At 62.6% G+C, this 55,732-nt stretch carries 54 protein-coding genes and 1 pseudogene (1 of these 55 cut by a window edge); 24 read left to right on the top strand and 31 right to left on the bottom strand.

What is annotated here, in order from left to right; translation table 11 throughout:
• The 4 genes in view from IAE36_RS12935 to IAE36_RS12920 are tightly spaced (at most 21 nt apart) and all read left to right on the top strand, a layout consistent with a single transcriptional unit that may run on beyond the window.
• A protein-coding gene (locus IAE36_RS12935; RefSeq protein WP_201212804.1) for an SURF1 family protein crosses the window boundary here: on the top strand, positions 1-176 show its final stretch. The gene continues 562 nt to the left of window position 1, outside the view; the window shows 176 of its 738 coding nt (coding positions 563-738); its start codon lies off the left edge, out of view; its stop codon occupies positions 174-176.
• Complete coding sequence (locus tag IAE36_RS12930; RefSeq protein ID WP_201212770.1) at positions 145-726, top strand: hypothetical protein; 582 nt, start codon at positions 145-147, stop codon at positions 724-726. The genes IAE36_RS12935 and IAE36_RS12930 overlap by 32 nt, the downstream gene beginning before the upstream one ends.
• A 9-nt stretch (positions 727-735) precedes the next feature.
• Positions 736-1,860 (top strand): COX15/CtaA family protein, encoded by a 1,125-nt coding sequence (locus IAE36_RS12925; protein ID WP_201212768.1) that lies wholly within the window; start codon positions 736-738, stop codon positions 1,858-1,860.
• Between the two features lie 21 nt (positions 1,861-1,881).
• Complete coding sequence (locus IAE36_RS12920; RefSeq protein WP_201212766.1) at positions 1,882-2,514, top strand: SCO family protein; 633 nt, start codon at positions 1,882-1,884, stop codon at positions 2,512-2,514.
• A gap of 79 nt (positions 2,515-2,593) precedes the next feature.
• Here the strand turns inward: IAE36_RS12920 and IAE36_RS12915 are convergent, their stop codons facing one another.
• The 3 genes from IAE36_RS12915 to IAE36_RS12905 are packed head-to-tail and all read right to left on the bottom strand — an operon-like array spanning position 2,594 to position 5,098.
• The gene (locus tag IAE36_RS12915) at positions 2,594-3,364 is read right to left on the bottom strand and encodes a MetQ/NlpA family ABC transporter substrate-binding protein (protein WP_028633134.1); all 771 of its coding nucleotides are present in this window, start codon (positions 3,362-3,364) and stop codon (positions 2,594-2,596) included.
• A gap of 55 nt (positions 3,365-3,419) precedes the next feature.
• The gene (locus tag IAE36_RS12910) at positions 3,420-4,091 is read right to left on the bottom strand and encodes a methionine ABC transporter permease (protein WP_028633133.1); all 672 of its coding nucleotides are present in this window, start codon (positions 4,089-4,091) and stop codon (positions 3,420-3,422) included.
• Positions 4,091-5,098, bottom strand: a complete 1,008-nt coding sequence (locus IAE36_RS12905) for a methionine ABC transporter ATP-binding protein (RefSeq protein WP_028633132.1) — start codon at positions 5,096-5,098, stop codon at positions 4,091-4,093. Before IAE36_RS12905 ends, IAE36_RS12910 begins: the two co-directional genes overlap by 1 nt.
• 224 nt (positions 5,099-5,322) lie before the next feature.
• Here IAE36_RS12905 and katE point away from each other — a divergent pair, with 224 nt between their 5' ends.
• A complete protein-coding gene (katE, locus tag IAE36_RS12900; protein ID WP_201212763.1) occupies positions 5,323-7,458 on the top strand; it encodes a catalase HPII in 2,136 nt (711 codons plus the stop codon).
• A gap of 57 nt (positions 7,459-7,515) precedes the next feature.
• Here katE and IAE36_RS12895 read toward each other — a convergent pair whose 3' ends face one another.
• The 4 genes from IAE36_RS12895 to zur form a co-directional block, all read right to left on the bottom strand.
• A complete protein-coding gene (locus IAE36_RS12895; RefSeq protein WP_201212761.1) occupies positions 7,516-8,223 on the bottom strand; it encodes a PA5502 family lipoprotein in 708 nt (235 codons plus the stop codon).
• 126 nt (positions 8,224-8,349) lie between these two features.
• Positions 8,350-9,132 carry a zinc ABC transporter permease subunit ZnuB gene (gene znuB / locus IAE36_RS12890; RefSeq protein WP_028633129.1) on the bottom strand — a complete coding sequence of 261 codons (783 nt, stop codon included), beginning with the start codon at positions 9,130-9,132 and terminating at the stop codon, positions 8,350-8,352.
• A complete protein-coding gene (gene znuC / locus IAE36_RS12885; RefSeq protein ID WP_028633128.1) occupies positions 9,125-9,898 on the bottom strand; it encodes a zinc ABC transporter ATP-binding protein ZnuC in 774 nt (257 codons plus the stop codon). Before znuC ends, znuB begins: the two co-directional genes overlap by 8 nt.
• The gene (gene zur / locus IAE36_RS12880; RefSeq protein WP_028633127.1) at positions 9,895-10,380 is read right to left on the bottom strand and encodes a zinc uptake transcriptional repressor Zur; all 486 of its coding nucleotides are present in this window, start codon (positions 10,378-10,380) and stop codon (positions 9,895-9,897) included. Before zur ends, znuC begins: the two co-directional genes overlap by 4 nt.
• Before the next feature lie 66 nt (positions 10,381-10,446).
• Here zur and IAE36_RS12875 point away from each other — a divergent pair, with 66 nt between their 5' ends.
• Positions 10,447-11,352 (top strand): zinc ABC transporter substrate-binding protein, encoded by a 906-nt coding sequence (locus IAE36_RS12875; protein ID WP_201212759.1) that lies wholly within the window; start codon positions 10,447-10,449, stop codon positions 11,350-11,352.
• Positions 11,353-11,406: 54 nt separating this feature from the next.
• Here the strand turns inward: IAE36_RS12875 and IAE36_RS12870 are convergent, their stop codons facing one another.
• Together IAE36_RS12870 and IAE36_RS12865 are read right to left on the bottom strand one after the other, a co-directional pair.
• Positions 11,407-12,357 carry a homoserine kinase gene (locus IAE36_RS12870; protein ID WP_201212757.1) on the bottom strand — a complete coding sequence of 317 codons (951 nt, stop codon included), beginning with the start codon at positions 12,355-12,357 and terminating at the stop codon, positions 11,407-11,409.
• A gap of 69 nt (positions 12,358-12,426) precedes the next feature.
• A complete protein-coding gene (locus tag IAE36_RS12865) occupies positions 12,427-12,714 on the bottom strand; it encodes a DUF2782 domain-containing protein (RefSeq protein ID WP_028633124.1) in 288 nt (95 codons plus the stop codon).
• 75 nt (positions 12,715-12,789) lie between these two features.
• Between IAE36_RS12865 and polA the strand changes: the two genes are divergently transcribed.
• Positions 12,790-15,537, top strand: coding sequence for a DNA polymerase I (gene polA, locus IAE36_RS12860; protein ID WP_201212755.1), 2,748 nt, complete (start codon positions 12,790-12,792; stop codon positions 15,535-15,537).
• 299 nt (positions 15,538-15,836) lie between these two features.
• Here polA and yihA read toward each other — a convergent pair whose 3' ends face one another.
• The gene (yihA, locus tag IAE36_RS12855) at positions 15,837-16,469 is read right to left on the bottom strand and encodes a ribosome biogenesis GTP-binding protein YihA/YsxC (protein WP_201212753.1); all 633 of its coding nucleotides are present in this window, start codon (positions 16,467-16,469) and stop codon (positions 15,837-15,839) included.
• Between the two features lie 201 nt (positions 16,470-16,670).
• On the opposite strand from yihA, the gene IAE36_RS12850 reads away from it, so the two are divergent.
• From IAE36_RS12850 to IAE36_RS12820, 7 genes are all read left to right on the top strand, one after another.
• Entirely contained in the window at positions 16,671-16,973 is a 303-nt protein-coding gene (locus tag IAE36_RS12850; RefSeq protein ID WP_028633121.1) for a c-type cytochrome, read from the top strand.
• Between the two features lie 31 nt (positions 16,974-17,004).
• The gene (locus IAE36_RS12845; RefSeq protein WP_028633120.1) at positions 17,005-17,622 is read left to right on the top strand and encodes a c-type cytochrome; all 618 of its coding nucleotides are present in this window, start codon (positions 17,005-17,007) and stop codon (positions 17,620-17,622) included.
• A gap of 151 nt (positions 17,623-17,773) precedes the next feature.
• Positions 17,774-18,406 (top strand): thiol:disulfide interchange protein DsbA, encoded by a 633-nt coding sequence (gene dsbA / locus IAE36_RS12840; RefSeq protein WP_201212751.1) that lies wholly within the window; start codon positions 17,774-17,776, stop codon positions 18,404-18,406.
• An 11-nt stretch (positions 18,407-18,417) separates the two neighbouring features.
• Positions 18,418-19,272, top strand: coding sequence for an endonuclease/exonuclease/phosphatase family protein (locus tag IAE36_RS12835; protein ID WP_201163404.1), 855 nt, complete (start codon positions 18,418-18,420; stop codon positions 19,270-19,272).
• 95 nt (positions 19,273-19,367) lie between these two features.
• A complete protein-coding gene (locus IAE36_RS12830) occupies positions 19,368-21,272 on the top strand; it encodes a GGDEF domain-containing protein (RefSeq protein ID WP_201212749.1) in 1,905 nt (634 codons plus the stop codon).
• A gap of 77 nt (positions 21,273-21,349) precedes the next feature.
• On the top strand, positions 21,350-22,138 hold the full coding sequence (locus IAE36_RS12825; RefSeq protein ID WP_201212747.1) for an N-acetylmuramoyl-L-alanine amidase: 789 nt from the start codon (positions 21,350-21,352) through the stop codon (positions 22,136-22,138).
• A gap of 104 nt (positions 22,139-22,242) precedes the next feature.
• Entirely contained in the window at positions 22,243-23,847 is a 1,605-nt protein-coding gene (locus tag IAE36_RS12820; RefSeq protein ID WP_442967454.1) for an EAL domain-containing protein, read from the top strand.
• 9 nt (positions 23,848-23,856) lie between these two features.
• On the opposite strand, the gene IAE36_RS12815 is transcribed toward IAE36_RS12820, so the two are convergent.
• Complete coding sequence (locus IAE36_RS12815; RefSeq protein WP_201212803.1) at positions 23,857-25,623, bottom strand: KinB sensor domain-containing domain; 1,767 nt, start codon at positions 25,621-25,623, stop codon at positions 23,857-23,859.
• Between the two features lie 11 nt (positions 25,624-25,634).
• Entirely contained in the window at positions 25,635-26,981 is a 1,347-nt protein-coding gene (gene algB / locus IAE36_RS12810) for a sigma-54-dependent response regulator transcription factor AlgB (RefSeq protein ID WP_028633113.1), read from the bottom strand.
• A 211-nt stretch (positions 26,982-27,192) separates the two neighbouring features.
• Between algB and IAE36_RS12805 the strand changes: the two genes are divergently transcribed.
• From IAE36_RS12805 to IAE36_RS12780, 6 genes are all read left to right on the top strand, one after another.
• A complete protein-coding gene (locus IAE36_RS12805) occupies positions 27,193-28,014 on the top strand; it encodes a BON domain-containing protein (RefSeq protein WP_201212742.1) in 822 nt (273 codons plus the stop codon).
• A gap of 173 nt (positions 28,015-28,187) precedes the next feature.
• Entirely contained in the window at positions 28,188-28,478 is a 291-nt protein-coding gene (locus IAE36_RS12800; protein ID WP_028633111.1) for a hypothetical protein, read from the top strand.
• A gap of 34 nt (positions 28,479-28,512) precedes the next feature.
• A complete protein-coding gene (locus IAE36_RS12795) occupies positions 28,513-28,674 on the top strand; it encodes a DUF1328 domain-containing protein (RefSeq protein WP_023532363.1) in 162 nt (53 codons plus the stop codon).
• On the top strand, positions 28,674-29,144 hold the full coding sequence (locus tag IAE36_RS12790) for an inhibitor of vertebrate lysozyme family protein (protein ID WP_201163398.1): 471 nt from the start codon (positions 28,674-28,676) through the stop codon (positions 29,142-29,144). Before IAE36_RS12795 ends, IAE36_RS12790 begins: the two co-directional genes overlap by 1 nt.
• Before the next feature lie 736 nt (positions 29,145-29,880).
• A complete protein-coding gene (gltP, locus tag IAE36_RS12785; protein WP_201212740.1) occupies positions 29,881-31,209 on the top strand; it encodes a glutamate/aspartate:proton symporter GltP in 1,329 nt (442 codons plus the stop codon).
• A 168-nt stretch (positions 31,210-31,377) separates the two neighbouring features.
• A complete protein-coding gene (locus IAE36_RS12780) occupies positions 31,378-32,607 on the top strand; it encodes a nucleoside recognition domain-containing protein (RefSeq protein ID WP_060482620.1) in 1,230 nt (409 codons plus the stop codon).
• Here IAE36_RS12780 and IAE36_RS12775 read toward each other — a convergent pair.
• The 9 genes and pseudogenes from IAE36_RS12775 to IAE36_RS12735 all read right to left on the bottom strand — a co-directional run bounded on the left by IAE36_RS12775 (position 32,589) and on the right by IAE36_RS12735 (position 42,711).
• On the bottom strand, positions 32,589-33,215 hold the full coding sequence (locus tag IAE36_RS12775; protein ID WP_201212738.1) for an ABC-type transport auxiliary lipoprotein family protein: 627 nt from the start codon (positions 33,213-33,215) through the stop codon (positions 32,589-32,591). The genes IAE36_RS12780 and IAE36_RS12775 overlap by 19 nt on opposite strands.
• Positions 33,212-34,150 carry an MlaD family protein gene (locus tag IAE36_RS12770; RefSeq protein WP_060482622.1) on the bottom strand — a complete coding sequence of 313 codons (939 nt, stop codon included), beginning with the start codon at positions 34,148-34,150 and terminating at the stop codon, positions 33,212-33,214. Before IAE36_RS12770 ends, IAE36_RS12775 begins: the two co-directional genes overlap by 4 nt.
• A 3-nt stretch (positions 34,151-34,153) precedes the next feature.
• Positions 34,154-34,945 carry an ABC transporter ATP-binding protein gene (locus IAE36_RS12765; protein WP_201212736.1) on the bottom strand — a complete coding sequence of 264 codons (792 nt, stop codon included), beginning with the start codon at positions 34,943-34,945 and terminating at the stop codon, positions 34,154-34,156.
• Positions 34,942-36,075, bottom strand: a complete 1,134-nt coding sequence (locus IAE36_RS12760; RefSeq protein ID WP_201212734.1) for an ABC transporter permease — start codon at positions 36,073-36,075, stop codon at positions 34,942-34,944. Before IAE36_RS12760 ends, IAE36_RS12765 begins: the two co-directional genes overlap by 4 nt.
• Positions 36,076-36,146: 71 nt before the next feature.
• Positions 36,147-37,169: a DUF5924 family protein gene (locus tag IAE36_RS12755; RefSeq protein ID WP_201212732.1), complete on the bottom strand. Its 1,023-nt coding sequence runs from the start codon at positions 37,167-37,169 to the stop codon at positions 36,147-36,149.
• Between the two features lie 92 nt (positions 37,170-37,261).
• Positions 37,262-38,668, bottom strand: coding sequence for a M16 family metallopeptidase (locus IAE36_RS12750; protein WP_201212730.1), 1,407 nt, complete (start codon positions 38,666-38,668; stop codon positions 37,262-37,264).
• Positions 38,669-38,698: 30 nt separating this feature from the next.
• Positions 38,699-40,356, bottom strand: a pseudogene (locus IAE36_RS12745) (Na/Pi cotransporter family protein).
• 214 nt (positions 40,357-40,570) lie between these two features.
• Positions 40,571-41,341 carry a TerC family protein gene (locus IAE36_RS12740; protein ID WP_028633099.1) on the bottom strand — a complete coding sequence of 257 codons (771 nt, stop codon included), beginning with the start codon at positions 41,339-41,341 and terminating at the stop codon, positions 40,571-40,573.
• Between the two features lie 62 nt (positions 41,342-41,403).
• A complete protein-coding gene (locus IAE36_RS12735) occupies positions 41,404-42,711 on the bottom strand; it encodes a CitMHS family transporter (RefSeq protein WP_028633098.1) in 1,308 nt (435 codons plus the stop codon).
• A gap of 260 nt (positions 42,712-42,971) precedes the next feature.
• Between IAE36_RS12735 and IAE36_RS12730 the strand changes: the two genes are divergently transcribed.
• Positions 42,972-43,373, top strand: a complete 402-nt coding sequence (locus tag IAE36_RS12730; protein WP_201212728.1) for a GFA family protein — start codon at positions 42,972-42,974, stop codon at positions 43,371-43,373.
• Between the two features lie 19 nt (positions 43,374-43,392).
• Here IAE36_RS12730 and IAE36_RS12725 read toward each other — a convergent pair whose 3' ends face one another.
• The 5 genes from IAE36_RS12725 to IAE36_RS12705 form a co-directional block, all read right to left on the bottom strand.
• Positions 43,393-45,348: a DUF7844 domain-containing protein gene (locus IAE36_RS12725; protein ID WP_201212725.1), complete on the bottom strand. Its 1,956-nt coding sequence runs from the start codon at positions 45,346-45,348 to the stop codon at positions 43,393-43,395.
• A complete protein-coding gene (locus IAE36_RS12720; protein ID WP_201212723.1) occupies positions 45,345-45,665 on the bottom strand; it encodes a DUF2388 domain-containing protein in 321 nt (106 codons plus the stop codon). Before IAE36_RS12720 ends, IAE36_RS12725 begins: the two co-directional genes overlap by 4 nt.
• Before the next feature lie 35 nt (positions 45,666-45,700).
• On the bottom strand, positions 45,701-45,994 hold the full coding sequence (locus tag IAE36_RS12715; RefSeq protein WP_028633094.1) for a DUF2388 domain-containing protein: 294 nt from the start codon (positions 45,992-45,994) through the stop codon (positions 45,701-45,703).
• A gap of 26 nt (positions 45,995-46,020) precedes the next feature.
• A complete protein-coding gene (locus tag IAE36_RS12710; RefSeq protein ID WP_028633093.1) occupies positions 46,021-46,338 on the bottom strand; it encodes a DUF2388 domain-containing protein in 318 nt (105 codons plus the stop codon).
• Positions 46,339-46,628: 290 nt separating this feature from the next.
• Positions 46,629-46,844: a DUF1127 domain-containing protein gene (locus IAE36_RS12705; RefSeq protein WP_028633092.1), complete on the bottom strand. Its 216-nt coding sequence runs from the start codon at positions 46,842-46,844 to the stop codon at positions 46,629-46,631.
• Between IAE36_RS12705 and IAE36_RS12700 the strand changes: the two genes are divergently transcribed.
• A complete protein-coding gene (locus IAE36_RS12700) occupies positions 46,843-46,998 on the top strand; it encodes a hypothetical protein (protein WP_156333207.1) in 156 nt (51 codons plus the stop codon). The genes IAE36_RS12705 and IAE36_RS12700 overlap by 2 nt on opposite strands.
• Before the next feature lie 185 nt (positions 46,999-47,183).
• On the opposite strand, the gene IAE36_RS12695 is transcribed toward IAE36_RS12700, so the two are convergent.
• From IAE36_RS12695 to IAE36_RS12675, 5 genes are all read right to left on the bottom strand, one after another.
• Complete coding sequence (locus IAE36_RS12695) at positions 47,184-48,677, bottom strand: acetyl-CoA hydrolase/transferase family protein (RefSeq protein WP_201212721.1); 1,494 nt, start codon at positions 48,675-48,677, stop codon at positions 47,184-47,186.
• 181 nt (positions 48,678-48,858) lie between these two features.
• A complete protein-coding gene (locus tag IAE36_RS12690) occupies positions 48,859-50,295 on the bottom strand; it encodes an NAD(P)(+) transhydrogenase (Re/Si-specific) subunit beta (protein ID WP_028633090.1) in 1,437 nt (478 codons plus the stop codon).
• On the bottom strand, positions 50,292-50,612 hold the full coding sequence (locus tag IAE36_RS12685) for an NAD(P) transhydrogenase subunit alpha (protein WP_028633089.1): 321 nt from the start codon (positions 50,610-50,612) through the stop codon (positions 50,292-50,294). Before IAE36_RS12685 ends, IAE36_RS12690 begins: the two co-directional genes overlap by 4 nt.
• An 11-nt stretch (positions 50,613-50,623) precedes the next feature.
• Positions 50,624-51,745 (bottom strand): Re/Si-specific NAD(P)(+) transhydrogenase subunit alpha, encoded by a 1,122-nt coding sequence (locus tag IAE36_RS12680; protein ID WP_201212719.1) that lies wholly within the window; start codon positions 51,743-51,745, stop codon positions 50,624-50,626.
• Between the two features lie 415 nt (positions 51,746-52,160).
• The gene (locus IAE36_RS12675; RefSeq protein ID WP_201212717.1) at positions 52,161-53,069 is read right to left on the bottom strand and encodes a LysR substrate-binding domain-containing protein; all 909 of its coding nucleotides are present in this window, start codon (positions 53,067-53,069) and stop codon (positions 52,161-52,163) included.
• A gap of 158 nt (positions 53,070-53,227) precedes the next feature.
• Here IAE36_RS12675 and IAE36_RS12670 point away from each other — a divergent pair, with 158 nt between their 5' ends.
• Together IAE36_RS12670 and IAE36_RS12665 are read left to right on the top strand one after the other, a co-directional pair.
• On the top strand, positions 53,228-54,409 hold the full coding sequence (locus IAE36_RS12670) for an acyl-CoA dehydrogenase (protein ID WP_201163384.1): 1,182 nt from the start codon (positions 53,228-53,230) through the stop codon (positions 54,407-54,409).
• Between the two features lie 22 nt (positions 54,410-54,431).
• Positions 54,432-55,652 (top strand): CaiB/BaiF CoA transferase family protein, encoded by a 1,221-nt coding sequence (locus tag IAE36_RS12665; protein ID WP_201212715.1) that lies wholly within the window; start codon positions 54,432-54,434, stop codon positions 55,650-55,652.
• The last annotated feature ends 80 nt before the right edge of the window (positions 55,653-55,732 follow it).

Genomic DNA, 55,732 nt, shown 5'->3' with positions numbered 1-55,732 from the left:
CCGCTGCCTATCGCCTGGGCTGGCCGGCAGTGGCCATGGGCCCGGAAAAGCATTTGGGCTATGCCGTGCAGTGGTTCGCCCTGGCCATTGCCCTGGTGGTGCTCTACCTCTATTTCGGCTGGCATCAGCACAAGGAGAAACGCCATGGCCACCGCCACGCCACTGACCGCGCCTGAACGCGGCAAGCGCAAGCCCCGCGGGCGCTTGCAACTGCTGTTGATGCTGTTGCTGGTGATCGGGCCTATGGTGCTGGCCACCTGCATGTACAAGCTGGGGTTCTGGGTGCCGGATGGCCGCAGCTTCCATGGCGTGCTGGTTGGCAATGGCGAGGGCCGCGCCGACCTGGGCGTGGCGGGCCAGGATGAGCGCTGGCAGCTGCTGGTCACGGCGCCTGCGGAGTGCGCCGACGATTGCCAGCGACTGGTGTACCTGGCCCGGCAGATACAGGTTGGCCTGGGCCGCGATGCCAGCCGTGCCAGCCATGCCCTGGCCGCATCCCACCCCCTCAGCGCCCCCTACCAGGCGCTGCTCGGTCGCGAATACCCGCGGCTGCAACGTTATGCGCTGGATGCTGTGCGTTACCGGCAGCGTGTGAACCAGCCCGGGCCGCAGCTGTGGATCGTCGACCCTCACGGCAACTTGGTGCTGCGCTATGACGCCGGGGTGAACGGCAAGCATGTCCTCGACGACCTGCGCCACCTGCTCAAGCTGTCCAACATCGGCTAGGAGAACACCATGGCCCGACCTGGATTTCGCCTTGCTGTGTTCGCCACCCTGCTGGCCTTGATGGTCGTGTTGCTGGGCGCCTATACCCGCCTGACCCATGCCGGGTTGGGCTGCCCGGACTGGCCGGGGTGCTACGGCATGCTCACCGTGCCCAAGACCGACGCCCAACTGGCCCACGCCGAGCGGCATTTCCCGGACCACCCGGTGCAGCAAGCCAAGGGCTGGGCAGAGATGACCCACCGCTATTTCGCCGGTGCGCTGGCGTTGGTCATTGCCTGGCTGGCTCTGCGCTCATTGCGTGGCCACCCTGGCGATGGCCAGCCCCGGCGCCTGCCCTTGCTGCTGCTTGCGGTGGTGCTGGGCCAGGCGGCCTTCGGCATGTGGACAGTAACGCTGCAGTTGTGGCCGCAGGTTGTCACTGCGCACCTGTTGGGCGGCTTCACCACGGTGAGCTTGCTGTTTTTGCTGGCGCTGCGCCTGTGCGGGCGTTTGCCGCCAATGCCCAAGCTGCCGTTGAGCTTGCGCCGCACGGCAGCCCTGGCATTGCTGGTGGTGATCGGCCAGATTGCCCTGGGTGGCTGGGTGAGTGCCAACTACGCCGCCGTTGCCTGCCTTGACCTGCCCACCTGCCATGGCCAATGGTGGCCGGCTGCCGATTTCGGCAATGGTTTCCACCTCACCCAGCACGTGGGGCCCAACTACCTGGGCGGGCAGCTGGACAGCGATGCGCGCACGGCCATCCATGTCAGCCATCGCCTGGGTGCGCTGATGGTCACGTTGGTGCTGTTGCTGCTTGGCTGGAAGCTGCATCGGTTGCACTTGCGCGGCCTGGCCCTGATGGTGCTGGCGGCGCTGGGGCTGCAGCTGTGCCTGGGCGTCGCCAATGTGCTGCTGCACGTGCCATTGGCCGTTGCCGTGCTGCATAACGCGGGTGGTGCAGTGCTGTTGCTGGCCATGGTGCTAGTCAACTTCCGTATCCGCGTGGTCGACAAGCCGCGCATCACCGCAGCCTGGCGCCTCACCCCGCTGGCCCATGCCGATACCGGCCCGTGGCAGCCGGCCGCATGCAGTGGCCAGCACCTTCGCGTACTCTATCGGCTTCCTGTGCGCGCCATTGATCGCGGCGCCCGTTGACCACGAACTGTTGCCGAGCTTATGACCCGAACCCAGAAAACCGTCTTCATCCTCGTTGCCCTGGTCGCGCTGATCCTGGGCCTTACCGTCAACAAGGTGCTCAACGGCCGGGGCCAGGTAAACCCCACCGAGCTGATCGATGCAGGCATCATCCTGCTGCCGCAGAGCCGCGCGGTGCCCGATGTGACCATGACCAACCAGGACGGCCAGCCGGTACACCTGGACGAACTGAGGGGCAAATGGTCGCTGCTGTTCTTCGGCTACACCTATTGCCCGGATATCTGCCCGACCACCCTCGCGCAGTTGCGCCAGGTAAAAAGCGAGCTGCCCCAGGAGGCGTTAAGCCGGCTGCAAGTGGTACTGGTGAGCGTGGACCCCAACCGCGACACACCCAACCAGCTCAAGCAGTACCTGGCTTACTTCGACAAGGACTTCGTCGGGCTGGCAGGTTCGATCGAGGATACGCAGAAGCTGGCCAATGCCTTGAGCATCCCGTTCATCCCGGCAGATACCAGCAAGCCGGGGTATACGGTTGATCACAGTGGCAACCTGGCTGTGGTCGGCCCGGACGGGCGCCAGCGGGGGTTCATACGTGCGCCGTTCAACAACCAGAAGCTGGTAGCCCGGTTACCGGCATTGGTGAAGCAGGACTGAGGCTGTCGGCTCTACCCGTTCGCGGGTGAGCCTGCGCCAACGGTTTCAGGGGCCCCAACGCGGCCCCATGACCATCACATCAAAACGCCGGAACCACCGCGCCCTTGTACTTCTCGGTGATGAACTGCTTCACTTCAGGCGAATGCAGTGCAGCCGCGAGTTTCTTCATGTCGTCCGAATCCTTGTTGTCCGGCCGGGCAACCAGAATGTTCACGTACGGCGAATCCGCACCTTCGATGGCCAGGGCGTCTTTCTCCGGGTTCAGCTTGGCTTCCAGCGCATAGTTGGTATTGATCAAGGCCGCATCCACCTGGGTCAGGACACGCGGAATGGTCGCCGCTTCGAGCTCGCGGAACTTGATGTTCTTCGGGTTCTCGGCAATGTCCTTCACGGTCGACAGGATGTTCTTGTTGTCCTTGAGCTTGATCACCCCGGCCTTGTCCAGCAGCAGCAATGCGCGGCCGCCGTTGGTGGCATCGTTGGGGATGACCACGGTGGCGCCGGAAGGCAGCTCGTCCAGCTTCTTCAGCTTGCTCGCGTAAACACCCAGCGGCTCGATGTGCACGCCGGTCACGCTCACCAGGTCAGTGCCCTTGGCCTTGTTGAACTCATCCAGGTACGGCTGGTGCTGGAAGAAGTTGGCGTCCAGGCGCTTCTCCGCAACCTGCACGTTGGGCTGGATGTAGTCGGTGAATTCTTTCACCTTGAGCTCTACACCTTCCTTCGCCAGCTGTGGTTTGACGAAGTTGAGAATTTCCGCGTGGGGCACCGGCGAGGCAGCGACGGTCAGGGTATCGGCCTGGGCCGAAAAGGCCGCCACGGCGGCAGCAACAGCAAGCAGCTTCTTCATTGATCACTCCTTGTGAGGGCCGCGACGGCCCCCGAACGGGTCTGCCCCATTGGGGTTACTTACGGGAAAAATGCACGACAAGCTTGTCGCCGACGCTTTGCAGCACTTGCACCAGCACCAGCAACAGCACCACCGTGACGACCATGACGTCAGTCTGGAAGCGCTGGTAACCGAAGCGGATGGCCAAGTCGCCAAGGCCGCCTGCACCGACCACACCGGCCATGGCGGTGTACGACACCAGGGTGATGGCGGTGACGGTAATGGCGGCGAAGATGCCCGGGCGGGCTTCTGGCAGCAAGGCGCTGGTGATGATCTGGCGCGTAGTGGCGCCCATCGACTGGGTGGCTTCGATGATGCCGCGGTCCACTTCACGCAGGGCGGTTTCCACCAGGCGGGCAAAGAACGGCGTGGCACCCACCACCAGCGGCGGAATGGCGCCAGCGACGCCCAGCGAGGTGCCGGTGATCAGTACGGTGATCGGGATCATCACGATCAGCAGAATGATGAACGGCAGCGAGCGCAGGATGTTGACCACCAACGACAGCAGCGCGTAAACGCCCTTCTGTTCGAACATCTGCTTGGGGCCGCACAAAAACAGCAGTACGCCCAGGGGGAGGCCCAGCAGCACGGTGAACAACAGCGAACCGAACAGCATGATCATGGTGTCGACGGTGGCCAGCCAGATTTCGGCCCAGTCGACGTTGGCGAAGAAATTAAGGGCGTCCATCAACGCAGTACCTCCATATGAACGTCAGCTGCCTTGAAGCGGGCGAAGGCCGCTTCCATGTCACCGCCAATCAAGGCGAGGGTGAGCTGGCCATAGGGGACGTCCTTGATGCGGTCGATACGCCCGGCGAGGATGCTGTAGTCCACGCCGGTTTCACGGGCTACGGTGCCCAGCAACGGGGCATAGGTGGCATCACCCTGGAAGGTCAGGCGCACGATGCGGCCCGGCACATGGGTGAAGTCGTCACGCTGCTCGCCTTCGTCCACCTGCTCGTCTTCCTGGACGAAGCGCTTGGTGGTGGCGTGCTGCGGGTGCAGGAAGACATCGGCCACCGAGCCCTGCTCGACGATATGGCCGGCGTCCATTACCGCAACACGGTCGCAGACCCGGCGAATCACATCCATCTCGTGGGTGATGAGCACGATGGTGAGCTTCAGCTCGCGGTTGATCTCGGCCAGCAATTGCAGCACCGAGGCGGTTGTCTGCGGGTCGAGGGCGCTGGTCGCCTCGTCGCACAGTAGAATCTTGGGGTTGGTCGACAACGCCCGGGCGATACCCACGCGTTGCTTCTGGCCTCCCGAGAGCTGCGCCGGGTACTTGCGAGCGTGGTCCGAGAGGCCGACGCGGGCGAGCAGTTCGGTGACGCGTTTGTCGATCTCGCTGCGCGACAGTTCGCCGGCCAGGGTGAGTGGCAGGGCGACGTTATCGGCGACGGTTTTGGATGCCAGCAGGTTGAAGTGCTGGAAAATCATCCCGACCTGCTGGCGGAAGCCGCGCAACTGGGTGGCGTTGAACGCGGTGACGTCTTCGCCATCGACGATGATCGTGCCGCCAGAGGGCTCTTCCAGGCGGTTGATCAGGCGCAGCATGGTGCTTTTGCCGGCACCGGAATGGCCGATCAGGCCGAACACCTGGCCATTCTCGATGGTGAGGGTAGTCGGGTTAAGGGCGGGGATTTCCCTACCGGCGACGCGGTAGGTCTTGTGTACCTGTTGGAACTCGATCACGTAGCGAACCTTGTGGGGCGCATGAATTTGGGTCAGCGGTTGGCTGGGTGGCGCATTTTAGCCTTTTCCACCCGCTGTTCTTAGCATTTATTTCGCCTTGGACCAAGCCAACGGGCATATGTCGACAACCGGTAAACCTGATTGAACGCTCACCGAACCCCTCCAGTCACTACCAGAACATAGCCCGAACGGGCACGCCTGAAGACTGATGAGGAGAGCCGAACATGCCCAGCAAGAAGACGGACGCCCCAAAGCACAGCGAGGCTGCGGGCAACCAGGGCCCAGACAAGGCCAACACCAACGCCAAGCTGCAGAGCCTGGAGGCCGACCGCAGTGACGCCACTGGGCAGGCGCTGCGCACCAACCAGGGTGTGCGCATCTCCGATAACCAGAACACGCTCAAGGCTGGCCCCCGTGGGCCCTCGCTGCTTGAAGACTTCATCATGCGCGAGAAGATCACCCACTTTGACCACGAACGCATCCCTGAGCGTATCGTTCATGCTCGCGGCACGGGCGCCCATGGTTATTTCCAGAGCTATGGCTGCCATGCCGAACTGACCAAGGCGGGTTTCCTGCAGGACCCTGAGAAGATCACCCCGGTGTTCGTGCGCTTCTCTACCGTGCAGGGGCCACGCGGCTCGGGCGACACGGTCCGCGACGTGCGCGGTTTTGCCGTGAAGTTCTACACCGACGAAGGCAATTTCGACTTGGTGGGCAACAACATGCCGGTGTTCTTCATCCAGGACGCCATCAAGTTCCCTGATTTCGTGCATGCGGTTAAGCCCGAGCCGCACAACGAAATGCCGACCGGCGGCTCGGCCCACGATACCTTCTGGGACTTCGTGTCGTTGGTGCCAGAATCGGCGCATATGGTCATCTGGGCCATGTCCGACCGGGCCATCCCGCGCAGCCTGCGCATGATGGAAGGCTTCGGCGTGCACACCTTCCGCCTGGTCAACGCCGAGGGCGTGGCCAGCTTCGTGAAGTTCCACTGGAAGCCGAGCGAAGGCGTGCATTCGGTGCTGTGGGACGAGGCGCAAAAGCTGGCGGGCAAGGATACCGACTACCACCGCCGCGACCTGCGCGAAGCCATCGAAACCGGGCACTACCCTGAGTGGGAGCTGGGCGTGCAGATCGTGCCGGAGGCCGATGAGCACAAGTTCGACTTCGACCTGCTGGACCCAACCAAGCTCATCCCCGAAGAGCTGGTGCCGGTTACACCGCTGGGCAAGATGGTGCTCAACCGCAACCCGGACAACTTCTTTGCCGAGGTCGAGCAGGTTGCATTCTGCCCAGGCCACATTGTGCCGGGCATCGACTTCACCAATGACCCGCTGCTGCAGGGGCGCCTGTTCTCCTACACCGATACCCAGCTCAGCCGCCTGGGTGGGCCGAACTTCCACCAGATCCCGATCAACCGCCCGGTTGCGCCGTTCCACAACAACCAGCGCGATGCCATTCACCAGCACATCGTGCACAAGGGCCAGGCGTCCTACGAGCCTAATTCCATCGATGGGGGCTGGCCGAAGGAAACCCCGCCGGGCGCCCGTGACGGTGGCTTCGAGAGCTACCAGGAACGCATCGATGCGCACAAGATTCGCCAGCGCAGCGACTCGTTCAGCGATCACTTCTCCCAGGCGCGTCTGTTCTTCCAGAGCATGAGCCCGACCGAGCAGCAGCACATCATCAAGGCTTACAGCTTTGAACTGGGCAAGGTCGAGCGTGAGGCCATTCGCGCACGTCAGGTGAATGAGATCCTGGCCAACATCGACCTCAAACTGGCGGCAGCAGTTGCCGAGAACCTCGGCCTGCCCGCCCCCAAGGCCGGCACGGTCCAGGTCAAGGGCAGCAAGCAGGCGACGTCGCCTACGCTTAGCCAGATGAACCTGCCGGGCAAGGTGGGCATCAAGGGGCGCAAGATTGCCATTCTGGTGGCCAATGGCGTGGATGCGGGGAGTGTCGACAAGCTGGTCAAGGCACTGGAAGCCCAGAGTGCCCGCCCAATGCTGCTGGGGCCGACTTCGGCGCCGGTCAAGGCCGCAGACGGCAAGCAGTTGCCGGTGGATGCGTCGATGGAGGGCATGCCGTCGGTAATGTTCGACGGCATTATCGTGCCGGCGGGCAAAGCCTCTGGTGATGCGCTGGCTGGCAGCGGCGTGGCCAAGCACTTCCTGCTCGAAGGTTACAAACACCTGAAGGCCATGGTGCTGACCAAGGAGCTGCTGGCAACGCTTGGCCTCAAAGAGGACAAGGGGCTGCTGACAGGCGATGACCAGAAAACCGTGGACGCGTTCGTCAAGGCGGTAGAGGGGCACCGCGTCTGGGAGCGTGAAGCGGCAGCCGAGGCTGTGCCAGCCTGACGGCGCACCCCGTGGCCGGCGTCCTTTAGCGCCGGCCTGCTGGCGGGGCCTACGGCGTTATTGCTGGTGTGGGACCAGAACCACCTGCGCCGGCAACGCACGCTGGATCTCATGCTTGAGCTTCAGGTTGTACCCGCTGTCCAGCTTGTGCACACGCTTTTCAAGCAGGTGCTTGAGCCACGGTGCATCAGCGCTGCGGGGCACCTGGAACACCACTTCGCATCGGTAGTTGACGACGTCCTGGGCGATATCGTCCAGCTGATGACGCATTGCGCCAATATCCGTGGTTTTCAACGCAACAACCGTGCTGGGCGCTGTCGGGTCGATCAGCCGTGCCTTGGGCTTGGCTTCGGCCGCCTGCAGCGCAGCCTCCGCCTTGGCCAGCTCGGCTTTACGCGCTTGCGTCAACGGGTCCCCACCGATCACGGCAGGTGCCTGGGGCATCAGCGCGCGGGCCCTGGCCAGTGCCGTGGCAGCGGCGTTCACGTCACCTTTCTGCAGCACGATCTGGCTGCGTTGCAGATAGGCTTCGGCCAGCTGGCGCTGGTATTGCTCGACACGCGCGTCACCTGGCGCCTGCGCTTGCAGCGCGGCCAACTGGTCTTCGGCGGTGGCCAGCTCATTGCTGGCAATATTTTGTTGCAACTGCTGCCAGGCATCGGCTTGGGCAGGTGCGGTGGCCTGTTCGACTGGCGCATGGGAACAGGCGGCCAGAAACAGGGAAAACGCGGCAACAAGCAGACAACGGGAGGCAAACGGCTTCATTCCTGCGACTCTCTATTTGCGCAAAAAGCGAGCAAGTCTACACCCAGGTGCGCACGCTCGAAAACAGGTCTTACAGACCCTTTACTTCGCCCAAGGTTGCAGAGGCAGCCCCGGCACGCCGGTTTTTCACCGTTTTGGCAGTGCCAGGCTCAGCAAGAATAGCATTGCAGCGCACACCACGATGGAGGGGCCGGCAGGGGTATCCTTGAACCAGGACAGTGCCAGGCCGCCGCAAACCGCGGTGACGCCCAGCAGGCTGGCCCCTAGCGCCATCTGCTCGGGGGAGCGGGCGTGACGCTGCGCCGCAGCTGCCGGAATGATCAGCAGTGAGGTGATCAGCAGCACCCCGACGATCTTCATGGCCACGGCGATGACCACGGCAATCAGCAGCATCAGCGCCATGCGCAGGCCGGCGACGGGCAGGCCTTCGACCATGGCCAGCTCTTCATGCACGGTCACGGCCAGCAACGGCCGCCACAGCACAGCGAGCAGCACCAGCACCAGGGCGCTGCCGCCCAGTATCCAGGCCAGGTCGGTGGGGCTGATGGCCAGCAGGTCGCCGAACAGATAACCCATCAGGTCGATGCGCACGTCATGCATGAAGCTCAGCACCACCAGCCCCAACGACAGCGTGCTGGGTGCGAGAATGCCCAGCAAGGTGTCGGAGGCCAGTGGCTGACGCTGCTGCAAGGTAACCAGCACAATGGCCAGCAGCAGGCAGCCCACGGTCACTGCCAGCGCCGGGCTTACATCCAGGGCAAAGCCCATGGCCACGCCGAGCAGTGCTGCATGCGACAGAGTGTCCCCGAAATAGGCCATGCGCCGCCAGACCACGAACGAGCCCAGCGGCCCGGCCACCAGTGCCAGGGACAAGCCGGCAAGCAGGGCGTAGAGAAGAAAATCAGCCATGCTTGCAGTGCGCTCCATGAACAGGGTTGCCAGGGGCGACCACGGAGCCGTGCAGGTCATGGCTGTGGTCGTGATGGTGGTGGTAGATGGCAAGGCTTGGCGCGGTCTGGCCGAACAGTTCGACGAACGCCGGGTCGCCGCTGACCTGTTCCGGGTGGCCCGAACAGCAGACATGGCGGTTCAGGCACACCACCTGGTCGGTGGCGCTCATCACCAGGTGCAGGTCGTGGGACACCATCAGCACGCCGCAGCCCAGGCGATCGCGCAGCCGGGTGATGAGGTTGTACAACTCGGTCTGGCCGACCACGTCTACGCCTTGTACCGGCTCGTCCAGCACCAGCAGCTGTGGCTCGCGCAGCAGGGCACGGGCCAGCAGCACGCGCTGCATCTCGCCACCGGACACGGTCTGGATCGGGCTGTCGATCACGTGCTGGGCACCCACTTCGTGCAACGCTGCCAAGGCGGCTGCCCGGTCAACACCCGGCACCAGGCGCAGAAAGCGCAGCACGGAGAGCGGCAGCGTGGCATCCACCTGGATTTTTTGTGGCATGTAGCCGATGCGCAGCTTGGGCCGGCGCCATACTGAACCGCGGTGTGGCTTGAGCAGCCCCAGCACGGCGCGTACCAGGGTGGTCTTGCCTGCGCCATTGGGGCCGATCAGGGTCACGATCTGGCCGGGTGCCACCGACAGGTCGATGCTGTCCAGCACGTTCTCCCCGCCGAAGGTGACGCCGACCTGCTCCAGGCGGATGAGCGCGTCGGTCATGCCGCGCTCCGGCAATTGCTGCACAGGCCCACTACTTCCACGGTCTGGTTCTCGACGGTAAAGCCGACGTGCCTGGCGCTGCCGATGATGGCGTCGCTGATGCTGTCCTGCTCCAGCTCGATGGCCACATGGCAGACGCGGCAGATCAGGAACTGGCTTTGGTGAGCGTGTTCCGGGTGGCTGCAGCCCATGAAGGCGTTGAGTGAGGCGATGCGGTGCACCAGGCCGTTTTCCAGCAGGAAGTCCAGCGCACGGTACACGGTGGGGGGCGCCGCCCGGCGACCGTCCTGTTCGCTGAGCACCGCCAGGATGTCGTAGGCACCCAGCGGTTTATGGCTTTGCCATACCAGCTCCAGCACGCGGCGGCGCAATGCGGTCAGGCGCAGGCCCTGGCGCGCGCACAGCGCGTCGGCTTCGGCCAGGGCGCTGTGTACGCAATGGGAATGATCATGGGGGCGGTTGGCCAGCGGCGTGATGGACATGGGCAGCGACGGTTCTGGACAGAGACGTTATTATGTTACCTGTTTTAGACGATTCGAGTACCTACCGTGTCCCGATTCCTGGCCCTGTTTGTCGCTTTCATCGCATTTTCAGCCCATGCCGACGTGCGTGTGCTGACCAGTATCAAGCCCCTGCAGCAGATTGCCGCAGCCGTTCAGGACGGGGTTGGCAGCCCTGAGGTGCTGTTGCCGCCCGGCGCCTCGCCGCACCATTACGCGCTGCGCCCTTCGGATGTGCGGCGTGTGGGTGATGCCGACCTGCTGTACTGGATCGGCCCGGACATGGAGGGCTTCTTGCCCCGGGTGCTGGGCAGCCGCAGCAAACCCACAGTGGCGGTGCAGTCGCTGGCGAACATGAAGTTGCGCCACTTTGGCGAGGACAGCCACTCCCATGACGAGGCCCAGGACGATCATGACCATGATCACCGCCCAGGCAGCCTGGATGCGCATTTGTGGTTATCGTCGGTCAACGCACGAGTGATTGCCGCGAAGATGGCCGCTGACCTTGCCCAGGTGGACCCTGCCAATGCTGCTCGTTACCAGAGCAACCTGAAGGCCTTTGATGGGCGCCTGGATGCCCTGGATGGCCGGATCAAGGCCCGGGTGGCGGGCGTAGCGGGCAAACCGTACTTTGTTTTCCACGAGGCGTTCGATTACTTCGAGGCGGAGTACGGCCTGAAGCACACAGGCGTGTTCAGCGTGGCTTCGGAGGTACAGCCCGGTGCGCAGCATGTGGCGGCCATGCGCACGCGGTTGCAGGAGGTGGGCAAAACCTGTGTCTTCAGCGAACCGCCCCTGCGCCCACGCCTGGCCGAGACCCTGACCGCAGGGTTGCCGGTGCGCTTGGCCGAGCTGGACGCGCTGGGCGGTACAGACCCGGTAGATGGCAACGGGTATGAGCGCCTGCTGGAGAAGCTGGGCAATGACCTGGCCGGGTGCCTGGAGCAGTTGTAACCGTGCCATAACGCGCCATGCGCCGTAGGGGCGCAGGCGCGCGCGACCGCGTGTTTACAGCGCGAACGGCAAGTGCAGGCTCACCTGCTGACGCTGCGCCAGGCGCACCTCGAACTCACGCGGGTCATGGATCATCACGTCCATGCCGGCGAACGATTCAGCGGCAATCAGCCGCGACAACCAGAACCGCACGCAGCCTACCCGCAGCATCTCTGGCCACAGCTCGGCCTCGGCTGCCGTAAACGGTCGCAGTGCAGCGTAGGCCGCCAGCAGTGCCTGAGCGCGCGGTGCATCGACGCCGCCCTGCTCGTTCAGGCACCAGTCGTTCACCGTAATGGCCAGGTCGTAAAGCATCGGCCCTGAGCAGGCATTGTAGAAATCGATCACACCCGTCAGGTGGGTGCCCTCGAACATCACGTTGTCGCGGAACAGGTCGGCGTGCAGGTTGGCCCGGGGCAACGCCAGGATCTGTGCCTTGTGCAAGGCCATCTCGGCCAGTGCCGGCCTCAGCAGCGCAGCCTGCTCCGCGGTGAGGCGCGGTAGCAGCTCGGCCCCGGCGGCCTGCATCCAGTCCAGCCCGCGGTCGGTGCGGCGTTCGATGATGCGCTCGCGGGTAGCCAGGTGAATGTGTGCCAGCAATTCACCGACCTGGGCGCAGTGTTGGGCGTTGGGCGCCTTGATGTGCTTGCCCGACAACCTTGGCTGCAGCAGTGCCGGCTTGCCGCACAGCTCACGCAGGCCGTTGCCTTCACGGTCACGCACGGCATAGGGCACGGGCATGTCCGCGGCGTGCAGGGTGTCGAGCAACTCGATGAAGAACGGCATGTCTTCGCTGGGCCCACGCTCGATCAGCGTCAGCACGAACTCCCCCTGTTCGAGGCTGACGAAGAAGTTGCTGTTTTCGGTACCGGCGGCGATGCCCTGGAAGTCGAGCAGGCGGCCCAGCTGGTAGGGCGCCAGAAAGGTTTCCAGCTCAGGCCGGGTCACGGGGGTGAAGACTGACATGATGAAAGATTGCCCATGAAGGCACTTCCGCCGGGAAGTGCCGGGTTGATGTGAACGGTGCGCGTCAGATTACCACTCGAAGATCTTCCAGCCCGGAATCAGCATGTCCGGTTGGTCGGAACGAATGAAATTGCCATCGGAGCCATCGGCGCGTACCAGAAAGTAAGGCTTGCCATGTTTCGGTGTGATCTTGATCGCATACAGGAAACCGTTCTGGCGATATTCCTGGATGGTCTTGTCGCCTTCCGTGCGAATGGTCACCTCGGGATCGGCCGAGGGCGCGTCGTCCGCCGCCAGGGCTACGACAGGCGTGGTTGCCAACAGGCCGAGCAGTAACAGGCGATTGAGTGTACGCATGATAACCTAGTCCCTTTGTCGTCAATGATTCTGGCTATTCTAGCGCCGGACCCGTCGAAAAGGTTGATTCTGCACATGAGCCAAGCGCCCCTCGTCCTGGTGGACGGTTCCTCCTACCTGTACCGTGCCTTCCATGCGCTGCCGCCCCTGACCACGTCCAAGGGCATGCCGACTGGCGCGGTGAAGGGTGTGCTGAACATGCTCAAGAGCCTGCGCAGGCAGTACCCCGAAAGCCTCTTCGCCGTGGTGTTCGACGCCAAGGGCGGCACCTTCCGCGACACCTTGTATGCCGATTACAAGGCCAACCGCCCGAGCATGCCTGACGACCTGCGGGTGCAGATCGAGCCCTTGCACGCCAGCGTCAAGGCGTTGGGCTACCCCCTGTTGTGCGTCGAGGGGGTGGAGGCTGACGACGTGATCGGTACCCTGGCCCGCAGCAGTGCCGCGCTTGGTCGGCCGGTCATCATCTCCACGGGCGACAAGGACATGGCGCAGCTGGTGGACGGGCACATTACCCTGGTCAACACCATGACCGGTAGTGTGCTGGACGTGGCTGGCGTGCATGAGAAGTTTGGCGTCGGGCCGGAGCACATCATCGACTTCCTGGCCCTGATGGGCGACAAGGTCGACAACATTCCAGGCGTACCGGGCGTAGGTGAAAAGACCGCCGCCGGCCTGCTGACCGGTATCGGTGGCGGGCTCAGCGAGTTGTACGCCAACCTGGACAAGGTACCCACCCTGGCCATCCGTGGCGCCAAGAGCCTGCCCGCCAAGCTTGAGGAACACCGCGACGCGGCGTTCCTGTCGTATGAACTGGCCACCATCAAGATCGACGTGCCGCTGGACATCGAAGTGGACGCCCTGGTGTGCGGCGAGCCGGACCGCGAGGCGCTGCTGGCGCTGTACACCGAGATGGAATTCAAGAGCTGGGTGGCCGATGTGCAGCGCGACGCCGCCCGCGCAGGTGATGAAGTGGCCCCGGTGCAAGCGCCGGCGGCGGTCGTCGAGGCAAAGTACGAAACCATCCTCGATCAGGCCCGCTTCGATGCCTGGCTGGAAAAACTGCGCAACGCGCCACTGATCGCGTTCGACACCGAAACCACCAGCGTGGATGCCCAGCGGGCGCAGCTGGTGGGCATCTCGTTTGCCGTGGAACCCCACGAAGCCGCTTATGTGCCCTTGATGCACGACTACGAGGGGGCGCCCGCCCAGCTGGATCGCGAGGCCGTGCTGCTGGCACTGAAACCCCTCCTGGAAGACCCAGCCAAGGCCAAGGTAGGGCAGAACGCCAAATACGATATCAACATCCTCGCCAACGGCTCGCCCGCCATCCACATGCAGGGTGTTGCCTACGACACCATGCTTGAGTCGTACGTGTTCAATTCCACCGCTACCCGGCACGACATGGACAGCCTGGCGCAGAAGTACCTGGGCCACACCACCATTGCCTTCGAGGACATCGCCGGCAAGGGCGCCAAGCAGCTCACCTTCAACCAGATCCACCTGGACAAGGCGGGCCCCTATGCGGCCGAGGATGCCGATATCACCCTGCGCCTGCACCAGGCGTTGCAGGCACGGCTGGCGCAAACCCCCGGTGTACAACCGGTGCTGATGGACATCGAAATGCCGCTGGTACCGGTGCTGGCCAAGATCGAGCGCCAAGGCGCCCTGGTGGACGCGGCCTTGTTGCAGGTACAAAGCGGTGAGCTGGGCGTGAAGATGGCCGAGCTGGAGCAACGCGCCTTCGAGCTGGCCGGTGAGCAGTTCAACCTCGGCTCGCCCAAACAGCTGGGGGCGATTCTGTACGACAAGCTGGGCATGCCGGTATTGAGCAAAACCGCCAAGGGCCAGCCGTCCACCGCCGAGGCGGTGCTCGACGACCTGGCGATGCAAGGCTACCCCTTGCCTGAGGTGCTGATGCAGTACCGCAGCCTGAGCAAGCTCAAGAGCACCTACACCGACAAGCTGCCGGGGCAGATCAACCCGCGCACCGGGCGCATTCACACCTCCTACCAGCAGGCAGTGGCGGCCACCGGCCGGTTGTCGTCCAGCGACCCGAACCTGCAGAACATCCCCATTCGTACTGCCGAGGGGCGGCGCATCCGCCAGGCATTCATCGCCAGCCCCGGCTACAAGCTGCTGGCTGCCGACTATTCGCAGATCGAGCTGCGCATCATGGCCCACCTGGCCAAGGATGAGGGCTTGCTGCATGCCTTCCAGAATGACCTGGACGTGCACCGGGCCACGGCGGCAGAGGTGTTTGGCGTGGCGCTCGAACAGGTGACCAACGACCAGCGCCGCAGCGCCAAGGCGATCAACTTCGGCCTGATCTACGGCATGAGCGCGTTTGGCCTGGCCAAGCAGATCGGCGTGGACCGCAAGCAGTCCCAGGACTACATCGACCGCTATTTCACCCGCTACCCTGGCGTGCTGGCCTACATGGAGCGCACCCGCGCCCAGGCGGCGGAGCAGGGCTTCGTCGAAACCCTGTTCGGCCGCCGGCTGTACCTGCCCGACATCAACGCCAAAAACCCTGCGCTGCGCAAAGGCGCCGAACGGACGGCGATCAACGCCCCCATGCAGGGCACTGCCGCAGACATCATCAAGCGGGCGATGGTCAATGTGGACAGCTGGTTGAGCGAGAGTGGGCTGGACGCCCGGGTGATCCTGCAGGTCCACGACGAACTGGTGCTGGAGGTGCGCGAGGATCTGGTTGAACAGGTCAAAGATGAAATTCGCCTGCACATGAGCAACGCCGCGAAACTCGACGTACCCCTTCTGGTTGAAGCGGGCGTGGGTGCAAACTGGGACGAAGCGCATTGATCGAGCGGTTAAAACTCACGAGTCTCTGCGACTTATCGCCGCATGACTGGATGCCGGCCACCTCGGTGGCCGATGGCGTTTCATGAAACAGCGCACAAATTGGAGCAGCGGTCAGGAACTTAAAGGGTGAATTGCGACTCAGAGGTCCTGAATGGCTGGTGAAGCCTTTCGATGCTCCTATGTTGTGTTAAGTGTTGGCAGATATCTGGACCCCGCCCTAGCGGTCCGGACTTGGACCCCGAACTTCCCCCTCCCCATACGAAGTCCGGGGTTTTTTTTGCCTGCGATTTGGCAAAGCGTTACACCGCAGGCTTGTCTTCCAGCTCCATCCAGCCGGCCAGCACGCGGTAGGCGTCTTCTACGCCCAGGCGCTTGGGCGCCGAGAACAGCTGGATGGTCACGCCATCGCCCCAGCCTTTTCTGATTTCCGACTGCACTTTCAGCAGGGTGTTCTTGCCCGCGCCGTGGGTCAGCTTGTCGGCCTTGGTCAGCAGGATGTGCATGGGCATCCTGCTGGCCTTGGACCAGTCGAGCATCATCTTGTCGAAGTCGGTCATGGGGTGGCGCACGTCCATCATCAGGATGATGCCGCGCAGGCACTCGCGGCTGCCCAAATAGGCCTCCAGGTGCTTTTGCCAGTGCTGCTTGAGCGGGATCGGCACCTTGGCATAGCCATAGCCCGGCAAGTCGACCAAACGCCGTTCATCGTCCAGACTGAAAAAGTTCAGCAACTGAGTGCGGCCCGGGGTTTTCGAGGTGCGTGCCAGGCTGGCGTGGGTCAGGGTGTTGAGGGCGCTGGATTTGCCGGCATTGGACCGGCCGGCGAAAGCCACCTCGTAACCCTGGTCGTCGGGGCATTGTTCGACCTTGGCGGCGCTAAGGGCGAATTGGGCTTTCTGGCACAGGCCGAGGATGGGGTTCTTGACTTGCATGGGATATCCGATGTGGGTGTTGCCGGGCTCGATTGGCCTGAGCCTGGCAAGCGGTGTCGTTTCCGTTTGGACGGCGGAAGTATATAATGCCCCAGTTTTTGTGTGCTCATTCTCCCAACGTAGGGGAACGGGCATGGGGTGTCGATCAATAGCTCGCGCAACAGAACGCAGCGCGGCCCCCAACCCTGAAGGTCGTTCCGCATGGCGAAATGGCTGCTTGCTGTCGGTATGTTTCTGCCGGTTTTCAGCGCACAGGCTACACAGGATCCCGAGGTGTTGTACAACCGCACGTGTGCGGCCTGTCACGCCGGGCAGTTGCCACAGGCGCCCAGGCAGGGCGACCGGGTAGCGTGGGAGCCAAGGCTGGCGCAGGGCATCGAGGTACTGGTAAGGCACGTGACCCAGGGTTTCAAGGCTATGCCGCCGCGTGGATTGTGCATGGACTGCAGTGCCGAGGACTACCGTTTGGTCATCCTTTGGATGAGTGGCAGTCCCGATACATAACATTTCACCCTTAGCCGTGTTGGATTAGCTGATGAACAAACTAGTCGTGAGTCTGCTGTTGACCCTGGGTGTCGCAGGTGCGGCCACTGCTGCACAACCTGTCATGGGCGATGCTGCCGCGGGCCAGGCCAAGACCGCCGTCTGTGGCGCCTGCCACAACCCCGACGGCAATAGCCTGGCACCGAACTTCCCGAAACTGGCTGGCCAAGGCCAGCGCTACCTCGAAAAACAACTGCACGATATCAAGTCCGGCAAGCGTACCGTGCTGGAGATGACCGGCATGCTGGCCGCTTTCAGCGACCAGGACCTGGCTGATATCGCCGCGTACTTCGCCAGCCAGAAAGGCAGCGTGGGGGCTGCTGACCCGGCGCTGGTCGAACGTGGCCGCGCACTGTTCAATGGCGGTGACCTCGACAAAGGCATGCCTGCCTGCACCGGCTGCCACTCCCCCAACGGCGCCGGTATTGCGCTTGCCGGCTTCCCGCACCTGAGCGGCCAGCACGCGCAGTACGTGAGCAAGCAGCTCACCGACTTCCGCGAAGGCAACCGCACCAACGACGGCGATGCCATGACCATGCGCACCATCGCCGGCAAGCTGAGCAACCATGACATCGAAGCCCTGGCCAGCTATATCCAGGGCCTGCATTAACATTCGGTTAATGTTGCCAGCCAATGATGAAAGGGCGGTGCGGCCGCCCTTTTTTTCGCCCGCAGCCGTTACACTACAGAACTTGAGCCCTTCCCGGCCTGTCTCATTGCAGGTCGCGTCGCGGCGACCCATGACTGCTCAGGAGTAAAGCATGCGTAAACTGATTCTCAGCGCTGCGCTGGTCGCTGCCAGCGTATTCGGTATGACTGCCGTCCAGGCCGCAGAGCCTGTTGCCGGCAAGGAATATTTGGTGCTGAGCAACCCTGTTCCGGTTTCCGTCCCTGGCAAGATCGAAGTGGTCGAGCTGTTCTGGTATGGCTGCCCGCACTGCTATAGCTTCGAGCCGGTGATCAACCCTTGGGTGGAAAAATTGCCCAAGGATGTCAACTTCAAGCGTATCCCCGCCATGTTCGGCGGCCCGTGGGATGCCCACGGCCAGATGTTCCTCACCCTCGAAGCCATGGGGGTCGAGCATAAAGTGCATGCTGCCGTCTTCGATGCTATCCAGAACCAGCGCAAGCGCCTGACCGATCCACAGGACATGGCGGACTTCCTGGCGACCCAAGGCGTGGACAAAGCCAAGTTCCTGGCCACCTATAACTCGTTCGCCATCAAAGGCCAGGTCAACCAGGCCAAAGAGCTGGCGAAGAAGTACGAAATCACTGGCGTACCGAGCATGATCGTCAACGGCAAGTATCGCTTCGACCTGGGTACCGCCGGCGGCGCCGAGGCCGTACTGAACGTTGCCGACCAGCTGATCGACAAGGAGCGCGCCGCCAAGTAGGCGGCGCTACCATGCCCCGCTTCCGGTCAACGCGTGGCATTGGCCTGCACCAGCCGCAGGTCAACGAGCATCACCTGCAGGCCCCTGGCCTGCCCGAGGATGGTCGCCTGCGGCTGCTCAGCTTCAACATTCAGGTGGGCATCAGCACCGAACGCTACCGGCACTACCTGACCCGCAGTTGGCAACATTTGCTGCCCCATACCGGGCGGGCCGGTAACCTGCAGAAGATTGGCCAACTGCTCAGCGACTTCGACCTGGTGGCCTTGCAGGAAGCCGACGGCGGCAGCATGCGTTCGGGCTACATCAACCAGGTCGAGCACCTGGCGCAGTTGGGCGCTTTCCCCTACTGGTACCAGCAACTCAATCGCAACCTTGGCCGCTTTGCCCAACACAGCAATGGCGTGCTAAGCCGCCTGAAACCGCACCAGCTCGAAGACCATCCGCTGCCCGGCCCCGCCGGGCGGGGAGCCATTCTGGTGCGCTTCGGCGAGGGTGAGGATGCGCTGATCGTGGTCATGATGCACCTGGCGTTGGGTGCCAAGACCCGGGCCCTGCAGCTTGCCTATATCCGCGAGCTGATTGGCGGTTATCGCCACCAGGTGTTGATGGGTGACATGAACACCCATGCCACGGACCTGCTCGAGCATTCGCCGTTGCGCGACCTTGGCCTGATTGCCCCGCAGGTGGAGGCCACGTTCCCCAGCTGGCGCCCCCAGCGTTGCCTGGACCACATTCTGCTCAGCCCCAGCCTGACGCTGGAGCGCGTGGAGGTGCTGGCCCAACCGATCTCCGACCACCTTCCGGTCGCTGTCGAGATCCGATTGCCTGATGCATTGACTGTGGATACGCTGCCGGCCTTGAGCTGAATCAACTGAAGCTGTGCATGCCCTAAAGTGCCGGGGGTGTGCGCCGACAGTGTGTATCAGACAGCCCCAGTTGTATCACCCGTGCGGACACAGGCATGACCGAAGAAGCCGAGCGCTGGAAAGAAAAATACCTCAAGAGCATCGAGCAGCAGGAGAAGCTCGAGCGGCGTTGGGAGGCACGCCTCGACTTGCTGCGCCGTGGCCTGGTGCGCAGTACCCTGGCCGCTGAAGGCAGCGACAAGATCGTGGACCAGTGCATGAAGGAAATGCGCGAGGTGATCCGTGGTGACAACATGGACGCCGGGCTTGCGGGGCTTATTCCGCGGCTGGAGAAGGCGGTACTGGACTCTGAGCAGCGCCGCGAAACACGCATGAACCAAGTGGGTGATGCACTGACCTCGCTGGTAGGGCAACTGCAAGGCCTGCCCCTTTCCAGCGATGTGTCCCGGCCGTTGAAAAAGCTGGCTAAACGCCTGGAGGCAGGGGTGAGCCAATCGCGTGACCTGCCGCCGCTGTTAGGCGAGTTGAGCGGCTTGCAGGAGCGTGCGCTTTCAGCGTTGGGCAAGTCGGCTGGTGAGCCGCGTGGGGGGTTCCTGCAGCGCCTGTTCAAGGGCCGTGATGACGAGGTGCCTGTGGCCCCGGTGCCTGAGGCTGATCCAGCCCCAGCCCCAGCCCCCGCACCGGAAGCGCCAGCGTCACCAGCGCCGCTCATCGAGCCGCCATCGGCGCTTGCCCAGGCCCCGGCGCCGCACAGCATCGATGCATTCGATGCACCGCATGCCCCTGAGGTCGATACTGCTGCCCAGCCCGCAGTCCAACCTGCCAACGACCCGTTGCCAGAAGCTCCCGTAGCCGCCACCCCACCGCCAACCGCCCCAAAGCCCGAGCCCCACCCGGTGGAAACCGGAGAGGCCGCCGATGAGGCCTACGCCCTGCCCTACGCGGTAGAACCGCCCTACAGCCAGGTGGCCGCGCACATCGAGCAGACCCTGATCGGCCTGCTGGATGACCTCAGCCTGCCGGAGCGGCACAAGGCTCAGGCGCAGGCCATGCGTGACCGGGTAGCGCGCGGGCTCAATTGGTACGAGCTGATACCGGTGCTCGATGACCTTGCTGTTCTGTTGCTGGCCATCACCGACAGCGGCCAGCACGAGTTCGAAACCTACCTGCAACTGCTCAACGAGCGCCTTGAAGGTTTCCACGACTATTTGCACCAAGCCAGCGCCGGCCATGCCGACAACAGCAGCGCAGCGCGGGAGCTGGATACCCAGTTGCGTGAGCATGTGGGCGGCCTGCAGAGCGATGTTCAGTGCGCCGCCGATGTGGTGAGCCTCAAGCAGGCGCTGGACGGCCGGCTCGAAAGCCTGCTGGTCACCATGGACCAGCACAAGCATGAACGCGACCGCCGCGAGCAGGAGCTGGCGGGCCGCCTGCACGGGTTGTCCGAGCGGGTGGCCAGCATGGAGCAGGAAGCCCTTGGCTATCGCGAGCACCTGGAAGAACAGCGCCAGAAGGCCCTGCTGGACCCGCTCACCGGCCTGCCCAACCGCGCCGCATGGAGCGAGCAGCTCGATGCCGAAGTGCAGGCGTGGCAGGCGCACGGTGGTCACCTGGCCATGGCCATTCTCGACCTGGATCATTTCAAGCGGATCAACGACAGCTATGGGCACCTGGCCGGTGACAAGGTGTTGAAGATCGTTGCCGATCAATTGCGCAAGCGCTTGCGCGGCCGGCATTTCATTGCCCGCTTCGGCGGCGAGGAGTTTGTCCTGCTGCTGCCGCAGACCACACCCGCGCAGGCACTGGAGGTCACCGAGGCCATGCGCGCGGCCGTGCAGGCCTGCCCGTTCCATTTCAAGGGGGAGCGGGTGGTCATTACCACCTCCATCGGCCTGAGTGCGTTCCGGGCCGGCGAGCACGGCGACCAAGTGCTCAAGCGTGCCGATGCAGCGCTCTACCGGGCCAAGGAACAGGGGCGAAACCGCATCGAGCAAGGCTGATCAGCGGCCCCTCGGGCCGCGAGCGCGCGGTCTCGGAGCACGTTATACTGTAGCGCTCATTTGCTGAGGCCATCGATGTGCTTTCCACGCTGAAAACAACGCTGATCACTTTGCTGCTGTTCACCCTGGCCGGATGCTCGACGGGCCTGCGTATCGACCGCAGCCACCCCTCAGCCAACCAGGACAACCGTATCCAGTTCGTGGTGCTGCATTACACCAATGCATCGCTGGAGCGCTCATTGGCGTTGCTCACCCATGGCGAGGTCAGCAGCCACTACCTGATCGGCGACGGGCCAGGTACGGTTTATCAACTGGTAGACGAAAACCGCCGCGCCTGGCACGCAGGCGACAGCCAGTGGCAGGGCCGTACCTGGCTGAACTCATCCTCGATCGGGATCGAAATCGTCAACCCGGGCTTCACCGACACGCCCACAGGCCGGGTGTGGCACCCTTACAGCGAAGCGCAGATCCAGTCACTGATCGCGCTGTTGAAGGACATCGTCAAGCGCAACAACATCGAGCCAAGGCACATCATCGGCCATAGCGACATCGCCCCGTTGCGTAAGCTCGACCCAGGCCCGATGTTCCCGTGGAAGCGCCTGGCCGACGAGGGACTGGGCATTTGGCCCGATGCAAACGCGGTGGCACGCCAGCAAGGCTATTTCGACGTCAACCCGCCTGGTGTCGGCTGGTACCAGCAGGAACTGGCGCGCTTTGGTTACGCCATCGAGCAGACCGGCGTGTTGGATGTGGCCACCCGGCATGTGCTTGCGGCCTTCCAGATGCGGTTCCGGCCGCAGCGCTTCGACGGCCTGCCGGACGCCCAGACGGCGGCGATATTGCAGGTGTTGAACCCTACCCGCTAAGGCCCCCTGCCCAGGCGGCCAGGCCGTGCTCGGGCGAAGCGCCAAACGGCGAAGGTAAATCCTCATCCAGTTGCTATACCTTGGTAATCAACTGGATGCCTTCGATGCCGGACACCACCGCTACGCTGCGCCAAATTTTCAACCATCCCTGGATGCTGGCCACATTGGCAGCGTTGGCCAGTGCTGCCCTGCTGCTTACCGCCAGCATCGGTGTTGCCTTGCAACAGATGAAGCAGAGCGAAACCGAGCAGATGAACGCCCAGGGCGAGCGCTTTCTCGAACGCCTGGAGCAAGTGTTCGGCCAGTTGCGTGAAGGCGTCGACCTGCTGCAGGCGCAACCCGTGCGCGGCTGCAGCCCGGCCATGCTGGCTGCCCTGCAACGGGTGGGCCTGAGTTCACGGTTCATCTACGAAGCGGCTTATGTGGACGGCAATGCGGCCTGCTCCAACCGGGGAGACGAGCGTGCATTCGTACCGCTGCGTGCGCCGGACATCAAGGGCCCGGTCTACAGCTACTGGCTTAATACAACCACCGAGCCTGACGAAAACCTGGCGGCGTTGATGCTGGGCCGTGGCAGGTTTCTGGTGTCCACCTCGCGGGGGCACCTGACCGATGTGGTGGACTTGCCCCCGGGGGGCAGCCTGCTGGTGGTGCTGGACAACGGTGCGCGGGCGATACCCGTGCTTGGCCCGGCCCAGGTATGGCCGCCGCCGTCGGTGTGGTCCAGCAGCCACAAGACGCTGCTGGAGTTCAGCGATCGCCTGATCTATCGCATGCCGACCAAGTCGCCCGATTATCAGCTTGTACTGATCGCCCCGCGCGCCAGCCTGCCGCTGAGAATGAACGGCACCTTGTGGTTGCTGTTCCCGGGCAGTGTGCTGGGGGCCTGTTGCATTGGCTGGCTGGTGCTGCAGCTGATACAGCAACGCCGGTCGATGAGTTCGGAGCTGCAACATGCCCTGCGCCGTGGCCAGTTGCAGGTGCTGTACCAGCCCATCTTTCAGCTCGACACCCGGCGCTGTGTGGGGGCCGAGGCGTTGGTGCGCTGGCGCCGGCCTGATGGCACCCTTACCAGCCCTGACCTGTTCATACCGCTGGCCGAAAATACCGGCCAGATCCGCCAGATCACCGATTTCGTCTTGCAGCGCGTGCTGGAGCAGCTGGGCGCGCTGCTGAGGTCGCACCCAAAGTTGTACATCTCGGTAAACCTGGCGGCGTGTGACGTCATGGTGCCGCGTATCGGCGAGGTGGCGGCGCGGCTGCTGGCGTTGCACCGGGTTAATGCGAGCCAGATCGCCTTCGAGGTCACCGAGCGCGGCCTGATCGATGTGGTAGTGGCACGCGACAACTTGCAGACGCTGCGTGCGGAGGGGCACCAGGTGCTGATCGACGACTTCGGCACTGGCTACTGCAGCCTGGCGTACCTGCAAACCCTGCCGGTTGATTGCCTGAAGATCGACAAGGCATTCATTGGTGCCCTCGGGCACGATGCCGCCAGCAGTGGGGTTGCGCCGCACATTATCCGCATGGCCCATGACCTTCACCTGCGAGTGATCGCCGAAGGGATCGAACGCGAGGACCAGGCCCTGCTGCTGCTCAGTGAAGGGGTGAACTACGGCCAAGGCTGGTTGTTCGCCAAGGCCCTCACTGCCCGGCAGTTCGCCGAGCTGGTAACGCGGGGGAAGCTGCCGCCTGGGCGGCAGCGTTAGCCCTGTGCATCACACCGGCAAGGCCATATAGAACTGCGTGCCCTGCCCTGGCCGGGAAAACACGCCCATGCGCCCCCCGTGCAATTGCACGATCTCCTTGCACAGCGCCAGGCCCAGGCCGGCGCCGCCTTTCTTGCGCCCCACCTGCACGAAGGGTTCGAAGATGCGGCCCTGCTGCCCGTAGGCGATGCCTTCGCCATTATCCTCGACACTGACGATAACCCGCTCGGCATGCCGGCGGGCGTGCAGGCGGATACGCCCGCCCTGCGGGGTATGGCGGATGGCGTTGTGCAGCAAGTTGTCCAGCACCCGGTCGAGTTGGGCGAGGTCGGCCTGTATACGCGGCAGCGGGGGCTCCAGGGCCAGCACCAGTTCGATGTCTTTCTGCCCCGCCTGTTCGGCGAAGCGCACCTGGGCACGCTCCAGCAGTTCGTCGACGGCGCAGGGCGCAAGCTCCAGCTTTTGCAAGCCGCTCTGGTAGCGGCTGAAGTTGAGCAGGTCGTTGATCAGCTGGGTCAGGCGCTGCATTTCTTCGCCGATGGTGTCCAGCAGGTCGTTCTCGCGGGCTTCGGGAGCAAACGACACCCGCTCGCGCAGTAGGCCGAAGGCCATGTGCATGCCGGTGACCGGGGTGCGTAGCTCATGGGAGGCGCGCAGCACGAACTCGCTGCGAACCCGCTCGAAGGCGCGCTGCTCGGTAACATCGTGCAGCACCATCACCGCGCCCAGAATAGGCCCTTGCGGGTGGCTGACGGGGGTGAGGCTGTAGGTGAGCAGGCGTGCCTCCTCGTCCACCTCCATGTTCAGGTCGTCGGGTGGCCGGTCCAGGCTGCCGCCGCGCAGTACTTGGCGCAACTGTTGCTCCAGCTCCGGGCGTTGCAGGGCTTCGGCCAGGCTGCTGCCGACCCGGCTGTCGGTCCAGCCCAGCTGGCGCTGGGCGACGGGGTTGAGGTGTTCCAGCAGGCCTTGCCGGTCGATGATCAGCAGCCCGTCGTCGATGCTGTCGAGCACGGCCTGCAGGCGTTGCTGGCCTGCCAGCAACTCGTCCACATTGGTCGCCTGGTGTTTGCGCAGGGCATCGGCCATCAGCCCGAACCGGCGGGTGAGCTGGTTGAGCTCGCTGGCCTGGGTTACCGGCAGCGTGACATCGAAGTTGCCTTTGCCCAGCTGGTCTGCTGCCTTGGCCAGAGCCTCGATGGGCTGGCCAAAGCGCCGGGCAATGTTGTGCGCGGTGATGAAGCCCAGCACCAGCACCACCAGGCCCATCAGGCCGAGGGTGCCACTGACCAGGAGCGCCCGGTCACGGGATTGCTCTTCACTGCGGCTGATGTATTGCAAGGCCTGCTTGTGGGCGTCGATGAGGTCGGTGCGGACCTGGTTGAAAGCAGCGCCCAACGGTTGGTCCACGCCCATGCTGCGCGAAGGCGTAGCGCTCTCGCGGTAGGCCTTGAGGAAGTCCTGATAATGCGCGCTGGCTTTGATGAAGCCTTCGCGCTCGCTGCCCTGGGCTACCCCTTGGCCGAGTAGCTGCTGGAAGTCCTCCTGAAGAACCTGAAGGTTCTCAGTGGCAGGCGTTTCATCGAGGATCTGAATCAACTGGTTACCCAGGTTCTGGCGCAGCTTGAGGCCTACCTCCAGCGAGTGGGTGGTGTCGCGCACCAGTTGCTGTTGCACCGAGGCCATCTGCAGCACACTGACCAGCCCCAGCAACAACCCAAGCAACGCCACGGTGACCAGCGCCGATATGCTGAGGAACAGCCGCGTGCGCAGCTTCATGGTTGGCCATTTCACAGGTTGTACTGCTTGCGCTTGCGGTACAGGGTCGATGCATCGATGCCCAGGGTCTTGGCTGCCTGGTCGAGGGTATCGCTGGCCGCCAGCACGGCGCCGATGTGGGCACGCTCAAGCTCGTCCAGGCTCAGGGCGGCCCCTACCCGCGGTGCATTGCCCGCAGGTTGCTCGCCCATGCCCAGGTGGCTGATTTCAACTTTTTCCTGTGGGCAGATGATGCTCGCCCGCTCCACCACATTGCGCAATTCACGGATGTTGCCTGGCCAACGGTAGTTCAGCAGGGCCGCCCGTGCTTCGTCACTGAAGCCGCGGCCTGGGCGCGAATACTCCTTCACGAAGCGGGCCAGGAACCGATCAGCCAGGGTCAGGATGTCTTCGCTGCGCTCGCGCAGCGGCGGCAGGTGCAGGGTGATTACGTTGAGGCGGTACAGCAGGTCTTCTCGGAAACGCCCGTCCCGCACCATTTCTTCAAGGTTGAGGTTGGTGGCGGCGAGGATGCGCACGTCGGCGCGGCGGGTAACCGGGTCACCGACACGTTCGTATTCCTTGTCCTGGATAAAGCGCAACAGCTTGGGTTGCAGGGTCAGCGGGAAGTCGCCGATCTCGTCGAGGAACAGGGTGCCGCCGTCCGCCTGGCTGACCCGGCCCAGGGTGCTTTCGCTGGCACCGGTGAACGCACCGCGGGTATGGCCGAACAACTCGCTCTCCATCAGCTCGGCGTTCAGCGATGGGCAATTGATGGTGACGCAAGCCTTGCGGGCACGTTTGCTCCAGCCATGGATGGCGCGGGCCAGTTCACCTTTACCGGTACCCGATTCACCGAGGATCAGGATGTTGGCGTCGGTGGTGGCCACCTGCCGGGCAGTTTCGAGTACCACCATCATGGCCGGGCTGTGCGAGTCCAGGCCGTCCTTGGGCTTGCGCACCTCGCCTTCGAGGGCTTCCAGACGTGCCGAGAGTTGTCGCACCTCCAATTGCTTGGCGGTGGCCAGGCGCAGTTGGTCCGGGCTGCAGGGTTTGACCAGGTAGTCGGCAGCGCCGGCCTGGATCGCATCCACTGCCGTGTCGATGGCGGAATGTGCGGTCACGATGACCACGCGCATCCACGGGGCCTGGATGCGCATCTGTGCCAGCACGTCCAGGCCATTGTCTTCACCCAGGCGCAAGTCGAGGAAGCACAGGTCGAACACCTGGCGTTGCAACAGGGTATCTGCCTGGGATGCGCTGTTGGCGGTGGCGACACTGTAGCCCTCGTCCTCCAGGCAATAACGGAACGTGCGCAGGATCGCGGACTCGTCATCCACCAGCAGAATCCGGCCTTGTTTGTCCTGGGCTGATTCCATTACCTGCGCTCCTTAGGGAAATATCTTTGTTTAGTGTGGGAAAAATCGGGCAAGTTGCATGGTCAATTCTGAAGGATTCTGCCCTTTGCATGCTAGCAAATGGCCGAATGATGCCTGAAAGCCGCAATCTGCCGGTGATTTGCTTAGAGGCAGCGCTTGGCACATTGGTTGCGATGAATTACAGATTTTGCCTACAAAAAGGGAGAAAGCCATGCCATTTCCTTTCCGCGCCTTGGCGTTGGGTGTCAGCTTGCTGGCAATTGCGCACCCTGCAGCCGCTGACGCCGTGCACGATGCCCGCCTGCAGGGGGCGTTGCAAACTGCACTGTCGCTTAACCCGGTGCTGAACCCGTACCGCATCAAGGTCGAGGTGGACGGTGCACAGGCGCAGCTGTCGGGTGAGGTGGAAAATGATGTCGAGCGTCGGTTGGCCGAGGACGTCGCCTTGGCCACCTCCGGCATCGACAAGGTGCAGAACCAGTTGCAGGTGAACGCGAGCCTGGTCGAACGCCCGCTTGAGCTGCGTGCCTACGCCCGGCGCGTGGAGGATGCCACCTTGGCAGCTGTGATCAGGGCGCGTTTATCCTGGAGCCGCGTCACCGAAAAAGCGCCTATCGAGGTGAACAGCGATAACGGCGTGGTAACGCTGCGTGGCCGGGTGGACAGCACCGAGGCCAAGGAGCTGGCGGGGGTAGTGGCGCGCACCACCGACGGCGTCTACTTGGTCAACAACCTGGTCAGCCTGGACACTGCAGCCATGGCCAAGGCCAGGAACGCACCGGTAGGCCTGCCCAGCGGGCCGCAACCCAGTGATGGCTGGATCGTCGACAAGATCCAGAGCAGTTACCGCTTCAGCCGCAACCTGGATGGCCTCAACCTCAAGGTTGTAAGCGAGGAAGGGATGGTGCGCTTGTCGGGTGAGGTGGTCAGCCCTGAGCAAAAAACCATCGCCTCTGAGATCGCCCGGCAGATCATCGGCGTGCGTGGCGTGGATGCAGACATGCTCAAGGTCGCGACGAAGGTGGAAGGCTGATCGTGCATTTCGCACGGAGGTAAATCGGGCATCGTGCAGGATACGTCCCAGGGTTGATTGGTTCAATATTTTAAGTTGTTGATTTATAAGGATTTTTTAATGACTTAAAAGCTGGCACGCAGGCTGCAATTACTTGTTCAGGTCTGGACAAAAATTACAGCAGGAGAGCCAGCATGAGCCGCCAACCCGTCAACCACTCGCAAGTCGCTGCACTGCCTCTGCGCCAAATTTTGTCGCTGGGGGTTGCGGTGGTGCTGACTTTGGCAGCCGGCCTCTTCTATTACAGCGTTCAAACAGCCCGCCTTGCGGATCAGGTGGCGGCGCAAACCGCCTTGCTGTCCCAGATCCAGTCGACGCGGGCCAGTAACCTGGTAAAGGCAGCAGAACAGCTGCCTTCGCAAGGCAAAGCCGCTTCACCGGCCACCGTTGAACACGTCGTACCTCAGGATCGTTGGGTGTTCTGACCCACACTGCCGTCAAAAAGAAAGGAGAATCACCATGCTGAGCTGGGCTATCACTTTCCTCATCATCGCTATCGTCGCTGCAGTTCTGGGCTTTGGTGGCATCGCGGGCGCTGCTACAGGGATTGCCAAGATCCTGTTCATCGTCTTCCTGGTTCTGTTCGTCGCTTCCTTCTTCTTCGGACGTGGTCGACGGTAATGGGCAGCCTGTTGCGTAACGTTCTGGCTGGCGCTCTGCTGTTGAGCGCCACTGGCGCGGCGGTGGCGGCCAATGATGGCCAACTGCGTGTAAACCAGTTACTGGGGACCGACGCCAAATACAGGGAAGCTTGGCACGACGCCATCAAGGGTAAAGAGAACCTGCCTGAGTGGGTAATCAACCTGTCGGGCAGTTCGTCTCAGCAAATGTCGGCGTTGACCGAAGATGGCGACAAGTACCTGGTCGGCCCGCTGTGCGAGTCAGACAACAACTGCACGTACAAGCGCCTGATCGTGGCGGTGAGCTGGGACAAGGATGATGCCTACGGCATGTTGGTGGAAGTGCCTGAGGGCCTGCCAAGCGACAAGTCGCCGACCCGTCACGCCAAGTACACCTGGTTCGGCAAGCCGGATGACGGCATGAAGGCGTTGCTGCAGGACCAGCTCAAGCGTGACCCGAACTGGTATTGAGTGTTTGCTGACGGTACGGGTAGAACGCCCTGCACTGTCACGAAATGGAAGCTGAACGGCCCTATAGTGTCAGCCTTCCATGATGCGCCGCTCCGAGGAGGAGCAGCACATGACCATGGGGCCGGGCTGTTCTGGCTGTTGCAGGGTCGGAGCGGCCTAGGGGTACAGGGAGTGCCTCCACTCAGTGGGCCGGGTCAGGAAAAGGCGGAATCGGAAGCGTCAGGCTGGGTGCCATGGAAAGGCTCATGGCAGGCCTGGCTTCCGAGGAGCCCGTCGCGCTGGGCTTGCACGTTTATTGTTTGAAGACACATTTTGTCTCAACCGTACATCAGTTTTTTTTCGCCCTGCCCTTCATTCATTCGGGTGGCATTTTTGCCATTCGGATTGTCGAACAAGCTGAATCTTCCTACCTTCCGCTACTGTCATTTCTGCCTTGATTTGGCGCTATGGCCTTGTTCGGTATCCCGAACGCGGACCATCCAGGCTCATTGCAGCGCTCAATAACGCTGAAATCCTTATGCGTTATCGGTATGGGCTATGCATTTCAGGCATTAGATTTCCCCTTTTGCCATCGCAATAGTTGCCGCCTTTTTCGCCGGCCAGGGCGCCCTCACGCCCGCCTGCGCTGTCCTTACAACACGTTGCCTTGCGGAGGGCGTTACCGCCGGAGTTTGCCGATGGCAGGGTCTGCGGGTTTCCGTGAGGTGGCATGACCACTAGAACAAAGGGTAAAGACATGAAGAAGGCAAAACTGAGCCTCGCCTGGCAGATCGTCATCGGTCTGCTGCTGGGCGTCGCAGTCGGTGCGCTACTGAATCACTTCAGTGCGGAAAAGGCATGGTGGATCAGCAACGTCCTCCAGCCAGCTGGTGACATCTTCATTCGCCTGATCAAGATGATCGTCGTCCCGATCGTGATTTCGTCGTTGATCGTGGGTATCGCCGGGGTTGGCGATGCGAAAAAGCTGGGCAGTATCGGCCTCAAGACCATTCTGTATTTCGAAGTCGTCACCACCATTGCCATCGTGGTGGGCCTGGTGCTGGCCAACCTGTTCCACCCAGGTGCCGGTATCGACATGAGTACCTTGGGGACCGTGGACATTTCCAAGTACCAGGCAACCGCGGCGGAGGTGCAGCATGAGCATGCCTTCATCGAAACGCTGCTCAACCTGATCCCGTCGAATATCTTTGCAGCGCTGATGCGTGGCGAAATGCTGCCGATCATCTTCTTCTCGGTGATGTTCGGCCTGGGCCTCTCCAGCCTGCAGGCAGAGCTGCGCGACCCGTTGGTACGCACCTTCCAGGCCGTTTCGGAAACCATGTTCAAGGTCACTCACATGATCATGAACTACGCCCCGATCGGTGTGTTTGCCCTGATCGCCGTGACCGTGGCCAACTTCGGCTTCAGCTCGCTGCTGCCGCTGGCCAAGCTGGTGCTGCTGGTGTACTTCGCCATCGCCTTCTTCGCCTTCATGGTGCTGGGCCTGGTGGCGCGGCTGTTTGGTTTCTCGGTGACCAAGATCATGCGCATCATGAAAGATGAGCTGATCCTGGCCTACTCCACCTCCAGCTCGGAAACCGTGCTGCCGCGGGTGATCGAGAAGATGGAGAAGTACGGTGCGCCGAAGTCGATCTGCTCGTTCGTGGTGCCAACCGGCTACTCCTTCAACCTCGATGGCTCGACCCTGTACCAGAGCATTGCGGCCATCTTCATCGCCCAGCTGTACGGCATCGACCTGTCGTGGAGCCAGCAGCTGCTGCTGGTGCTGACCCTGATGGTGACCTCCAAGGGTATCGCGGGCGTGCCGGGCGTGTCGTTCGTGGTGCTGCTGGCTACCCTGGGCAGCGTGGGCATCCCGCTGGAAGGCCTGGCCTTCATCGCCGGTGTCGACCGCATCATGGACATGGCCCGTACTGCGCTGAACGTGATCGGCAACGCCCTGGCGGCGCTGGTGATCTCCCGTTGGGAAGGCATGTACGATGCGGCCAAGGGCGAGCAGTACTATGCCTCGCTGGTTGCCGAAAAGCAGCAGGCTGCGGTGGTTGGCGAGCCCGTCAAGCGCTGAGCGTGATGGTTGCTTGAACAGAAGCCCCGACTTGTCGGGGCTTTTTGCTGTCTGTAAGGGCAGTAGGGTGCAGTTGGCCCTGTGGCCGGCAAGCCGGCCCTACCAGGGGTGAAGCCGGTAGGGGCAACTTCCGCTATCATTCGGGCATTTTTCAGGGGGTACACGCGGATGCTCAACGGCCTTTGGCTCGGCTTTTTCCTGGTGGCAGCAGTGTCTGCCATGGCCCAATGGCTGGTAGGTGGCAACGCTGGCATCTTCGCGGCGATGGTCGAGAGTATCTTCGCCATGGCCAAACTGTCGGTCGAGGTGATGGTGTTGCTGTTCGGCACCCTCACCCTGTGGCTGGGCTTTCTGAAAATTGCCGAGCAGGCCGGTATCGTCGAGTGGCTGGCCAAGGTGCTGGGCCCGCTGTTCGCCCGGCTGATGCCTGAGGTACCCCCGGGGCACCCGGCGCTGGGGTTGATCACCATGAACTTCGCCGCCAACGGCCTGGGCCTGGACAACGCTGCCACACCCATCGGCCTGAAGGCGATGCGGGCCCTGCAAGCGCTGAACCCCAGCAGCACTACCGCAAGCAATGCACAGATTCTGTTCCTGGTACTGAACGCCTCTTCGCTCACCCTGTTGCCCGTGACCATCTTCATGTACCGGGCCCAGCAAGGGGCACCTGACCCCACCATGGTGTTCCTACCCATTCTGCTGGCCACCAGCGTCTCGACCCTGGTGGGCCTGTTGTCCGTGGCGGTGATGCAGCGCCTGCGGTTGTGGGACCCGGTGGTGCTGGCCTATCTGATCCCCGGTGCCTTGCTGCTGGGCGGTTTCATGGCGTTTCTGGGCACCCTGTCGGCGGCTGCGCTGGCCAGCCTGTCTTCCATACTGGGCAACCTCACCCTGTTCGGGGTCATCATGCTGTTTCTGGTCATCGGTGCGCTGAAGCGGGTGAAGGTGTACGAAGCCTTCGTCGAGGGCGCCAAGGAAGGCTTCGACGTGGCCAGGAACCTGCTGCCTTATCTGGTGGCAATGCTGGTGGCGGTTGGCGTGCTGCGCGCCTCGGGCGCCCTGGAGATTGCCCTGGACGGTATCCGCCACCTGGTGACTTGGCTGGGCCTGGATACGCGATTCGTCGATGGCTTGCCCACCGCGCTGGTCAAACCGTTCTCGGGGAGCGCGGCGCGGGCCATGCTGATCGAGACCATGCAGGCGCAGGGCGTGGACAGTTTCCCGGCGCTGGTGGCCGCGACCATTCAGGGCAGTACCGAAACTACCTTCTACGTGCTGGCGGTGTACTTTGGCGCGGTGGGTATCCAGCGGGTCCGGCATGCGGTCGGTTGCGCGTTGCTGGCCGAGTTCTCCGGCGTGGTGGCGGCGATCTTCGTCTGCTATTGGTTCTTCGCCTGAAGCCAGGCCCCGGCCTGTGTGATGGTCCAACCCACCACTTGCCCGGTCAGCTGGTCGCTGGCCTGGCCGAAGCCGGCTACAACGGCTGGCAATTGCGTGTCAGCCAGCGGCTGGTGCACCTCGAACCGCTTGCTGGCAAGGATGCGCTGGGTGCGCCCTTGCACCAGGCGCGCGTCATAGCGAACCACCACTTCCACGGCCCCGCCCGGGCGGTATTCGGTCTGAAAGGCCAGCAATTCACCCACCAGCTCGAAGTCGCCCTGCAGATTGCTGTCGTCAGCGCTCAGGCGCTGCACGCGGCCGTCCCGCTGGAAGCCATCGAGCAGGCGGTTGCGTACCAGAATGGGCGCAGCATCAGCCCAACGTGCCCCTTTGTAGCTGCTGATTACATTCCCGTGGGGGACGACGGCAATTCGTGGCCCGGCGAGCGCCTCGCTGGCCAGGGGCTTGTTCAGGCGCAGTGACCACTCCACCGCTGGCACCGCCCGGCTTGGCTGGTCGACTGGCAGGCGGTAGAGGTCGACAGGCTCGCTTTGCGGCAGGATCGAGCAGGCGCTGGCCAGGCTCATCGCTACGGCCGCGCCCAGCAGGCGCATTGTGGCGCTCATGGCTGAAACTCCTTGTGGTTGTCGCGGCCCAGCAGATAGCCGCTGGGGTCGGCTTCCAGCTGCCGGGAAATACCCTTGAGCGCATTGAGCGTCTCACGCAGTTCACGAATGGCCGGCGTCAGCTGGTCGAGGCCTTGGGCGCCGTTGTCGAGCGCTTCGCGGTTGTCCTGCAGCAGGCGGTTGATGGTGGCCGTGCTCTGGGCCAGCGACTGCATGGCCTGCTCGGCGCTGCCGATGGCCTGGCGCCCTTCGCTGTTGAGCAGGCCATTGGCGTTACGCATCAGGGCCTGGGTTTCGGCCAGGGTGGCGCTGGCCTGTTTGCCCGCCTGTACCAGCTGCTCGATGGCCTGTGTGATGCTGCCGTGCTGCCCGGCCAGTGCGCCTGTGGTCTTGTCGAGGTTGGCCAGGGTGTTGCCAAAATGGCCGATGTTGTCCTCGGAGAACATCTGGTTGGCATTGTGCAGCAGCAGGTTGATGTTGGTGACCAGATCGCTGCCGTCGGTGAGCAGCCGTGCAATGGGCGACGGCGAGGCGATGATCACCGGCAGCTGGCCGTCCCTTCCCTTCAGCTCCGGGCTCTGGGGCGTGCCACCGCTCAGCTGGATGAACGAGTTGCCGGTTACCCCGGCCAGGGTCAGCTTGGCCTGGGTGTCTTCCTTCACGGGGGTGTCGGCACTCAGGCGTACGCGCGCCAGGACCCTGCGAGGGTCTTTCGGGTCCAGGCGCAGGCTGGACACATCGCCCACCTTGATGCCGTTGTACTGCACGGCGCTGCCCCGGGACAGCCCGGACACGGCTTCGTTGAACACGACCTCGTAGTCCTTGAAAGCATCGTCCACGCTGGATTTGGCCAGCCATAGGCCGAACAGCATGGCGCCGGCCACCACCAGGACGGTGACCAGGCCGATGAGAACGTGATGGGCTCGGGTTTCCATTGCTCAGTGCTCCTGCCCGGTACGGAGGGCAGCCTGCTCGGCTGCGCGCCCGCGGGGGCCATGAAAGTACGCTTGGATCCAGCTGTCGGGGTGTTGCGCAACCTCTGCCAGTGGGCCCGCCACCAGCACCTTCTTCTGTGACAACACCGCGATGCGGTCAGTAATGGTGTAGAGGGTGTCCAGGTCGTGGGTAATCAGAAACACCGAAAGGCCCAGCGCGTCACGCAGGGTCAGGATGAGTTGGTCGAAGGCGGCTGCACCGATCGGGTCCAGGCCTGCAGTGGGTTCGTCAAGAAACAGGATGTCAGGGTCCAGCGCCAGGGCACGGGCCAGCGCTGCCCGCTTGATCATCCCCCCAGACAGCGATGCCGGGTACTTGTCGGCGGCCGAGATCGGCAACCCGGCCAGGGCCAGCTTGACCCCGGCCAGGTGTTCGGCGTCGGTACGGGACAGGCCGGCGTGCTCGATCAGCGGCAATGCCACGTTCTCGGTCAAGGTCAGCGAAGAGAACAGCGCGCCTTTCTGGAACAGCACGCCAAAACGCCTTTCAACGGCCGAGCGCTGTTCTTCACCCAGGCTGGCGAGGCCCTGGCCAAACACCCTCACCTGCCCTGCGTCGGGGCGGCGCAGGCCCACGATACTGCGCAGCAGCACCGACTTGCCGCTGCCCGAGCCACCGACCACCCCCAGGATTTCACCCCGATAGAGGTCGAGATCAAGGTTTTCGTGCACCACCTGTTGCCCGAAACGGTTGCAGATACCCCGGGCCTGGATGACGGTGTTGTCTGTGCTCACCAGCCCATCTCCATGAAATACAGTGCTGCAACGGCATCCAGTACGATCACCACGAAAATAGACTGCACCACCGCTGAAGTGGTGTGCGCGCCTACCGATTCGGCACTGCCGCTGACCTTGAAGCCTTCCAGGCAGCCGATGGCAGCAATCAGGAACGCGAAGAACGGTGCTTTCACCAAACCTACGAGCAGGTGCTGCACGCCAATGTCGGTTTGCAGCAGCGACAGGAACATGGCCGGCGGAATATCCAGGGACAACGCGCACACCACGGCGCCACCGACCATGCCGCACAGCATGGCGACGAAGGTCAGCAGGGGTAATGAGATCAGCAGCGCCAGCACCCTGGGCAGCACCAGCAATTCGATGGGGTTGAGCCCCAGGGTGCGGATGGCGTCGATTTCCTCGTTGGCTTTCATCGAGCCGATTTGCGCTGTGAAGGCGCTGGCAGTGCGGCCGGCCATCAGGATGGCGGTAAGCAGCACGGCAAATTCGCGCAGGAATGAAAAAGCCACCAGGTCGACGGTGAAAATAGTGGCGCCGAAGTCTGCCAATACCGTGGCCCCGAGGAAGGCCACCACCGCCCCCACCAGAAACGTGAGCAGGGCCACGATGGGGGCCGCGTCCAGGCCAGTCTGCTCGATGTGCGCAACGACGGGTGTCCAGCGCCAGCGGTGGGGCTGCAGGGCCCGGCGCATCAGGGTTTGCAGGATTACACCGGCGAAGCCGAGCAATTGCAGGGTGTCCCGCCACAACGTGCCCACCGCACAGCCGATGCGTTCCAGCAGCATCAGCAGCGCATTGCGCTCAGGTTCCCTCACCGGGATGCAGTAGTTTTCGACCGAGGTATAGACGGTGTTCAGCAGTGCGCGGTTTGCCTCCGGCAACTGAGCCGTACAGCGGGTCAGGCGTTGTGCCCCCAGCAGCTCAGCCAGCAGCGAGGCGCCGGCAGTGTCCAGGCGGCCCAGCTGGCTAAGGTCGGCGACGGCATCGTCGCCGTACTGGGTGCGCAAGCTCTGGCTCTGGCGCCTGAGGTTGGCATAGTGCGCCAGCGTCCAGTCACCGGCGATGCGCAGGCAGACCGGGTGGCTGGATGTATCGAGGGTGGCGCTGGGGGGTGACAACGGCTCCATGCTACAGGCTCTGCGCTAGGGCTCAGGGGCTGATCATAGCGCATGTGGGCGCCGGATCACCCGCCATTGCCTTATCCCGCCTGCGCGTCGTCCACTACCTTGAAGCGCAACACCCCGATCACCTGACCATCCTCGGTCAGCACCCTCACCTGCCACCTGCCCACCGGGTTGGGCGGGAAGTTCTGCTTGTGCGTCCAGGCCCGATAGCCTTCCTTGCGCCCGCCATGAATGTCCAGGGCAATGCGGTCCACTTCCTGCCCGTCCTTTTGCCACACGTGATAAATGCGCTCGTTCAGGCCCCGGGGCGCGTTGATGGCGGTATAGGCGTACAACCCGCTGCTGCGGATACGGCTGGCGGCGATTTCATCCAGCGATTCGCCGGGCTGGCGGTTGATCACCTCGGTACTGACCGCAACCTCGGTCATCCACAGGGTGGCCGGGGGTACCCAGGAGCGCAGCAACCAGCCCCCGCCGCCCACCACCAGGGTCATGGCTACCAAGGCCAGGCCACGCCGCCAGCTGTTGATCGGGAAACTGCTGGCCAGGCTCGGGAACGAGAGCGCCATGGCAGCGATCAGCGCCAGCTTGAAGCTCTGCGCGGTGGTGAGGTGCATGATGATTGGCAGCGCGGTGAGCAGTGCCGCGAACAGGGTGAAGGTGTGCAGCGCCATGAACAGCCAGCGCCGGGGCGCGAGCCACCGGTAGTACAGCGGGTCGATGATGGAGATCAGCCCCGCTGCACCCAACAGGCCGGTGAACACCAGCTGGCCGCTGTTCCAGGTGGTGGTGATGAAGAAGAACGGGAGGACGAAGAACAGCGATTCCTGGTGGATCATCTGCGTGGCGTAGCGCAGCAACGGCTGGGGTATTTCACGCTTGAAGGTACGGGCGAACAGGCCGGTCAGGGTGTTTTCCAGCATCAGCCACACCCAGCTGACCAGCAACAGCACCGCTACCCAGCTGGCCAGGCCCGCCTGCCGATCGACCAGGATGAAGCTGCCGATACCCGACAGAAAACCGCCCAGGGCAATGACGCCTGGGTAGCGTTTGAGCAGTTCGATGATGCGCTGGACGATCTGGGGTATTGGGGGCATTGAGGGCTACGACGCAAGAGTGAAGTGGCTGCACCAGGCCCATGACACGCAAGCGATCGCGAGCCCGATACTGGCGAAAGAATACCGCCGATTCACCGCTGCCGTGTAGCACCACTGGGCTTGTGGGGCGCCTGTCGGCGCCAGCGCAGCAGGCCAGCCGCCAGTATCAGCCCGAGCACCAGAAACACCAGGCCGTACAGCTCGTCGTAGCCGAGCAGCGGTTTTTCGATGCGGATATAACCGTCGCCCTTGAGCAACTGCCTGAGGGCCTGGTTGGCTTGCTCGAGCGTGACATGGCGCAACTGGCGGGTGGGGCTGGCGAAGCGGCCATCGGTGTAGTCGTTCAGCGCCCCCCAGTAATAATCGGCCAGCGCGCTGTTGCCCTGGGTACTCCAGCTTTCCCTGGCGATGCTGGCCTGCTTGATGCGGGCGAAGGTGTCTGCGTCCAGGCCGTGCTTGCGCAGGCGCTCGAACAGCGACTGCATCACGTCAACGGCACGGCCGATGTCGTCACGCTCAAGGTCTGCATTGAGGCTGATCAGCCCGGTGTCGCCATAGCTTTCACGTTGTACTGAGGGGCCGTAGGACAGGCCGTTGCGCAAACGCAGTTGGTCGTACAACGCCCAGTCGAGGTAGCGCGACAGCAGGTCGAGGGTGGCTTGGTGATCGTTGTCCAGCACCGGTTCGATGAACAGCCAGTGGAGTTTGGCGCTATCACCCAGCCAGCCGTGCATCAGGTCGCGGCGCTGGTCTGCCTTGTGGCTGATGGTTTCCAGGTCGCGGCGTTCTTCGGGCTCGGTAGCCGGCAGTTCACCGAAGGTGCGCTCCAGGTAGGCAGGCAGCAGGCGATCAAGGCCACCTACCATGATCAACGTCATGTTGTTGGCTGCGTACCAGCGTTCGCGCAGCCCTTGCACCTGTTGCAGGGTCATGTCATCCAGGTTGGAACGCTCCGGGCACTTCAGGCCCAGTTCGGTGGCCAGTTGCTGGCTGGCAGGGTGGCCGATGTCCTGGCGGTCCAGCCAGCGCTGCAGATGACCGTAGTGGCCACCGTCTTCGCGCTCGATGATGCGTTTGGCGGTAGCCAGTGCCTTGGCATCGATGTGCGTGTCTTGCAGGATCGCCAACAACAGGTCCAGCACCTTGCGCTGGTTGCGCGCCGGGGCTTCGATCACGAAGGTAGTGTCGGCATTGCTGGTGTAGGCATTCCACTCACCACCCAGCGCCTGCAGGCGCCGCTCCAGGCCACCCTCGCCTGCTTCGTCGACACCGCTGAACAGCAGGTGCTCAAGCAGGTGCGGCAGTTCTTTCTGCTCGCAGCCGAAGTCGTCCAGGCCTACGCCCACCACCAGGCGGATCGACACATGATCCCGTTCGTAGCCGTCTTTCAGAATGACCTGCAGGCCGTTGGGCAACAGATAACCTTCTACACGCGAACGGTCCAGGGCAAACGAAGGCAGGCTGCAGATCAGCAGGCAGATGAACATCAGGCAACGCATGGGCGAGCTAGGGTCCTCGGGTCGGCACAATCATGGCAGAGGGGCTTCGTCCGGCAGGGTGTCGAGCATCAGCCCGCCCGTGTCCGAGCCGCCCAGTACCACATAGGCACTGCTACAGAACAAAGAGTTCAAACGCTTCATGTCCGCAATCAGTTCCAGGTGCAGTGAGCTGGTTTCGATACTTTGCACCACCTTGCGTTGCAGGCGGCTGACATGGGCGTGAGCCAGGCGACGTTCCTGGGCGCGAAAACGGCGCTTTTCCCGCAGCAGCAGGCGGGCGCTTTCCGGGTCTGCGCTGAGGAACACCGAGAGGCCCAGGCGCAGGTTGGCCAGCAGCTGTTCCTGCAGGCCGGTCAGCTCTTCCAGGCCTGTTTGCGAGAAGGCGCGGCGCTGGCTGGTCTTTTGCTGCTGCACCTTGCGCAACATGCGCTCGACCAGGTCGCAGGCCAGTTTCAGGTTGATCGCCAGCTCGATGATCTCGGCCCAGCGGCGGTTGTCATGCTCGCTGAGGTCTTCGCGGGCCATCTGCGCCAGGTACAGCTTGATGGCGCTGTACAGGGCTTCTGCATCTTCGCCCAACGCCCGCACCTGTTGCGGCAGGGCCGCCTGGGTACCGCGCAGTGCACCCAGCATGGCTTCGAGCAGGTTATCGACGATATCGCCCAGGCGCAGGGTTTCGCGTGCGGCATTGGCCAAGGCCAGGCTAGGGGTTTCCAGCGCCGAGGCGTCGAGGTGGCGTGGGCGTATCTGGCCATTGCTGGCTTCGCGTTCTGGCAACAAGCTGTTGCACAGCCGGCCCATGGGCTTGACGGTAGGCAGCATGATCAAGCAGCGCAGGGTGTTATAGAGCAGGTGGAAGCCGATGACCAGTTCCTGGGGCTGAAGCTCAGCGAGTCCATCCAGGCTACCAGCGGGTGCAGCACCGGGATAATCAGCACCAGGCCAATGAGTTTGTACAGCAGGCTGCCCAGTGCTACCCGGCGCCCGGCCGCGTTCTGCATGCTGGTGCTGATGAAGGCCAGCAGGCCGCTGCCGATGTTGGCCCCGACCACCAGGCCGATCGCCACCGGCAGGCTGATCACCTCGGCACCGGCCAGGGTGGCGGTGAGCAGCACCGCCGCCAGGCTGGAGTAGGAAACCATGGCAAACATGGCACCCACCAGGGCATCGAGCAGGATATCCCCGGTGAGCGAGGCGAACAGCACTTTCACCCCTTGGGCGTGGGTAATGGGCGCGGCGGCTTGTACGATCAGTTGCAGCGCAAGAATGATCAGGCCCAGGCCGATGCCCACCCGGCCAAGCTGGCCGGCGCGGGTCTGCTTGCGCGACAGGAAAAAGATCACGCCCAGGAAGATGAGCAGCGGCGACAGCCACGACAGGTCGAAGGTGAGCACCCGGGCCATCAGCGCCGTGCCCACGTCTGCCCCGAGCATGATCGCCAGTGCCGGGGTCATGGCCATCAGGCCTTGGCCCACGAACGAGGTCACCAGCATTGCAGTGGCGTTGCTGCTTTGCACCATGGCCGTCACCAGAATGCCGGCAATGAACGCCAGCGGGCGCTTGTCCATGTTCTGGCCGATGATGCGCCGCAAGTCGGAACCGAACACCCGAAGGATGCCGGTACGCACGATGTGCGTGCCCCACACCAGAAGTGTGACTGCCGAGAGCAGGTTGAGCAGGGTCAGCATGGCGGGAACCCCCTGTTGCACTGGCCAGTGGGCCAGAAGACGAAGCGCGGGCGCGTGGAAATTTCCGTTGCCCACTCAAAGCTTTAGTTGTTTTGTGCAGCGATCGCCAGCTTCGCATGGCAGTCATCATTTTGAAACATTTATGCCATGGGGCGGGCTGCCCAAAAAAGAAAAGGGCCTGGAAAGGCCCTTTAGCGTTTGCAGCTTCCTGGGTTTATTGACCCGGGATGTCCTTACGCAGTTTCACCGGGTCGTGATCCTTGCCGGCTTTGCGGGCAACGGCGGTGCGCATGCGGATGTTGATGGCTTCCACCGCCAGCGAGAACGCCATGGCGAAGTACACATAGCCCTTGGGTACATGCACGTCGAATGCCTCGGCGATCAGCACGGTGCCCACCACGATCAGGAACGACAGGGCGAGCATCTTCAACGAAGGGTGCTTGTCGATGAAGTCGCTGATGGCACCGGCGCAGGCCATCATCACCAGTACGGCGACCACGATGGCGGCGATCATGACCGGTACGTGCGAAACCATGCCCACTGCGGTGATCACCGAGTCCAGCGAGAAGACGATGTCGATGATCGCGATCTGGATGATGGTGTAGAAGAACTTGCCGCCCGAGCCCTTGGGTTCCTCGGCGTTTTCATCTTCGCCTTCCAGGCCGTGGTAGATCTCCTGGGAGCTTTTCCACAACAGGAACAGGCCACCGAAGAACAGGATCAGGTCACGCCCGGAAATGCCCTGGCCCAGCACCACGAACAGGTCGTTGGTGAGGCGCATCACCCAGGTGATCGACAGCAGCAGCATGATGCGGGTGACCATGGCCAGGGCCAGGCCGAAGATCCGCGTGCGCGGCTGCATGTGCTTGGGCATGCGGCTGACCAGGATCGAGATCATGATGATGTTGTCGATCCCCAGCACGATTTCAAGTGCGGTCAGGGTGAAAAAGGCAACCCAGATTTCCGGGCTGGTCAGCCATTCCATGTGTTTTCCTTCAAGCGGTAAAGGCCGCACGCAGGCGTGCGGCAAGGGAGAATGCGAGTGTATTAAAGACTACTGAACAGCGGAAAGATGCCCATCAAGAGCGCGGCAAACATTATGCACAGGCATACCAGCACCGCCCACTTGAGCGTAAAGCGCTGATGGTCGCCGAACTCGATGCCGGCCAGGGCCACCAGCAGGTAGGTGGAGGGTACCAGTGGGCTGAGCAGGTGCACGGGCTGGCCGACGATTGACGCCCGGGCCATTTCGACCGGGGTGATGCCGTAATGGCTGGCTGCTTCGGCCAGCACGGGCAGCACGCCGTAGTAGAACGCATCGTTGGACATGAAGAAGGTGAACGGCATGCTGACGATGGCTGTGATGACCGCAAGGTAGGGGCCCAGCGCTTCGGGGATGACCGCCAGCAGGCTCTTGGACATGGCATCGACCATGCCGGTGCCCGACAGGATGCCGGTGAAAATGCCGGCTGCGAAGATCAGCCCGGTCACGGCCAGTACGCTGCCGGCGTGGGCGGCGATGCGGTCCTTCTGTTGCTGCAGGCACGGGTAGTTGACGATCATGGCGATGCTGAAGGCGATCATGAACAGCACGGGCAACGGCAGTACACCGGCAATCAGTGCCACCATCAGGGCGGCGGTCAGGGCGCCGTTGAAGTACAGCAGCTTGGGGCGCCGGGCCTCCGGGTACTGCGACACGCTGATTTCGCTGTGGTCGATATCGTCAGTGGGCAGGTGCAGCTCGCCCAGGCGAGCCCGCTCGCGTTTGCCGTACAGGTAGGCGATACCCAGGATGGCCACCACACCGAACAACATGGCGGGGATCATCGGGACGAAGATGTCCGAAGGGTCGACGTGAAGCGCACTGGCTGCACGCGCAGTCGGCCCGCCCCATGGGGTCATGTTCATTACGCCGCCGGCCAGGATGGTCAGGCCGGCCATGATCCGCGGGCTCATGCCCAGGCGGCTGTACATGGGCAGCATGGCCGCGCAGCAGATCATGTAGGTGGTAGCGCCGTCACCGTCCAGCGAAACCACCAGGGCCAGCACGGCGGTACCCACCGACACTTTCAGCGGGTCGCCCTTGACCAGTTTGAGGATCTTGCGCACGGCCGGGTCGAACAGGCCGGAGTCGATCATCAGGGCGAAATACAAAATGGCGAACATCAGCATCACGCCGGTGGGCGCCAGTTTACTGATGCCTTCCAGCATCATGGGGCCGATCTTGCTGGCAAAACCGCCGAACATGGCGAACAGGATGGGTACCAGGATCAGTGCGATCAAGGCCGAGAGGCGCTTGGTCATGATCAGGTACATGAAGGTGATGACCATGGCAAAGCCAAGGAAAGTCAGCATGGCAGTACTCCAGGCGAGGCGCGAAAGTTAAGGCGATTCGGGCGGGTCAGCGCGTAGGGCGCTGTGCATGGAGCTGCAGGATGTGGGCTACGACGAGTCGGGCACGGAAAGGCATCGGGGTCACCATTGTTGTTGTTGGATTGCGCCGGGCGCGGTATTCCGTGCCCTGGCTGACCGGTCTGTGCCGGCAATGGGGGCTATCCTAGGTGGGCAAGCTTTCAGCCAGCTTTCGCTGCAACAAAGTCGACAGGAGGTTATGCATGGGTGATATGACGGAAGGGGGCTGCCATTGCGGCGCCCTGCGCTACCGGCTGGAGGGCGATTTGTCAGATGTCGCCCACTGCCATTGCTCCATTTGCCGACGGGTCAGTGGCGGGCTGGTGGTGACCTGGGTCACGCTGCCCCGCTCGGGCTTCAGCTGGTTGCAGGGGGTACCGAGCTGCTATGTGGCACCGGCCAGTTGCAGCCGCTATTTTTGCGGGCGCTGCGGTGCTCATCTGGCGCTGGTGACTTCGCACAGCCCTGACACGATGGATGTAACGGTCGCGACGCTGGACCAGCCGGAGCGGGTGCGGGCCAATCGGCATATCTGGGTGGGTAGCCGGGTGCCTTGGTTGCATCTGGACGAGCATTTGCCTGCGGAGTTTGGCGAAAAGTTATAGGGTTGTGTGGCCAGCACAATCACAACTGCAGGCCACCCGCTGCCTTGTGCAGCGCCCGCAGGTGCTCGCCGATCTGTTTAACGTTGGCTTCCACTGCAGCAATCTGCTTGGCCCTCGACGGCTCCAGTAGCGCCCTCACCTCCTGGTCAAGGCTGGTGCTCAGCCGCAGCAGCTGCGCCTGGCGTTCGCGGCTGACTGTTTCCAGGTGCTTGCGCTCCTCAGGTTGAGGCAGCCCGTAGCCGGTTGAATCCAGCAGTTCGGCCGGCCGGCTCAGGAAACCACTGTTGGCGAGCATCTGCTTGAGGGTGGCGTCAGCCTTGTCGATGCTACCGTCCTTGAGCGCCGCGGCATTGAGGTAGCGTTGCTTGACTTCATCCTGGGCCAGCAGCAATTGCCGCCGCAGGCCAGCCTGTTCCAGCAGCAGCAACGCGGCGCTGGTGCGCAGGTCAGCCTTGGCGAACCAGCTGCGGCGTTGCTCGGCATCCAGCGCCAGCCAGTCTTCCACTGCTTGCTGCTCGACCGGCAACTGCTTCTTCAGCACCTCGAACATGGCCTGGTAGCGGTCCCGGTAAGAATCGAAGCGGTAACCCAGCCGCAGCGCCTCGCGGGGGTTGTCGAGCACATGGGTATCTGCCAGGCCGCGGCCGCTGAGCACGGCCAGCAGGCCGTTCGGCATGATGCTGTCGAGGTCGCTGAGCTTGGGGTTGGCAGTGCCGCTGCGTAACAGCTTCAACGACTCCACCGCACAGTTGTTCGACAGGAACCAGTAATTGCCGTCGTAGCTCCAGTGCATTTCCGCCGCCTGGCGCACCAGGTTTTCGATCTCTTCCCGGTTGAGCTTCAGCGGTACGGAAGCCAGGCTGCGAAGTTCGGTCTTGGTATACTCGTCGATCACCTGGCCCAGGGGCAATACGAACAGCCGTGACGGATACACCCCCACCAGGCCATCCCAGCTGGACAACTGCACGTCATTGACGAATGCGCGGTACGAGAGCACCAGGCTCTGGTCCAGGTCCAGCCGGCAGTCCGGGCCCCGTGGGCGGCCTGGCTTGCAGATGACCAGGCGCAACATGCTGTGCCCCCAGCGGCTGACCAGGTTCTGATTGGCTTCGGCCAGCAGGAAGTCCACTTCGTACACACGCTCGGGGTCCACTTCACCCAGTGGCTGGCGGGCGAAGTCGCTGCCGGCGTTGATGAACGGCAGGGTTTTGGCGCAGGTGTCCTGAGGGGGCGCCCAGCCGAAATGCTCGCGCAGGTACTGGTTGAGCGCCGGGCGGCGGCAGCCATAGCTCGGGTCGAGAAGGAAGTACTCCATGTTGACCGCGATGTATTCCTTCGGGGTGCTCAGTTCGTAACTGTCGGGGCTGCGCACGAACTGGCCGTTGTGCTGCTCACGCTCGCCGCGCCGGCCTACGTATTGCTGCCAGCCGGCCAGGTCGAGCAGGCGCGGGTCGTCGCTGAGGGTGAAGCGGCGCTCGGCCTGGCCACGGCACTGGCCGGGCAAGCCCACTTTGCCCAGCGTGCCTTGCTGGCGCTTGCAGCGCGCGATCAGCGACTGCTCCTGGCTGGGCCACAGCCGGGCGCGGTCGTAGATATGAGTGAGTTCATGCAGCACGGTGGCCAGCAGCTCTGCGCGCACGGTGCCATGAGGGCGCTGCGTAGGCTCAGTTGCCGCGCTGCCGTCGGCAAGGCTGGGTAGCAGGCGCCGGTTGAGTTCGAGGGTGGACACCGGGGAAGCCTGGCCGTAGGCATTGGCCGGCATGTGGTCGCTCCAGCCGACCTGGACAGTGCGGTCAAGCCGCTGCTTGAACAGAGGTGGCAGTTTGGCCATGGCCTCGTCGAGCAGCCTCTGGCTGGCCTCTACCTGTTGCGCGTCGAGGCCGGCCACCTGCAGCTGGAGCTGCAGGTCTGCCAGTGCGGGCGTGCCGGTCAGCGTCAGGGCGCAGCCGAGCAACCAGGCACGCACGGTGTTCACAGCGCGAGAATGGCTTCGGCCAGCACCTGGTCGCTGGCGTCACGTGCCTGCGGCACGCGTTCGCGCAATGTGTCGAAGGCGGCTTCAAGCTGGGCCCCGTGAATGTCGCCGTTGCTGGCGACAAAGCTGGCGGCGTCGTCATGGGCTTCACGCACCACTTTCGAGTCGCGGATGGAGGTGGTGGTATCGGACGTGAAGTCAATCGAGCGGCCAAAGGCACGCACGATGATGTTGCTGGTGGCCACCAGGGTCTGTGCCTGAGCCAGGTCGGCCAGCAACAGCATGCCGAGGGTCGCGGCAATCAGCGGTTTGCGCATGGAGCATCTCCGAAAATACAGGGAGTGAGGGGTAGTTATTGGACGAGGATAGCCTGCGCCAGTTCCAGGTCACTGGCGCCACGGCACGTACAATCGCGCCTTAATGATGCCAACGCTGCTTCCAGCCATGCCCCCCGCAGCTGCCCTCCACTGGCCACGAAGGCTGCAGCGTCATCGCGCGCCTCTAGCACCAGTTTGCGGTCGAACGGCGCGCTGGTGACCTGGCTGGTGACATAGCCGGAAATCACCAACCCCTGGGTGGTGGTATCCATGGCGTGGGCTGCCGCGATACTGGCGAGCCACAACAACGGCAGCAACAAATAGCGCATGGTTGAACGAGGCAGCCGGGGCTTGCTCAGAGCGCGAGGATAGCCTGGGCCAGTTGTGCGTCACTGGCTTGCAGGGCTGGCATTTGTGAGCGGATGTGCAGCAACGCGCTTTCCAGCTTGGCGCCACGGATATCACCCTGGCTGGCGACGAAGCTGGCGGCGTCGTCACGCGCCGCTTGCACCACTTTGTCGTCGCGCAGCGACGAGGTGGCGTCGGAGGTGGCATCGGTGGAGGCCGCTACCGCGCCGACCACACTGTCGGTGGTCACGATGAAGCTGCTGGCCTGTGCAGTGCCGGCCAGGCTCAGCATCAAGGCAGCGCCAATCAGATAGTTACGGGGCATGTAGGGAAACTCCTGGCTTGGGTCGTAATGCTACTGGGACGTTAAGGTGGCGGTTTTGGACACCCATAAAGGTGGGTTCTACCAGACTGTTGGCCGAAGCGTATCACGCGTAGGTGTATCAGAATGTTAAACACGGCCGTTGGCAACAACTGTACCTGTCTTATGCAATGCAATGGAAATTGTACTGGTACGAGACTGGCGTCGCTATTCACACCAACAAAAAACCCGCCGCAGTTGCCTGCGGCGGGTTCAGGAAATTCGTGGTGTCAGCCTGGCTGGCAACCCAGCGCTTAGCGCCAGAAAGGCTTGCTGAGCTCTTCGTAACGCTGCGACTCACTGATACCGGCATCCGCCAGCAGGCGGGCGTCCAGGCGAGCCAGTTGACGACGGCTGGCCATGCGGCGCTGCCACAACAGCAGGGTGGAGGCGACACGCAGAGGCAGAGAGGCGTGGGATTGCTGAGCTTCGCTTTCAAAAACCAGACCGGAACTGAGGGTACGTTCCATGATGATCATCCTTCCGCTTATGGCGGCATTAGATAGTGATTTAACTGATGCCAATGATCCTCCCCTCTTGTCCATAACAGTAGATACAGTTCCTTCAAAAGATGATGGGCCAGTTAACTGTGTAACGGTACTGTTGCACCCGAAAGCAGCCTAACTGTACTGGTCTGCCTCATGTTGGTGCATCTTGGCGGTTTTTTCGTATGGTCAGGCTGAGAGACGAAGGCTTAACCAGTACAGTAGTACAGTTTATTTTGGTAATGCCTGGCAGTTTGTAGCAGGCAAAGAAAAAGGGCCGCATCGCGGCCCTCGATTATGTTGCACACGCAGGCGGGTTGCCGGTCAGCTGGCCAACATGCGCCCCGTCTCTTCCAGGTTTTCATGCCAGCTGAGCGCCTCGCGCAGGATATGCGGGGTATGCCCACCTCGCTCGCAGGCCCTGTCAAAGTAGTCGGTCAGCGCGGCCCGATAGTCTGGGTGCACACAGTTATCGATGATCACCCGCGCCCGCTCCCGCGGCGCCAGGCCTCGCAAGTCGGCCAGGCCTTGTTCAGTGACCAGGATGTCGACATCGTGCTCGGTGTGGTCCACGTGGCTGACCATGGGTACGACGCTGGAGATGGCTCCCCCTTTGGCAATCGATTTGGTCACGAATACCGACAAATGCGCATTTCGCGCGAAATCGCCCGAGCCACCAATGCCGTTCATCATGCGCGTACCGCACACGTGGGTGGAGTTGACGTTACCGTAGATGTCGAACTCCAGCGCGGTGTTGATCCCGATGATGCCCAGGCGGCGCACCACTTCCGGGTGGTTGGAGATTTCCTGCGGGCGCAGTACCAGCTTGTCCTTGTATTGCTCCAGGTTGCCGAACACGTCAGCGTTGCGGCGCGAGGACAAGGTGATCGAACTGCCAGAGGCGAAACGCAGCTTGCCCGCATCGATCAGGTCGAAGGTGGAGTCCTGCAGCACTTCGGAATACATGGTCAGTTCTTCGAATGGCGACTCGATCAGGCCGCACATCACTGCGTTGGCGATGCTGCCGATGCCTGCCTGCAACGGGCCCAGCCGGTTGGTCAGGCGCCCCGCCGCCACTTCTTTCTTGAAGAAGTTGATCAGGTGGTCGGCGATGCCCTGGGTTTCGCCATCGGGCGGCAACACGGTGGAAGGCGAGTCCGGCTGGTCGCTGATGACGATACCAACGATCTTGGCCGGGTCGATTGGGATAGCGGTGCTCCCAATACGGTCGTCCACCTTCACCAGTGGGATCGGTGTACGGGTGGGGCGGTAGGTTGGGATATAGATATCGTGCAAACCCTCGAGGTTGGGGTTGTGCGACAGGTTGATCTCGATGATCACCTGCTTGGCGAAAATCGCGAAGCTGGCCGAGTTGCCCACCGACGTGGTGGGTACGATGTGGCCTTGTTCAGTGATCGCCACCGCCTCGATGACCGCGATGTCGGGCAGCTTGAGCTGCTGGTTGCGCAGTTGCTCCACCGTTTCGGACAGGTGCTGGTCAATGAACATCACCTTGCCGTCGTTGATGGCCTTGCGCAGTGTGCTGTCCACCTGGAACGGCATACGGCGCGCGAGCACGCCGGCCTCGGTCAACTGCTTGTCAAGGTCGTTGCCCAGGCTGGCGCCGGTCATCAGGCTGATTTTCAGCGGGGTCAGCTTGGCGCGCTCGGCCAGTGCGTGGGGAACGGCCTTGGCTTCACCGGCACGGGTGAAGCCGCTCATGCCGACGGTCATGCCGTCCTCGATCAGGCCAGCGGCATCAGCCGCACTCATTACCTTGCTGTGCAGGGAGGACAAGCGGATACGATCACGGTACATGGATTGTTATCTCGGGCTACTAAGCTACTGCAGCGCAGTCTAGTGTTTTCGCCCGTTGCCGTCCCGCGACCATGGTCGTATGACCCTGCAGGGTTGGCTGCCGTTGATCCGGATCAAAAAAGCAGAGCCCCGGTGGATCAGGCCGGGGCTCTGCTTATATAGGCCGATGCAGCAGCAGTGGTTACTCCACAGCCTTGACCATGTCCTCGATGACCTTCTTGGCGTCACCAAACACCATCATGGTCTTGTCCAGGTAGAACAGTTCGTTATCCAGCCCCGCATAGCCGCTGGCCATGGAGCGCTTGTTGACGATGATGGTCTTGGCCTTGAAGGCTTCGAGGATGGGCATGCCGGCGATCGGTGACTTGGGGTCGTTCTTGGCCGCCGGGTTGACCACGTCGTTGGCGCCCAGCACCAGCACCACGTCGGCCTGGCCGAACTCGGCGTTGATGTCTTCCATTTCGAACACCTGGTCGTAGGGCACTTCTGCCTCGGCCAGCAGCACGTTCATGTGCCCGGGCATACGCCCTGCTACCGGGTGAATCGCATACTTCACCGTCACCCCGTTGTGGGTCAGCTTCTCGGTCAGCTCCTTTAATGCATGCTGGGCGCGGGCCACTGCCAGGCCGTAACCTGGCACGATGATTACGCTGTCGGCGTTGCTGAGCAGGAAGGTGGCGTCATCGGCAGAACCCGACTTCACCGGGCGCTGCTCCTTCGAGCCTTGTGCCGCACCCGCGTCAGTATCCCCACCAAAGCCGCCGAGGATCACATTGAAGAACGAGCGGTTCATGGCTTTGCACATGATGTACGACAGAATCGCACCCGACGAACCGACCAGTGAGCCGGCAATGATCAGCATCGAGTTGTTCAGCGAGAAGCCGATACCGGCAGCCGCCCAGCCCGAGTAGCTGTTGAGCATTGATACCACCACCGGCATGTCTGCCCCGCCGATCGGAATGATGATCAGCACGCCCATCACGAACGCCAGGGCCAGCATGAGGGTGAAGGCGCTGTAGTGGCCGGTGAACGTGAACAGCAGGCCCAGGGCGATGGTGGTCAGGCCCAGGATCAGGTTCAGCTTGTGCTGCCCGGCAAATTGCACCGGCGCACCCTGGAACAGGCGGAACTTGTATTTGCCCGACAGTTTGCCAAACGCGATCACCGAACCGGAGAAGGTAATGGCACCAATGGCTGCGCCGAGGAACAGTTCCAGTCGGTTGCCCGTGGGGATCGGGTCGCTGATGGCAGCGACGATGCCCATGGACTGGGGTTCGAGTACCGCTGCAATGGCGATGAACACTGCCGCAAGGCCGATCATGCTGTGCATGAAGGCGACCAGCTCCGGCATCTTGGTCATCTCGACGCGCTTGGCCATGATCGAACCGGCCGTACCACCGACCAGCAGGCCGACAAGCACGTAGCCGATGCCGGCAGTAGCGAGCTCGGCACCCAGCTTATAGATGAGGCCAACCGTGGTGAGGATGGCGATACCCATGCCGATCATGCCGAACAGGTTGCCGCGCCGTGACGTGGTGGGGTGCGACAGGCCTTTGAGTGCCTGGATGAAGCACACCGAGGCAACCAGGTACAGAAGCGTTACCAGATTCATGCTCATGCTGACTTCTGCCCCTCGTTCTTGGTTTTTTTCTTGAACATCTCAAGCATGCGCCGGGTGACCAGAAAGCCACCGAAGACGTTGACTGCTGCAAGGGCAACGGCCAGGGTGCCCATCACCTTGCCGGCGGGGGTTACGGTCAGTGCCGCAGCCAGCATCGCGCCGACGATGACGATGGCAGAAATGGCGTTGGTAACCGCCATCAGTGGGGTGTGCAGCGCCGGGGTAACGTTCCACACCACGTGGTAGCCCACGTAGATGGCCAGCACGAAAATGATGAGGTTGTAGATGCCATGGGAAATCAGCATGTCTTCCATTGTCGTGCTCCTCAGCCGTTCTTGCGGACGATCTGCCCGTCGCGGCACATGAGGCAGGCCGCGACGATGTCGTCTTCCAGGTTGATGGTCAGGGCGCCGTCCTTGTCGAACAGCAGCTTCATGAAGTCCAGCAGGTTGCGGGCATACAGTGCCGAGGCGTCGGCGGCTACCTGCGCGGGGAGGTTGGTCGGCCCGACGATGGTTACGCCGTGCGCCTGCACCACCTGATCGGCGACGGTCAGTGGGCAGTTGCCGCCCTGCGCGGCTGCCAGGTCGATCACCACCGAGCCAGGTTTCATTTGAGCAACGGTCTCGGCACTGAGCAAGGTAGGCGCCTTGCGGCCCGGAATGAGCGCCGTGGTAATCACGATATCTGCCTGCTTGGCGCGCTCGTGCACAGCCTGTGCCTGGCGTTGCATCCAGCTGGCCGGCATTGGGCGTGCGTAGCCGCCTACCCCTTCGGCGCACTCGCGCTCTTCGTCGGTCTCATAGGGCACGTCGATGAATTTGCCACCCAGCGATTCAATCTGCTCCTTTACCGCGGGGCGCACGTCGGAGGCTTCGATCACCGCACCCAGCCGCTTGGCTGTGGCAATGGCCTGCAAGCCGGCAACACCAGCGCCCAGAATCAGCACGCGCGCGGCCTTGACGGTGCCGGCTGCGGTCATGAGCATCGGCATGAAGCGCGGGTAGTGCTGCGCTGCCAACAGCACGGCCTTGTAGCCTGCGATGTTGGCCTGGGACGACAGCACGTCCAGGCTTTGAGCGCGTGAGGTACGTGGCGCCGCTTCAAGGGCGAAGGCAGTGACGCCGTGCTCGGCCATTCTGGCGATCAGCTCGCTGTTGAACGGGTTGAGCATGCCCACCAGCAAGGTGCCAGGCTTCACCAGCGCAAGCTCCTGGTCGTTGGGCGCGACCACCTTGAGCACCAGTTGCGCGCCGTAGGCATCAGCTGCACTGCCCAGGGCCGCACCCACCGCTTCGAAGGCACTGTCGGGAATGCTGGCATTGAGCCCTGCCCCCCGCTGCACCGTGACCTGATGGCCTTGGCCAATGAGTTTTTTGATGGTTTCCGGGGTCGCAGCGACCCTGGCCTCACCGGCCTGCGTTTCGAGAGGAACACCTATGTGCACGACATTTCTCCTGCGGTGACCTTTTGTCTTTGTAAATGCCAGCACACTTCGGGTGGTGTGCTGGGGCGGCTATCGAGCCCCAACCCGCCGAATCCTGGGCGGGCGAAGCATTTTGCAGACGAACCTCAGGCCCTACAAGCCATTCTGGAGCGGAACCATCATAAAACTACAAGTCACCCTGTGACTGCATGTCGCAGTGCGTCTCACGCAGCCCTGCAAATTCGGGCATTCGGCAGATTAGGCGAAAAAACAGCATAAATTCTGCCTAATTCGTGTTTGGAAAGATGAATGTCGCAAAATGACGCTTCAAACGTGCTGTGAAGGGGCTGGTGACCATTTTGGTGCAGCTCATGAAAATTAATCAAGTGCGACATATATTTATATCTGTAGGCTTTTTATAAAGCTGACTACGGGGTCAGTTAGCGCTGGCTGCCTTTATATACGCGTGTGACTGCTCGGTGAGCCAGTCACGGAAGGCAACCAGGGATGCCGACTGAACCTTGCGCTCCGGAATCATCAGATAGTAGGCCTTGTGGCTGCTCAGAACATGCCTGTTAGCGACCACCAACCTACCCTCCTCCAACTCTCGCTGGATCAGAAACGGAGGGATCAGGGCGATGCCCATCTGGTGGATGGCCGCCTGCGAGAGCATTGAAAACAGTTCGTAGCGAGGCCCGGTCATGTCCCCCTCCACGCTTAGCCCTGCGCTGGCGAACCATTGGCGCCAGGCATACGGGCGTGTGCTCTGCTGCAGCAGGGGCAGTTCGGCAATACGCTTTACCTCCAGGGCCGGCAACCCGTGCAGCAGCGCAGGGCTGCACACGGGTACCGGGTTCTCTCCCATCAGCCTGTGGGCCTGGGTACCCGACCAGTCGGCGTCGCCGAAATACACGGCAGCGTCGAAGGGCGTATCGGCGAACAGGAACGGCCGGGTGCGGTTGGTGAGGTTGACGGTGACGTCGGGGTGGCGTTGCTGGAAATCCTTCAGCCGGGGCAATAGCCATTGCGTGCCGAAGGTGGGCACTACCGCCAGCTCGATGACGTTGGCGCCCTGCTGGCGCATTACCGACAGCGTGTCGCGCTCTACCGCGTCCAGCTGGGCTGCAACCTGCCGGCTATAAGAAAGCCCTGCTTCAGTCAGCTTTACGCCTCGGCGTGATCGCCTGAACAGTTCCACATTAAGGAACACTTCCAGCCCGCCTACCTGGCGACAGACTGCGCCCTGGGTCAGGGAAAGCTCCTGGGCTGCCTTGGTGAAGCTTTCGTGGCGGGCCGATGCCTCGAAGCAGATCAGGGCTGTGGTACTGGGTATTTTGCGCCGCATGCTTATCCCTCACTTGTTGGGCGTTGAAGCTGGGCTTCATCAGGTCTACGAAGTGAGAAAATATCACTGATTGGTGCGTAATCGTCGTTTGTGGTGCGCGGCGTTGCGGCCTAGGATCAATGCATACCGCACTGTTGCCGCATTCGAGGATTTCGCTCATGGCCCCCAAGGCAAGCTTCAACTGGATCGACCCGCTGCTGCTGGACCAGCAGCTCACTGAAGAAGAGCGCATGGTGCGTGACAGCGCTTATCAGTTTGCCCAGGACAAGCTCGCGCCGCGGGTGCTCGAGGCCTTCCGCCACGAGAAGACTGACCCGGCGATCTTCCGCGAGATGGGTGAGGTTGGCCTGCTGGGGGCGACCATCCCCGAGCAGTACGGCGGCAGTGGCCTGAATTATGTGTGCTACGGCCTTATCGCCCGTGAGGTGGAGCGCATCGACTCCGGCTACCGCTCGATGATGAGCGTGCAGTCCTCGCTGGTCATGGTGCCGATCAATGAGTTTGGTACCGAGGGGCAGAAGCAGAAGTACCTGCCGAAGCTGGCCAGTGGCGAGTGGATTGGCTGCTTCGGCCTCACCGAACCCAATCACGGTTCCGACCCAGGTTCGATGATCACCCGTGCCCGTAAGGTAGAAGGCGGTTATCGCCTTACCGGCAGCAAGATGTGGATTACCAACAGCCCTATCGCTGATGTGTTCGTGGTATGGGCCAAGGACGATGCGGGTGACATCCGTGGCTTTGTGCTCGAGAAGGGTTGGGAGGGCCTGAGCGCGCCAGCGATCCATGGCAAAGTGGGGCTGCGTGCGTCGATCACTGGCGAAATCGTCATGGATAACGTGTTCGTCCCCGAGGACAACATCTTCCCGGACGTGCGCGGCCTCAAGGGGCCCTTCACGTGCCTGAACTCAGCCCGGTACGGCATCTCCTGGGGTGCGCTGGGTGCTGCGGAGGCCTGCTGGCACACGGCACGTCAGTACACCCTCGACCGTCAGCAGTTCGGCCGCCCGCTCGCCGCCAACCAGCTTATCCAGAAGAAGCTGGCCGACATGCAGACCGAAATCACGCTGGCCCTGCAGGGCTGCCTGCGCTTGGGGCGCATGAAGGATGAGGGCACGGCGGCGGTGGAGATTACTTCCATCATGAAGCGTAATTCGTGTGGCAAGGCATTGGACATCGCCCGTATGGCGCGGGACATGCTGGGAGGTAACGGCATTTCCGATGAGTTTGGTGTAGCGCGTCATCTGGTGAACCTGGAAGTGGTCAACACCTATGAGGGTACCCACGACGTGCATGCGCTGATTCTGGGGCGTGCCCAGACGGGTATCCAGGCCTTCTATTGATCTGCTTATAAGGAGCCGGCCCATGGGCGCGCTATCACATCTGCGGGTGCTGGACCTTTCACGCGTGCTGGCCGGGCCTTGGTCCGGGCAGATCCTCGCCGACCTGGGGGCCGACGTGATCAAGGTGGAGCGCCCCGGGTCTGGGGACGATACCCGCGCCTGGGGGCCGCCTTTCCTCAAGAACGTTGAGGGCGAGAATACCAGTGAGGCGGCCTACTACCTGTCGGCCAACCGTAACAAGCGTTCGGTAACCATCGACTTCACCCAGCCAGAGGGCCAGCGCCTGGTGCGTGAGCTGGCGGCTACCTGCGATATTGTCATCGAGAACTTCAAGGTGGGCGGCCTGGCGGCCTATGGGCTGGACTATGAGGGCCTGAAGGCGGTCAACCCCAAGCTTATCTATTGCTCGATTACCGGGTTTGGCCAGACAGGCCCTTATGCCAAGCGCGCTGGTTATGACTTCATGATTCAGGGCCTGGGTGGCCTCATGAGCCTCACGGGTCGCCCGGAGGGGGAAGCCGGTGAAGGGCCGGTGAAGGTGGGCGTAGCGCTTACCGATATCCTTACCGGGCTGTATTCGACCGTTGCCATGCTTGCCGCCTTGTCGCACCGAGAGCAGACAGGTATCGGCCAGCACATAGATATGGCACTGCTGGACGTGCAGGTAGCCTGCTTGGCGAACCAGGCCATGAACTACCTGGCCACGGGTAACCCACCGCGGCGTTTGGGCAATGCGCACCCTAATATAGTGCCGTACCAGGATTTCCCCACTGCAGATGGTGACTTCATCCTGACGGTGGGTAACGACAGCCAGTTCCGCAAGTTCGCTGAGGTGGCCGGGCAGCCGGAGTGGGCGGACGATGCGCGGTTCGCCACCAACAAGCTTCGCGTGGCCAACAGGGCGCAACTGATCCCGTTGATCAGGCAGGCCACCGTGTTCAAGACCACGGCGCAGTGGGTGAGCCAGCTGGAGGCTGCGGGTGTGCCGTGCGGGCCTATCAACGACCTGGCCCAGGTGTTCCAGGACCCGCAGGTACTGGCTCGAGGCCTGGCCGTCAGCATGCCGCACCCACTGGGTGGCAGCGTACCGCAAGTGGCAAGCCCCATACGGTTGTCGCAAACCCCGGTTGAGTATCGGCGTGCGCCGCCGTTGCTGGGTGAGCATACCGAAGCGGTCTTGGCTGAAGTGCTGGAACTGGACGCGGCTCAATTGAAGCGGCTGAGAGATACAGGGGTCATATGAAGGCTGGTACATGCCCCATTTCAACTTATTGAAATAAACGGTTGACGCCCTCTCGAATCCCCTTATAATGCGCCCCACTT

Origin of the sequence: Pseudomonas sp. S36 (assembly GCF_016647875.1) — a bacterium.
Classification (GTDB): domain Bacteria; phylum Pseudomonadota; class Gammaproteobacteria; order Pseudomonadales; family Pseudomonadaceae; genus Aquipseudomonas; species Aquipseudomonas parafulva.
The sequence above is the reverse complement of the archived record's forward strand: the minus strand, read 5'-3'. Positions and strand labels throughout refer to the sequence as shown.

Coding starts and splice junctions, on each gene's coding strand:
- IAE36_RS12695 (WP_201212721.1), bottom strand. CDS start 48,677: ATGTACCGTGATCGTATCCGCTTGTCCTCCCTGCACAGCAAGGTAATG.
- IAE36_RS12730 (WP_201212728.1), top strand. CDS start 42,972: ATGGGTGATATGACGGAAGGGGGCTGCCATTGCGGCGCCCTGCGCTAC.
- zur (WP_028633127.1), bottom strand. CDS start 10,380: ATGTCCATCACGCCGCTGGCCAACCGCCCCCATGATCATTCCCATTGC.
- znuC (WP_028633128.1), bottom strand. CDS start 9,898: ATGACCGACGCGCTCATCCGCCTGGAGCAGGTCGGCGTCACCTTCGGC.
- IAE36_RS12715 (WP_028633094.1), bottom strand. CDS start 45,994: ATGCGCTATTTGTTGCTGCCGTTGTTGTGGCTCGCCAGTATCGCGGCA.
- IAE36_RS12700 (WP_156333207.1), top strand. CDS start 46,843: ATGATGATCATCCTTCCGCTTATGGCGGCATTAGATAGTGATTTAACT.
- dsbA (WP_201212751.1), top strand. CDS start 17,774: ATGCGTAAACTGATTCTCAGCGCTGCGCTGGTCGCTGCCAGCGTATTC.
- IAE36_RS12865 (WP_028633124.1), bottom strand. CDS start 12,714: ATGCGTACACTCAATCGCCTGTTACTGCTCGGCCTGTTGGCAACCACG.
- IAE36_RS12820 (WP_442967454.1), top strand. CDS start 22,243: ATGCCGGACACCACCGCTACGCTGCGCCAAATTTTCAACCATCCCTGG.
- IAE36_RS12815 (WP_201212803.1), bottom strand. CDS start 25,623: ATGAAGCTGCGCACGCGGCTGTTCCTCAGCATATCGGCGCTGGTCACC.
- IAE36_RS12790 (WP_201163398.1), top strand. CDS start 28,674: ATGGGCAGCCTGTTGCGTAACGTTCTGGCTGGCGCTCTGCTGTTGAGC.
- IAE36_RS12800 (WP_028633111.1), top strand. CDS start 28,188: ATGAGCCGCCAACCCGTCAACCACTCGCAAGTCGCTGCACTGCCTCTG.
- katE (WP_201212763.1), top strand. CDS start 5,323: ATGCCCAGCAAGAAGACGGACGCCCCAAAGCACAGCGAGGCTGCGGGC.
- IAE36_RS12920 (WP_201212766.1), top strand. CDS start 1,882: ATGACCCGAACCCAGAAAACCGTCTTCATCCTCGTTGCCCTGGTCGCG.
- IAE36_RS12835 (WP_201163404.1), top strand. CDS start 18,418: ATGCCCCGCTTCCGGTCAACGCGTGGCATTGGCCTGCACCAGCCGCAG.
- IAE36_RS12705 (WP_028633092.1), bottom strand. CDS start 46,844: ATGGAACGTACCCTCAGTTCCGGTCTGGTTTTTGAAAGCGAAGCTCAG.
- IAE36_RS12735 (WP_028633098.1), bottom strand. CDS start 42,711: ATGCTGACTTTCCTTGGCTTTGCCATGGTCATCACCTTCATGTACCTG.
- IAE36_RS12870 (WP_201212757.1), bottom strand. CDS start 12,357: ATGTCAGTCTTCACCCCCGTGACCCGGCCTGAGCTGGAAACCTTTCTG.
- IAE36_RS12895 (WP_201212761.1), bottom strand. CDS start 8,223: ATGAAGCCGTTTGCCTCCCGTTGTCTGCTTGTTGCCGCGTTTTCCCTG.
- IAE36_RS12670 (WP_201163384.1), top strand. CDS start 53,228: ATGGCCCCCAAGGCAAGCTTCAACTGGATCGACCCGCTGCTGCTGGAC.
- IAE36_RS12755 (WP_201212732.1), bottom strand. CDS start 37,169: ATGCCCCCAATACCCCAGATCGTCCAGCGCATCATCGAACTGCTCAAA.
- IAE36_RS12845 (WP_028633120.1), top strand. CDS start 17,005: ATGAACAAACTAGTCGTGAGTCTGCTGTTGACCCTGGGTGTCGCAGGT.
- IAE36_RS12740 (WP_028633099.1), bottom strand. CDS start 41,341: ATGGAATGGCTGACCAGCCCGGAAATCTGGGTTGCCTTTTTCACCCTG.
- IAE36_RS12770 (WP_060482622.1), bottom strand. CDS start 34,150: ATGGAAACCCGAGCCCATCACGTTCTCATCGGCCTGGTCACCGTCCTG.
- IAE36_RS12805 (WP_201212742.1), top strand. CDS start 27,193: ATGCCATTTCCTTTCCGCGCCTTGGCGTTGGGTGTCAGCTTGCTGGCA.
- polA (WP_201212755.1), top strand. CDS start 12,790: ATGAGCCAAGCGCCCCTCGTCCTGGTGGACGGTTCCTCCTACCTGTAC.
- IAE36_RS12675 (WP_201212717.1), bottom strand. CDS start 53,069: ATGCGGCGCAAAATACCCAGTACCACAGCCCTGATCTGCTTCGAGGCA.
- gltP (WP_201212740.1), top strand. CDS start 29,881: ATGAAGAAGGCAAAACTGAGCCTCGCCTGGCAGATCGTCATCGGTCTG.
- IAE36_RS12830 (WP_201212749.1), top strand. CDS start 19,368: ATGACCGAAGAAGCCGAGCGCTGGAAAGAAAAATACCTCAAGAGCATC.
- IAE36_RS12690 (WP_028633090.1), bottom strand. CDS start 50,295: ATGAGCATGAATCTGGTAACGCTTCTGTACCTGGTTGCCTCGGTGTGC.
- IAE36_RS12910 (WP_028633133.1), bottom strand. CDS start 4,091: ATGGACGCCCTTAATTTCTTCGCCAACGTCGACTGGGCCGAAATCTGG.
- algB (WP_028633113.1), bottom strand. CDS start 26,981: ATGGAATCAGCCCAGGACAAACAAGGCCGGATTCTGCTGGTGGATGAC.
- IAE36_RS12665 (WP_201212715.1), top strand. CDS start 54,432: ATGGGCGCGCTATCACATCTGCGGGTGCTGGACCTTTCACGCGTGCTG.
- IAE36_RS12760 (WP_201212734.1), bottom strand. CDS start 36,075: ATGGAGCCGTTGTCACCCCCCAGCGCCACCCTCGATACATCCAGCCAC.
- IAE36_RS12720 (WP_201212723.1), bottom strand. CDS start 45,665: ATGCGCAAACCGCTGATTGCCGCGACCCTCGGCATGCTGTTGCTGGCC.
- IAE36_RS12780 (WP_060482620.1), top strand. CDS start 31,378: ATGCTCAACGGCCTTTGGCTCGGCTTTTTCCTGGTGGCAGCAGTGTCT.
- IAE36_RS12685 (WP_028633089.1), bottom strand. CDS start 50,612: ATGGAAGACATGCTGATTTCCCATGGCATCTACAACCTCATCATTTTC.
- IAE36_RS12930 (WP_201212770.1), top strand. CDS start 145: ATGGCCACCGCCACGCCACTGACCGCGCCTGAACGCGGCAAGCGCAAG.
- IAE36_RS12775 (WP_201212738.1), bottom strand. CDS start 33,215: ATGAGCGCCACAATGCGCCTGCTGGGCGCGGCCGTAGCGATGAGCCTG.
- IAE36_RS12915 (WP_028633134.1), bottom strand. CDS start 3,364: ATGAAGAAGCTGCTTGCTGTTGCTGCCGCCGTGGCGGCCTTTTCGGCC.
- IAE36_RS12710 (WP_028633093.1), bottom strand. CDS start 46,338: ATGCCCCGTAACTATCTGATTGGCGCTGCCTTGATGCTGAGCCTGGCC.
- IAE36_RS12795 (WP_023532363.1), top strand. CDS start 28,513: ATGCTGAGCTGGGCTATCACTTTCCTCATCATCGCTATCGTCGCTGCA.
- yihA (WP_201212753.1), bottom strand. CDS start 16,469: ATGCAAGTCAAGAACCCCATCCTCGGCCTGTGCCAGAAAGCCCAATTC.
- znuB (WP_028633129.1), bottom strand. CDS start 9,132: ATGGCTGATTTTCTTCTCTACGCCCTGCTTGCCGGCTTGTCCCTGGCA.
- IAE36_RS12850 (WP_028633121.1), top strand. CDS start 16,671: ATGGCGAAATGGCTGCTTGCTGTCGGTATGTTTCTGCCGGTTTTCAGC.
- IAE36_RS12925 (WP_201212768.1), top strand. CDS start 736: ATGGCCCGACCTGGATTTCGCCTTGCTGTGTTCGCCACCCTGCTGGCC.
- IAE36_RS12750 (WP_201212730.1), bottom strand. CDS start 38,668: ATGCGTTGCCTGATGTTCATCTGCCTGCTGATCTGCAGCCTGCCTTCG.